The sequence below is a fragment of the Psychrobacter phenylpyruvicus DSM 7000 = NBRC 102152 genome, from assembly GCF_000685805.1.
Taxonomy (GTDB): domain Bacteria; phylum Pseudomonadota; class Gammaproteobacteria; order Pseudomonadales; family Moraxellaceae; genus Psychrobacter; species Psychrobacter phenylpyruvicus.
The window spans coordinates 1-57671 of the sequence record NZ_JMKP01000004.1; the positions used below are offsets into that span (position 1 = coordinate 1).

Below are 57671 nucleotides of genomic sequence, written 5' to 3' on the forward strand. Positions count from 1 at the left end.
GTGGTTTTTAAAATATTGCCAGATTTGTTTGTCTTGATCCATGCCCATAAACTCACCAACTAGCTCCATACATATAATTTCAGTATCGCTAAGTTTAGGCGCAAATCCGCCTCTTCTTAACGGTTTTTGAACGACTAAGTTGTAATATTGCTCTACCATCAGATAGATATTAATGATAAATTCGTCAAGTGGCATCTCATTGTCCTTGGTCTTCTTGGTCGAAAACTTTAAGGATAGTGAGGTGTCATTTTTTTTCAACCCCTAAAAGTGTTGAGAGTGGGGTTTAAGAACTAGCTGTAATATGCGATAAAATATTTAATAATCAAGCGTTTGCTGAATGGTGCTGCTTTTAAAAGCCATAAATATCAATGTATGTAAAGGGGGAACTTATTTTGAAATATGACCCTCTCATTCAGTATTAAATTGGCATTTAGTGTATAAAAAAAGTATAGTAGCATCTTAATTTTACCAGCCGATGTATCCTGTAAGTAACTGCTCTTATTTCAATAAATATATTTAGAGCTGAATACACTAAGACTATAGTAGGATACGAGCCAGTAGGGAGATATACAAATGAATTCCGCCTTTAATTGGTCAGCATTAGCCTTCATTTTGGCAGCTATTGGTTTGGTTGTATTCATGCTGGTAGTACCCCGTTTATTAGGTGGACGCTCGCAAGGTACAGAAAAAGAAGAAGTATTTGAATCGGGCGTTGTCGGAGCTGGCAATGCCCGAATTCGTATGTCTGCAAAATTCTATCTTGTGGCCATCTTCTTTGTTATTTTCGATTTAGAAGCTTTATATCTATATGCTTATTCGGTATCTGTTAGAGAGGTAGGCTGGATAGGCTTTGCCACAGCTGCCGTATTCATTGGTATCTTGTTTATTGGTCTGATTTATGAACTTAAATTAGGAGCAATGAATTGGGCGCCAGCAGATAAGCGTCGTAAAAAAGAGCGCTTGACTCAAGCTCCTGCAGGTTTTGACTTGGCCAGCATCACTCAGTTTAATGGTATTGATGAGTTACATACCGACCCAACAGGTAAAGTGCCTGCCCAATCTTCTGGTCAAGTTAACGTCTCTAATGATATTGAAGCCAATAAACGCCATTTGGCTAATATTGACCGTATCAACGTGACAGGTAATGTTACTACGGTTGACTTTAGTAACGCTTCTACTCCTTCATCTTCTAATAAATCGTCTTCTTAAGGGTTATATCATGAAATATACGCTAACCCGTGCAAATCCTGATGCCGATACTTATCCAGCGCAGACACGCCAAACTGTTACTGATCCTATTGAGGAAGAAGTAAACCGCAACGTGTTTATGGGTAAGCTTGAGGACATGGTGCATGCCTCAGCCAACTGGGGACGCAAACACTCACTTTGGCCGTTTAACTTTGGTACGTCATGCTGTTATGTTGAATATGCAACGACTTTGACCGCGGTACATGACTTATCACGCTTCGGCGCTGAGGTTATTCGTGCCTCTCCACGTCAGGCTGACGTGATGATTGTGGCCGGGACTTGTTTCGTGAAGATGGCCCCAGTTATTCAGCGTCTATACGAACAGATGCTTGAGCCTAAATGGGTAATCTCGATGGGATCATGTGCCAACTCAGGCGGTATGTACGATATCTATTCAGTGGTACAAGGCGTGGATAAGATTATCCCAGTCGATGTCTATGTACCAGGCTGTCCACCTCGTCCTGAAGCGTTGATTCAAGGCTTGATGTTGTTACAAGAGTCAATTACCAAAGAGCGCCGTCCATTAGGGGCTTATGTAAATGAGAAAGGCATCTATCAGCCACAAATGCTTCCTGAGCGTGATCGCAAACAAGCCGATCGTATTGCGGTGAAAAACTTACGCAGCCCAGACAGTATTTAAAACTAGATTTAATCAAATTTTGGTTTATAGCTAGCTTTATTGACAGCCAGTAAAGTTAGAGCTAGACAGTTAATTAGAACTAAACAGTTAACAAGGGTTTTGTGCCCGTGGTGCAGAGCCCGTTATAAATATTCACCCTTCCGTATTCGCAATAATTGCAATGACTCTGAGGTAAGCGGTAACCATGGTAACGGATAATAGCAACGCGACTAATAATAGCGCCAATCCAAATATGACACAGCATCCTGTGCTGCGTGAACTTGGACACAAATTTGCGGGTAAATTTACAGAGCAATTTACTTTTGATGGCATTCCTACCATTTGGGTTGCACGAAGTGATTTACTTGAAATCCTAATGTTCTTACGCACCCTGCCTAAACCTTATGTGATGTTATTAGACTTATCTGCAATGGATGAGCGTTTGCGTAAGCATCGTGATGGGTTGCCAGCCAGTGACTTTACAGTCTTTTATCACTTAATGTCGCTTGAGCGTAACAGTGATATCCGAGTCAAAGTAGCACTGTCAGAAGACGATCTGAATATTCCAACGGCCACCAAAATTTGGCCGAATGCCAACTGGTATGAGCGTGAAGTATGGGATATGTTCGGTATTGTTTTTGAAGGGCATCCGCACTTAACTCGTATTTTATTGCCTAAATATTGGGAAGGTCACCCACTACGTAAAGAGTATCACGCCCGTGCTACTGAATTTACCCCTTACTTCTTAAACGCGGCCAAACAGCAGTTTGAGCAAGAGAGCTTACGTTTTATCCCTGAAGAGTGGGGTATGAAGCGTAGTGGTCGTGATGAAGACTTCATGTTTCTAAACATAGGACCTAACCACCCTTCAGCTCACGGTGCATTCCGTTTAGTGCTTCAGCTTGATGGGGAAGAAATCATCGACTGTATCCCAGATATCGGTTATCACCACCGTGGCGCCGAGAAAATGGCAGAGCGTCAAACTTGGCACTCTTACATTCCTTATACCGACCGTATCGATTATCTTGGCGGGGTAATGAATGAGCTACCTTATGTGATGGCGGTAGAGCAATTAGCAGGGATTACAGTGCCAGAGCGCGCTCAAACTATCCGTGTGATGATGAGTGAGTTTTTCCGCATTACTAACAACCTACTGTACTTTGGTACCTTTATTCAAGATGCGGGTGGTATGACCCCAGTATTCTATATGTTTACTGACCGTCAAAAAGCTTATGATGTCATTGAAGCGGTAACCGGCTATCGTATGCACCCAGCATGGTTCCGTATTGGTGGTACAGCTGCTGACTTACCTCGCGGTTGGCAGCGTTTGGTACGTGAGTTCTTAGATTGGATGCCAAAGCGTTTAGACGAATATGTTAAAGCGGCTATGGAAAACTCAGTATTAAAAGGCCGTACCCAAAATGTGGCTCAGTATAATGCCAAACAAGCTTTAGCTTGGGGGGTAACTGGAGCAGGTCTACGTGCCACTGGTGTTGATTTTGATTTGCGTAAAGCACGTCCTTACATGGGTTATGAGAACTTCGATTTTGAAATCCCAGTAGGCTATAACGGCGACGCTTATGACCGCTGTATGGTGAAGATTGAAGAGATTCGTCAGTCGCTACGCATTATCAGACAGTGTATGGATAACATGCCATCAGGTCCTTACAAGGCGGATCACCCACTGGCAGTACCGCCACCAAAAGACCGTACACTAAATGACATTGAGACCCTGATTAACCACTTTATCTCGGTATCTTGGGGTCCAGTAATGCCAGCAGGTGAAGCGTCGATGATGGTAGAAGCGACTAAGGGTATCAACAGCTACTACATTACCTCAGACCGCTCGACCATGAGTTACCGTACCCGTATTCGTACTCCAACTTTCGCACATTTACAGCAAATGCCTTCTGTAATTAATGGTAGTTTGGTATCAGACGCGATTATTTATTTAGCCTCAATTGATATTGTGATGGCGGATACGGACAGATAAAAGATAGCAGATAGTTTTCAATTTTCTAATATATCAAGCCAGCAGGTCAGACAGTCGACTTGGCTAGCAGTTAAAGAGAAAATAATACAATGATTAAGATTGTGACCGATAAAACCCCAACAGTAGATGTTGCCAGCATCTTGACTGCTCAAGAAATTGAGGGAATTAATGAGTATATTCATCATTATCCTCAAGCTCGAGCGGCCTCTTTAGATGCGCTAAAGCTGGTACAGAAGCGTAATGGTTGGGTAGATGATGCTCAGGTAAATGCTATTGCCAATTTACTTGATGTACCAGTAACCGATATTGAAGGAGTGGCTACCTTCTTTAACCGTATCTATCGTTCACCAGTAGGACGTCATGTTATCTTAGTATGTGACTCTATTGCCTGTTATTTGACCGGTTATGAAGAGCTGGCTGCTGAGCTAAAGTCACAGCTAGGTATCGAATTTGGTCAAACTACAGCGGATGGTCGTTTTACGTTACTGCCGATCTGCTGTTTAGGTAACTGCGATAAAGGCCCTTCTGTGTTAATAGACGAAGATACTTTTGGTCCGGTTACGCCTGACCAGGTTGCCGAGTTATTGGAGTATTATCCATGAGTCAGAATGAACAAGTGTTAGCTGCCGAGACGCCAAGACTAAGCATTGCTGAACAGTATGCCCGTCGTAAGCAAGGTCAAGCGCCGAGCCAATTAAACAACCAGCGTGTGCCTATTTATGGTGACAAAGCTACCGCAACTATTGAGACTAAGCCATTAACTTGGCGTTTGGCACATCATGATGCCATCTTGGATTTGGCTACTTATCAATCTTTACGTGGCTTTGAAGGTCTACAGACAGCTTTAAACAAACCGCCCAAAGAAGTGGGTGACATGATTAAAGCGGCCAACGTGCGTGGCCGTGGTGGTGCAGGCTTTAACGCTGGTCTAAAGTGGTCATTCATGACTCCGCCGGATGGGGGACCTCGCTATTTAATTTGTAACGCCGATGAAATGGAGCCAGGTACTTTTAAAGACCGCTTACTTATGGAGCGTCTGCCATTTCAGCTAATCGAAGGTATGCTGATCACCGCTCATGCTATTGGAGCAACTGACGGTTATATCTTTATTCGCGGTGAATATATTGTTGCCGCAGAGCGTTTAATGGCAGCCATTGAAGAGTGTTTGGCCAACAACTTATTGGGCGACAACATCTTAGGCTCAGAATTTAGCTTTAATTTACACGTGCATACTGGGGCGGGTCGTTATATCTGTGGTGAAGAAACCGCGCTGATTAACTGTCTTGAAGGCCGCCGTGCGAACCCTCGTACTAAGCCGCCGTTCCCACAAGTTTCAGGGGCTTGGGGTCGTCCTACTGTTGTTAACAACGTCGAGACCTTAAGTAACATGCCAGCCATTTTGATTAATGGTGTTGAGTGGTATCAAGCATTGCCAAACGCCAAGGGCAACAGTACCACACCAGGAACTAAAATCTTTGGCTGCTCTGGTCTGGTCAATGATCCAGGTCTTTGGGAGCTGCCATTTGGCTATACTGCCCGTGAAATTATTGAAGACTTTGCTGGTGGCATGAAGCAGGGCAAACGCCTAAAAGCTTGGTTACCAGGTGGGGCATCTACTGACTTTTTAACCACAGAGCATTTAGATGTACCCATGGACTTTGATAGTATCCAAAAAGCGGGTAGCCGTATGGGTACTGGTCTGATTATGGTGGTCGATGAGTCACAGGACATGGTGCCATTACTAAAAAACTTGGAGATATTCTTCCAACGTGAGTCTTGCGGATTCTGTACCCCTTGCCGTGACGGCTTGCCTTGGGGCGTGAAGCTATTGACCGCCATCGATAATGGTGAAGGTCAAGTAGGTGATGTTGAAAAACTAGAAGGCTTAACCCGTGATTTGTGGTTAGGTAAGACTTTCTGTGCGCACGCACCAGGGGCTATGGAGCCGTTAATGAGTGCGCTTAAATATTTCCGTCATGAATTTGACAGCAAAATCGTGGTGCCAGCGGTAGAGGTAGATGCTGAAACTTCAGAGTGGGCTGAGTCGGAAATCAAAAAAGTAATGTCATCTATGGGAAGCGGCAGTCCTGCGGCATCGTCTAATTCAGGCGCAGATACCGGTACTAACGTTAATTCGGATACAACAGCAGGCGCAGAAGCCGGGAATAAGACCCCAACTTCTAACCCTAGTGATGTGAAGTAGAGGAGTAGAAACAGGCATGGCGGTCATACATATTGACGGTAAGCAGGTCGAGGTAAACGGGGCAGATAACCTATTAGAGGCATGTCTGTCATTGGGTATCGATGTGCCTTATTTCTGCTATCACCCTGCACTTGGTTCAGTCGGCTCATGCCGTCAGTGCGCGGTAAAGCAGTTTAACAATGCAGAAGACGCAGCAGCAGGTAAGGGCCGATTGGTCATGTCATGTATGGTAGCTCCTACCGATGACATGTACATTTCAGTGGATGATGCTGAGGCCAAAGCATTTCGAAAATCTATTGTTGAATTTTTAATGACCAACCATCCTCACGATTGTCCAACGTGTGAAGAGGGTGGTCATTGTCACCTGCAAGACATGACTTATATGTCAGGTCACAATAAGCGTCGTTATCGTTTCACTAAGCGGACTCACCATAACCAAGAGCTGGGTCCTTTTATCGCCCATGAGATGAACCGCTGTATTGCGTGTTATCGCTGTGTGCGCTATTACAAAGACTACGCTGGCGGTGAAGACTTAGGGGTTTATGCCTCAAATAACCGAGTTTATTTTGGTCGTGATAAAGACGGTCAACTTGAAAGCGAATTCTCTGGTAACTTAACCGAAGTGTGCCCAACTGGGGTGTTCACTGATAAAACACATTCAGAACGTTATAACCGTAAATGGGACATGCAGTATGCGCCAAGCATCTGTCATGGCTGTTCAGCGGGCTGTAACATTTCAGCCGGTGAGCGCTATGGTGAGCTTCGTCGTATCGAAAACCGTTATAATGGTGAAGTAAACCGTTATTTCTTATGTGACCTAGGCCGCTTTAGTTACGGTTATGTCAATCGTGAGGACCGTCCGGTTCAAGCTATTGAGCACATTAATGACAAACATGTCAAAATTAATGTTGACTATGCTTTAGATGAGACTGTTAAGCGTTTAACTGGTAAAAAGGTTATCGGTATTGGGTCGCCAAGAGCCAGCTTAGAGACCAACTTTGCGCTAAAAAAACTGGTTGGATTTGACAACTTTTCAACCGGTTTAAACAGCCACCAACAAAGCTTGGTTGAGAAATGTATTGAGATATTAACTACTCAAGGCATTTATAACCCAACCATGGCTGAGATTGAAGAGTATGACGCGGTATTTATTTTGGGTGAAGATGTTACCCAAACCAGTCCGCGCATTGCTTTGGCAATTCGCCAAGCAGCAAAAAACAAAAAAATCAAAATGGCGGAAGCGCTAAAAACAGAATCTTGGTTAGCAGAGCCAGTACAGCGTATTGGTCAAAAAGAATTAAGCCCAGTCTACATTGTAGATACGGTTCAAACCAAATTAGATGACATCAGTAAAGTGAGCTGTGTGGCAACGCCCGAAGACATTGCCAGCTTAGGTTTTGCAGTAGCCGATGCCATCAAGGCTTTAGATAATGACCTTGAGCAAATTAAACAAGCATCCTCACAAGAGGCTGAAGCCGAAGCCGATGCTATGCAAGAGTTGGCTCAGCAAATTGCCATCGATCTGGTGACAGCTGATAAACCCTTAGTTGTCTCAGGTACTGGTCAGTTTAGTGCGGCTATTATTGAAGCATCTGCTCAAATTGCACAAGCTTTAACCGATAAACGTGACCAGATTAAAGCTTATGAACTGGAGCAAATTGAAGTTCACAATGCTAAAGTTCGCGCCCAACAAGCTGAGCAGCAGCCAAGCGAGGACAAAGAGCTTGATGCTAAGCCCGATCAGGCTGGTCAATCAAAAGCTGCTGATGATCTAGAGCGTGAGCCAAACCAAGAGCCTTTAGAATTAAAGCAAGCCAATCAAAAGTACAGCAAGCAAGCGGGCTTATACTTAAGCGTGCCCAATGCCAACAGTTTCGGTGTTTGCTTATTAGGCGGTAAGTCGGTCGAAGAGTTATTAGCAACTGACTTTGATGCGGTTATTGTCGCCGAAAACCAACTAACTGATGCCCTGGATATTGACAAGTTGGCTCAGCTATTAAGCGACAAGACAGTTATTGCTTTAGATCATCAAAACTTATATTGGCATAAGTTTGTTGATATTGTGTTGCCAGCGGCAAGCTTCGCAGAAGCAGATGGTACTTTGATCTCTGCTGAAGGGCGTGCTCAGCGCTTCTTCCAAGTCTATGATCCAAGCTACTACGATCATAAGAACTGTATTAAAGAGGGCTGGCGCTGGTTACATGCTGTTGAAACCAGTCTAAATCAGCTTCCTCTGGATTGGACTCAGTTGGATGATGTTATTAATGAATTGGTTAAGACCCATCCTAATCTAGAGGCTATTAAGCAGGCAGCACCAGACTCAGACTTCCGTATTTCAGGTCTAAAAATTGCACGTGAGCCAAGACGTTACTCAGGCCGTACTGCGATGCGTGCCAATATCTCAGTGCATGAGCCTATGCAGCCAAAAGATTTAGACACAGGTCTAACCTTTTCGATGGAAGGTTATAGTGGTACGCAGACACCAGGATCGATGATCCCATTTGCTCAAGCTCCAGGTTGGAACTCACCACAAGCATGGAATAAATATCAAGACAAAGTGGGGGGTAGCCTAAAGCAAGGCGACCCAGGTATTCGTCTATTTGACTTAATGGATGAAACTAAAAAGCGCGCAAAACGCGAATATATTCGTCCAGAATTGGCTCAGCCTGTTAAGACCAGTATTTTCCAAGGTCAAGCCAAGTTGGTTCCAGTACATAATATGTATGGCAGCTCTGCGATGGCTCATAGAAGTCCAGTAGTTGCAGAACAAATGCAGCAGCCTGCATTTTATATTGGGGCTGAGGATGCGGAACACTGGCAAGTAAGTGATAACGACTGGTTGGCCATCACTGTAGATGGGCAGCGTGTCGAGTTGCCAGTAAATATCGTAACTTATCTTGCAGAGGGATGTATTGGCTATCCAGTCGGTCAAGTACCCATTTTACATGGTCACTTACCAGCATCCGTACTAAAAATAGATCCACCACAAACGTCAACAGCAACAAATAACAAACCACATTTAGAGGGTCAGGGAGGTTAATATGGAATCTATTCGAATCATCCCTGAGGTGCCAGGCTTTCTAAGTCAAAGCTTGTCGGTAGAAGCTTGGAATACTTTATTCTTAGTTGGCCAAGCTTTGGTTATCTTCCTAGTCGTGGTTATTGTCGCTGCATTAATGATTATTTATGAGCGCCGCATGCTGGCCTTATGGCAAGACCGTTATGGACCAAACCGAGTAGGGCCTTGGGGGTCATTACAGCTTATAGCAGATATGTTGAAAATCTTCTTTAAAGAGGATTGGACACCGAAGTTTGCTGATAAGTTCATGTTTATCCTAGCCCCAGGTATTGCCATGTTCACGGCATTAGCCTCATTTGCTATTATTCCAATTTCACCAACTTTAGGGGTTGCAGATTGGAATATTGGTATCTTATTTTTCTTTGCCATGGCAGGTATGGCCGTGTATGCGGTAATGTTTGGTGGTTGGGCTTCACATAACAAATTTTCTTTGTTGGGTGGCCTCCGTTCTGCAGCACAGACCATCAGTTATGAAGTGTTCTTAGGCTTATCCTTGATGGGTGTTGTGGCCATGACAGGCTCTTTCAACCTACGTGAAATTGTAGTAGCTCAAACAGGCGGCTTTTGGAACTGGAATGTTTTCCCACAATTTTTAGGGTTCTTAACCTTCGTTGTGGCGGGTGTGGCGGTAACTCACCGTCATCCTTTTGACCAACCAGAAGCAGAACAAGAATTGGCCGAGGGTTATCATGTCGAATATTCAGGCATGAAATTTGGTATGTTCTTTATTGGTGAGTATGTCAACGTTGTGCTGATTTCGGCATTGATGACCTGCCTGTTCTTCGGTGGTTGGGATGCGCCATTAAATCTAGGCTTTACCATTCTACCTCCTGCCTTTTGGTTCATGATTAAGACTTTATTTTTCATGACTATGTTCGTCTTGGCACGCGGTTCATTAATCCGCCCAAGATATGATCAGGTGATGAACTTTGGTTGGAAGGTGTGTCTGCCTGTGACTTTAATTAACTTATTAATTACCGCAGCATTGATCTTAATTTCCGCTGCTCAGTAAATTAAGACACAAAAAGTAACACAGCAAATTTAAGAAAGTATAGTTAAGTAAGACTTAGTTCGATAATAAAATACTGAGTTTTTGAATCTTCTATTTATTGGGTTAGATGGGCCGATTAAAACGCTTTAGCGGCCTCATCACTGATAAGCAATTAGAGAAGTTAACATGTTTAAAACGTTGAAAAATACAGTCGTGGGCATGTTTACCATTGTGCGTTCTATGTGGATGGTTAACAGTCATGCGTTTAGACCTCGAGATACGATATTGTATCCTGAACAGCCTGTTCCTGTGCCACCACGCTTTAGGGGCCGTATTGTCCTGACCCGTGATCCAGATGGTGACGAGCGCTGTGTGGCGTGTAACTTATGTGCAGTAGCTTGCCCTGTGGCTTGTATCTCATTACAAAAAGCTGAGCGTGAAGATGGGCGCTGGTATCCTGAGTTTTTCCGTATTAACTTCTCTCGCTGTATCTTTTGTGGTATGTGCGAAGAAGCCTGTCCAACTACAGCCATTCAGCTAACTCCAGATTTTGAGTTGGGTGAATATGTACGCCAAAACTTAGTATACGAAAAAGAACACCTATTAATCTCAGGTCCAGGTAAATATCCTGACTATAACTATTACCGTGTTAGCGGTATGGCGATTAAAGACAAACCAAAAGGTGCTGCCCAAAATGAGGCTCAACCTGTCGATTTAAGGAGTCTATTGCCATGAGTTGGCTACACTGGTTTGATAATACTGCATTGGTAGGATTCTACGCCCTAGGCTTGGTGGCAATTATTGCCAGCTTACGAGTCATTATGCTCGCTAATCCTGTTCATGCCATTCTTTCTATGATTGTGACATTGCTTGCTTTGGCAGGTATATTTTTTATTATCGGCGCCCCTTTTGCTGGAGCGTTACAAGTTATCGTATATGCTGGAGCGATCTTAGTACTGTTCGTTTTCGTTATTATGATGCTGAACTTAGGAACTAAGAATGATGCTCGTGAAAGTAAGTGGTTGGCCTCAGATGTCTGGGCGGTACCAACTGCACTAACTTTTGTTATTGCTGTAGTCTTGGTTTATATGTTGTCCTTGGGCAATGGTATTTCTACGGTAGAGGGTACAGTAGCGAGCGCCACAATAGGGGCGACAACTGTCTCTGCTAAGCAGGTGGGTATTGCTTTATTTACTGAATACCTACTATTAGTAGAAGTAGCCGCTTTATTATTATTGGCTGCGCTAGTTGCCGCTTACCACTTGGGTAAAAAAGCGCTGGATGATGAAAATGAGAGTCACACCAGCCGTCTTTCAGCGCCAAGAGGTCATAGCGATGAGGTTTATGACTATCAACCTATTGATGCCAAAGACTTCATTGATACTCATAATAAATCTAACGTTAGATCTAACCTGCACAATAAGGAGGATAGTTAATGGCAACTGCAACCTCTGAAACAGCCCATACCCTTGAGGGGGTGGCTGTGAGTACTGCCAATCCAGATATTGCTTCAGCAACTACATCTCAGTCGCTGCAAGTAACTACTGTCGAAATGGTGCAGGGTACCCCAAACAATGCGGTAGTAGAAAACTCTATTTTAGGGCCTATCCCTATGGAGCATGGCCTAATATTGGCAGCGATCATTTTTGCCATTGGCTTATGTGGAGTTATGGTTCGCCGTAATTTCTTATTCATGCTAATGAGCTTAGAGATTATGATGAGTGCCGCCGGACTAGCCTTTATCGTCGCTGGCAGTCATTGGTTAAGTGCTGATGGTCAAATTATGTTTATCTTTATATTAACCTTAGCAGCGGCTGAAGCGTCATTAGGCTTAGCCATTTTATTACAGTTCTACCATCGCCGCGGTCATTTAGACATTGATTCGGCCAATGAGATGAGAGGTTAATGAGATGAGTTTATTAGCGTTAACCTTTATTTTTCCAGCCATAAGCTTCTTAATATTGGCGGCAATGCGTGATAAATTATCAGAAAACGCGGCCAAGTTTTTAGGCGTTGGTAGCATGGGGCTTTCGGCCTTATGTGCTCTGATTGCCTCAGTAAGCTATTTACAGGCCAATGATCCTAGTACTGTTATCAACGTCCCATTATGGACTTGGTTACAAGTCGGCGACTTTGCACCAGCTTTTGGTCTAAGCTTCGATGGTTTAGCCTTAACCATGTTAGGGGTAATCACTGGTGTCGGCTTCCTAATTCACCTATTTGCCTCATGGTATATGAAAGGTGATGTTGGCTTTGCCCGTTTCTTTAGCTATATGAACTTGTTCGTCGCCAGCATGATTCTTTTGGTATTGGCGGACAACTTACTGCTTCTTTATTTAGGCTGGGAAGGGGTAGGTATCTGTTCGTACTTGCTAATTGGTTTCTACTATCAAAACAGAGCCAATGGCCGTGCAGCAATCAAAGCCTTTACCGTAACTCGTATCGGTGACGTGTTTTTAGCCTTTGGTCTATTCTTATTGTTCCGTGAATTCGGTACTTTGAATATTCAAGACATTATTACCCAAGCACCGCAAATGTTTGAAGCCAATAACTCTACTTTAGTATTGGCAACCATGATGCTAGTCGGTGGCGCAATGGGTAAGTCTGCACAAATTCCTCTGCACACTTGGCTTGCGGATGCGATGGCAGGTCCAACGCCTGTTTCTGCGTTAATTCACGCTGCGACCATGGTAACTGCTGGGGTTTATCTAATTGCCCGCCTGCATCCGCTATTTATATTAACGCCAGGTATTTTATTGTACTGGGTAGGTGCGGTAGGGGCGATTACCTTAGTAGTGGCTGGCTTCTGCGCCCTAGCACAAACCGATATCAAACGTATCCTAGCGTATTCGACCATGAGCCAAATTGGTTACATGTTCTTAGCGTTAGGTGTTGGGGCTTGGCAAGGGGCTGTCTTCCATTTAATGACCCATGCTTTCTTTAAAGCCTTATTATTCTTATCTGCCGGTGCGGTTATTACTGCTGTGCATCACGAACAAAACATCTTTAAGATGGGCGGTCTGCGTAAGAAGGTCCCATTGGTTTTCTGGTGTTTCATCATTGGTGGTGGCGCACTAGCGGCAATTCCTTGGGTAACCGTAGGTTTCTACTCAAAAGAAGCCATTTTATGGGAAAGTTATGCAACCGGTCATCAAGTTCTATTCTACATGGGAGTGTTCGGTGCGTTCTTAACTTCACTGTATACCTTCCGTATGATTTGGTTTACTTTCTTCGGTGAAGAAAAAACTGAAGCGCACAAGCTATCAGGTATCTCTTATCAGTTACCGCTAGTGGTGTTACTGGTATTATCTACCGCAGTAGGTGCATTAATTACACCACCTCTGCAAGGGGTGCTACCAGAAAGCGTGGGCCATTTATTAGAGCTAAATGGTGAAGCTCATGCCAAACACACAGCAGAATTCATCGCCATGGGCGCTATGGCTTCAGGCCTAATCTTAGCCTTGTTACTCTACGTGGCTAACAGCGGTAAATTGTTGGCTAAGTTCAAAGCATCAAGTTTGGGCGGTGCTATCTATTACTGGTGTTATAACGGTTTAGGCTTTGATGCTTTATATGATTTAGTGTTCGTAAAACCATTTTTATTAATTGGTAAAATGCTTAAAGCAGATCCTGTCGATAAGACATGGAACATCCTACCTGCTATTGCTTCAGCGGGTAACAAAGTGATGGCCATGACTCAGACAGGTTCGCTTCGAGGATATGCCGCAAGCTTTGGATTGGGGATGGCAGTGTTATTGATACTAGTCATGACGACGGTGATTTAAGATGACAGAATTTCAATTAGCTTGGATATTGCCAGCATTGATTGCGACCCCGTTCATCGCGGGTACGCTGTGCTGGTTAGTAGAGAAAATTAATAATCGTCTGCCACGCTGGATTGCCTTGATCGGTATGATCATCACCTTTGGCCTAACATTAGTCTTATGGCGAGAAGGTGCATTTGCGGGTATGAGCGAGCAAGTGTTAGCACCAACGGCTAAGCTACCTTGGTTTGCTGAATTTAGTGTGCCTTGGATTGAATCCTTTGGTATCAGCTTCCATTTAGCCTTAGATGGTATGTCACTGTTAATGGTTTCGCTAACAGCTTTCTTAGGTATTATGGCGGTAGGCTGTTCATGGGGCGAGATTCAGCGCCGTGTAGGTTTCTTCCATCTTAACCTGCTATGGAGCTTAGGCGGGGTAATCGGGGTTTTCTTAGCCATCGACTTATTCCTATTCTTCTTCTTCTGGGAGATGATGCTAGTTCCAATCTACTTCCTAATTGCCATCTGGGGTCATAACGCCACCAATGGCAAAACCAAAGAGTACGCGGCTACTAAGTTCTTTATCTATACTCAGGCATCAGGTCTCATTATGCTGATTGGTATCTTATTACTGGTCATCATGAATTACCGTGCTTCAGGTATCTTTAGTTTCAACTACAATGATTTATTGGGCGTACAGCTGGGCGGCTGGGAATACCCAATTATGCTGTGCTTCTTCATTGGTTTTGCGGTTAAGCTGCCTATCATGCCATTTCATGGCTGGTTACCAGATGCCCACGCTCAAGCACCAACCGCAGGTTCGGTTGACTTAGCAGGTATCTTAATTAAAACCGCCGCTTATGGTTTGATCCGCTTTGTATTGCCATTCTTCCCAGCAGCTTCACAAGAGTTTGCACCGATTGCCATTACTTTAGGTGCCATCGGTATCTTCTACGGTGCTTGGTTGGCCTTTGTACAAACTGACCTTAAGCGTCTATTGGCATATACCAGTATTTCGCACATGGGCTTTGTGGTATTAGCCATCTATGCAGGTACTTTAATCAGCCTGCAAGGTCTTATGGTACAGATGTTGGCTCACGGTTTATCGTCAGCAGCTCTGTTCATTATGGCCGGTCAGTTGTATGAGCGTATGCACACTCGTGAGTTACCATTAATGGGTGGTATGTGGGGTCAATTCCGCTATTACCCTGCATTCTTAATGTTCTTCTGTGCAGCTTTATTAGGTATCCCAGGTACCGGTAACTTTATTGGTGAAATCTTAATCCTATTAGGCTCTTTTGAAAAATACCCAGTATTTGTAGTAATCGCTACTTTCAGCTTGGTATGGGCAGGATTATATTCATTAATTATTATTTACCGTGCTTTATTTGGGGAAGAGACAGTGCCTAAGTATGCAGCGGTATCCGTAGCCACTGACAGTGTTAACCCTGTAAAAGAGAAAGCTACAGTACAGCCTGCTAATGCTACTTTGGCTGTCAATGACAATAACACGACACATATGATTAATCATAGCTACGAAGGCGAAGAGTCACATGATAAGCCTATTAATCTACATGATTTGAATAAACGAGAGCTAACGCTACTTTTTATATTAGCTATCGGTTTGGTATGGCTAGGGTTATACCCACAAACGGTATTAGATACTTCTAGTCATGCGATGCAGTGGATTAATAATGCTTATACTTATCACGAAGTTGTTAATTTTGAAGCTGTAGAGTCAATACAGTCAGCAGTTGCCGCAGCGGAGGTACGTTAATGAATAATCTTCTAGCAAATGCTTGGCCTGTATTGTTACCTTTCGCTCCAGTGATTATCGTCGCCGTGACGTTATTGGTAGTGATGATTGCCATTGCGTTAAAGCGTTCTCACTTCTTAACAGGCACGCTAGCGGTTGTGGGATTAAACTTGGGTTTAATCACCTTAATCGCTCAGATAATGGGCTGGTTTGCGCTTCCTGAGCAAGTGGTTGTCAGTGGTATGTTTATCGTTGACCCTTTTGCTCAGTTCAACATGGTGTTTATCTTCTTAGCATCACTGGCCTGTTGTACTTTAGCCTATCCGTACTTCAAGACTTTTAAAGATCATAAAGAAGAGTTGTATCTATTACTGTTATTATCGACAGTTGGTGCCTTGCTAATGGTATCGGCCCATAACTTAGCTTCTTTCTTTATGAGCCTTGAGCTATTATCTGTGCCTTTATACGGTATGTTGGCTTATGCCTTTATGCGCAACCGCTCATTAGAGTCGGGTTTGAAGTACTTAGTGCTATCTGCCACAGCTTCAGCAACCTTATTAATGGGTATGGCCTTTATTTATGCCTCAACAGGCACCTTAGATTTTAAAGGGATTGCACAGGCGCTAGGCAACGTGTTTGAGTCGCCATTAATGATTGTTGGCGCTGCAATGATGACTTTCGCTATTGCCTTCAAACTATCTGCAGCTCCATTTCATATTTGGACACCAGATGTGTATCAAGGTGCACCAGCCCCAGTAGCCACTTATCTAGCTTCAGTGACTAAAGTTGCGATGATGGCGCTGGCGATTAGATTTATGTTAGATGCTGCCGTATTGGCATTACCAACAGTAAATACGCTATTGGTAGTGATTGCTACCTTATCTATCTTATTTGGTAACTTATTGGCCGTACGTCAGACCAACTTAAAGCGTCTATTGGGTTATTCGTCAATTGCGCATATGGGTTATGTGTTAGTAGTGGCAGTAAGTATTGGCCCAGGCGCTTACTCAATCACCAATATGTACATGGCGATGTATGCTTTAACGTCACTAGGTCTATTTGGGGTAATTACCCTAATGTCTAGTACTTATAAAGATGCAGGTGAAGCTGCTGAGCTTTATCATTACCAAGGTCTATTCTGGCGTCGTCCAGTATTGACTGGGGTGATGACGGTGATGTTACTGTCTTTAGCAGGTATCCCATTAACCGCAGGCTTTATCACTAAGTTCTTCGCTATCGTTGCCGCAGTTGACGGTAGAGAGTGGTTCTTAGGGGCTATGATTGTTGTGGGTAGTGCTATTGGTCTATACTACTATTTACGAGTGATGTTAACTCTGTTTAAGCGTCCTACTAAGACTATTGAATTTGATGCATTAGGCGACTGGGGTATTCAAGCTGGCGGCTTAATGGTAATTCTAGTGACTTTAATAGTGCTATATGTAGGTGTCTTACCTAATGGGTTTATCACTTGGGCCACTCAGTCAGTCATCTGGTAAATCTAGGTTAAGCAGAGTCTAGTTTGCTCTAGATGAGTTCAATAGCGTGATATGTTATGCTTGTAGGGCGAAATGCTCTACAAGCATTTTTATTTTTATAACCACTAATAATTAACTTATAAAAAGTAGAAATTATGACTGATAAATCAGATAACATTCAAAAAGTTGAAGTACTGAGCAAGAAGACTTGGACCCCCAACTTATTTAGCTTTACAGTCACTCGTCCTGACAGTTTCAAATTTACAGCAGGTCAATGGGTACGTCTGGGTGTAAATCCCAGTCAGTTAAAGCATCACGTTGAGAATAACACTCAAGATGTTCCTGATGAAGACATTTATCGGGCATATTCAATAGTATCTTCTCCTTATGATGAGACGTTAGAGTTCTTCTCAATTGTCATACCAGATGGCGCATTCACCTCACAGCTACAGCACTTACAAGTAGGCGATGAGCTGTTATTAAACACCATTCCGTTTGGCTTCTTGACCTTAGCGCGTTATCAAGCTCCTTTACCAAAAGACTTATGGTTATTGGCGACGGGTACTGGTTTGGCGCCTTTCTTATCCATGTTACAAGATCTGAAGACATGGGAAGATTATGAGCACATCGTATTGGCTTACAGTGCGCGTAACGAAGCTGAATTGGCGTATCTTGAATTGATAAAAACGCTGGAAGAAGACTTTGGTGGATTGGTAACTTCTCCTGCAAAACTTACCTTTATTCCAATCGTAACTCGTGAAGAGGTGGAGGGGGCTTTAGATAAGCGCCTACCAGAGCTATTAATAAGCGGTAAGCTAGAAGAAGTAGCTGGTGAAAAGCTGACCAAGGAGCACTCACATGTGATGCTGTGCGGTAACCCAGATATGGTTGAAGATACCAAAAATACTCTACAAGAGATGGGTCTGGTAATGAACCGCCGTGGTGAGGGTAATATTGCGGTTGAGAACTATTGGTAAAGTCTGATTAGACTACTCTTTAATTACTGCTTTGTTTGCTAAAAAATGCCCATTATTTAATGGGCTTTTTTTTGTTATATTCAGGACTAAGATAATAGGATTACGCTATTGTTCTTGGCTAGGCTCGACAGCATCAGAGATAGGATTAAATGGGCCTTTTAATAGTTCAGGATCATCTTTTGGGGTGATGATGTCCTCAATATTTGAATTAACCAAAAGGTCACGAACGTTAACTTTGGTTTTCAAAATGAGTTGCTCTTCTTCAGTAACGCCATAGTTAACCTGAACCTTGTGTAAGATGCCGATGATTTTTTTATTGCGTCTTAACCAGCGGTTAATATCGAGATAGAGCACATTATCTTTTGGCTTGACGATATTAATCTTGTGCAAAATCATACCTAAAGGATCTTTTTTTAGAACGCTGTGGTAAAACCAAATCACAAGCTTAATGCCGTAGCGCTTAAAGACAGAGTCACAATGTAGCTTTAATACATCAGTATTGGTCAACTGGCCAAAAGCAAAACGCTGTACATCACGGTCAACTTGAATATGAACTAACTCAAAGTTACTGGCAACCTCAGTATAAATACCTTTGATATCAATGGTACAAAACAGTCTAAACCAGTCATCGTGTAGTTCGACTCTCAGCTCTAAAATGGCTTTCACATTGTCTGTGACAAACTTTTTTAGAGCTGCATTCACTTGTTCTTGGCTAACCGGCAATGAGAACTCATCATCGATAGAGTTGGCCGCCTTACCGTAAGCAGACTTTACTTTGGTGGTAACATAGGACCAAACCTCTGAGACGCTAAACTTCAAGCCCTCATCAAAATCCTCAAAGGACTTTTCAGGAGCGCTGCTGATAGTTTGTTGAGTTTGTTGCACGTAAATTCCTCTTAATTTGAGCCAAAATATTAAAATTGGTATAGAAAGCCAAGGGTGGTCTTATAATCAACTCGATCATCTACCATTGGGCTATCGCGCTGCTCATCGGCCAAAAAGTTAACAGATTGACCTAAGAATAAGTCCCAATCTTTATTAATATTATAAGTGCCATTGACACTAATATAGGGGCTGATACTTGAGTCTGGTTTATAGCTGTCTAAACTGGTTTTGTTGGCTTCTTTTTGGCTGATACCGTAGTAATACTCATTATAGTTGCTGTCTACCCACTCAAGTCCAGCACTAGGATAGATGGTCCATTTGCCTGGCGTTAGTTTCACCAGATAGCTCAGGCGTGCCACTGTGCCTTCGCTACGTCCAGTGACGTCAGTCGAGATCTGTGCTTTGAAACCGCCGATAGGGGTAGTGCGCATATAGCTTGCCCCCACTAACCCTGACCATTTTCTTTCGTCAAGTTGGGCTAAGTCACCTTTAGCATCATCAGGGTCAAAACTTGCACCACCGGGCTGTACAAATGCCAAAACTTCATTGCTGCCGTCATTTACTAAATAGGTGCCTATCTGGTTGCCACGGGCATAATATTTGCCATTATCAAAAAATATGCTAGGTAATACAGAGACGTTATTGTCATCCAAATCGTATGCGCTGTTGTTCCATCTAAGGTTAACCCCTAACTGTACCCCTAACTTTTCATTTTCGCTGGTCGATACAGTGGGAGTAGTCTCAGCTTGAGCGGAGACTGAAGCTAATGTAACTACCGCAAAAGATAGGGTAAGAGCCGCTGTGTTCAGAGGTTTACTGGTTAAGATTTTCATTGGGATACTCTTATTTTGATTAGGGGCTGGAGCAAAAAAGGGGGCTAAATTAAATTAACTATAGCCCTATCTGTAGATGTAAGTCTAGCCATAATTTATAAAATATAAGCGCAATAATAGCAAAAACTAACCAAGGTAAGGCTTTAAAAGAAGGCTTATTGTTGGGAGCCGAATAACGATAGCCTAGCATGATACCAACAGCTAGCACAGCACCGGTTATTGCTCCACCAATATGTCCTGCATTGTCGATACCAGGGACAGCAAAGCCATACATCAGGTTGATACCCATGATGATGGCCAAGCTTTTTAATTGGGGATTACCGCCTTTCGCGGGGAAGTTGAGTAAGGTTTTCTTTAGTAACTCAACCATTAATAGCGCCATGCCGATGCCCATAATACCACCTGAAGCACCTGCTGAGATGCCTGGGGCTCCGTCATTGTGGAAAATTTGCCACCAAGTCACATAGTTATTGAGTAGATTTCCGCCCACAACAGAGAGCAAGAATAGTAGTAGGAACTTAACTGAGCCAAAGGTTACTTCGGCCACTTGACCGAAGTAATACATCGCAAAGCAGTTAAATAATAAATGCATTAAGCCTATATGCAAAAAGCCACTAGTTACTAAGCGCCATGGTTCATAGCCTATGCTATAAGGCAGTGCGTTGGCTCCCCACTGTAGGAGCGACTCTAAACTCGGCTCATTAATATCGACCCCTGAGGCTATTTGGATCACAAATAATCCCACAAAGCTTAGGAGTAATAACACGGTGACGGGAGCACGGCTGAATAAAGTAGAGATAGGCATAATAATTTTTTATAACATAAGGTGCGGCTATTTTAGCATAGCTAAAGGCACAGTATGCCCCTCACCTTGTTATGTCAAATCTCTAAAAAAGTGCGTTGATAAAAACAGCTCGAAAATACCTATTTAGCATTAGCAGCAGTTTCAGCAATAACAAAATCAGCCTTAGGAATTAGCAAGCCCTTATCCTAAGGCCTCATGCACTTATATTGCTTGATTAATACCAGCGAATAGGGGCTACTTGTGGAATAGAAGTCTTTAAATATTCATAAGTACCTTTGACTAAGATGTCATCGGTAACCTTATTAATATTGGTATGGCCACAGAATGCCATGGTGATATCGCACTCATTATAAAGAATCTCTAAGGCACGGCGTACACCATCTTCACCATAGGCACCCAATCCATATAAGAATGAGCGGCCAATCATGGTACCTTTCGCGCCTAGGGCAATGGCTTTAAGCACATCTTGTCCTGAACGGATACCACTGTCTAACCAGATTTCAATATCGCTTTTTTCAGCTTGTACTGCTTGAACGATATCGGATAGACAGGCAATAGAGGAGGGCGCACCATCTAGCTGACGACCACCGTGGTTGGAGATTACCATGGCATCAGCACCACTACGGGCAGCTAATACCGCATCTTCAGGCTCCATGATGCCTTTGATGATAAGCTTGCCACCCCACATGTCTTTAATACGGGCCACATCATCCCAGCTTAGGCTTGGGTCAAACTGCTCAGCGGTCCATGATGATAAAGAGGACAAATCGCCCACGCCCTTGGCATGCCCCACAATGTTACCGAAGGTACGGCGTTTGGCGCCTAGCATGTTAAAGCACCATTCAGGCTTGGTCATTAGATTTAGGATATTAGCCAGTGTTGGCTTTGGCGGCGCTGACAGACCGTTTTTGATGTCTTTATGACGCTGGCCTAGTACCTGTAAGTCTGCGGTTAGGATTAGGGCAGAACAGTTGGCTTCTTTAGCGCGGCGGATTAAATTGGCCATGAAGTCTCTATCGCGCATGACGTACAGCTGAAACCAGAAAGGATGATTGGTGTATTCCGCCACATCTTCGATAGAGTTGATACTCATGGTAGATAGTGAAAAAGGGATGCCAAAGTCTTTGGCTGCTTTGGCTGCATGCATTTCACCATTAGCCCACATCATGCCAGTAAAGCCGGTTGGTGCGATGGCTATTGGCATACTCACCTCTTCACCAATCATGGTGGTGGCAAGATTACGGTTGTCCATATCCACTAAGACGCGTTGACGTAATTTGATACGATCAAAGTCGGTCTCATTATTGCGGTAAGTGGTCTGCGTCCATGACCCAGAGTCAACATAATCATAGAACATACGAGGTACTTTACGCTCAGCTATTCTGCGTAAATCTTCAATTTCAGTGATTTTTGATAAATCTTTCATGGTAATACACTCATCTGATGTGGGCATAGCTCAATGCCCTAGGGCTAATGAAAATTATAAAAATTATTTAAGTTAAATACTTAAGCTTTAAGAAGCGGCTGACTTACTGGTAACCGACATCACTGTTAAGAATAGGATGGGCCATATGACGGCTAATAGCCACCAAATTAAACCACCAAAGATCACTGCCATACCTAAAAATCCTGCTTGGACCACATAGTAAGTCATGGCTACTAAGGTTTTACGGATGACATAGCCTTCTTTGTTGACTAGACCCACTACTGCACAGGCAGCCACTACGTTATGAACTGAAATCATATTACCAGCAGCGCCGCCAATGGCTTGTAAAGCCACAACTTGAGCGGCAAGGTCAGTACTTAGTCCAATTTGACTGGCTGTTGACCACTGAAAGTAGGAGAACATCATATTACTAATGGTGTTTGATCCGGCGATGAATGCACCCATTGCCCCAATCCAAGGTGAAACCAAAGGCCAGGTTTGAGCAAAGGCGTCGCTAGCACTTTGTGCTAATAAGATTGGCATAGCCGGTAGCTCAGTGGCAACCTCAATACTTGAGCCAGAGTTGATAAACACTTGAACCATAGGCACAGATAGTAATAAAGCAGGTGCCGCCGCAATCATAGTTCTAGCAGAGTTTGACCAACTGCGTTTGACCTGTCCTTTATTCATGCCATAAATCCCCATGCACAATAAAGAGGTGATGACCAAAATAGTGCCTGGTGAATAAAGCAATTGTATTTTACTAGAGATGTCACTGCCGTATAAGTTGCTAAAGACAATGGTAGTAGAGTCACCGGTCAAAAATGCCTGTAGAGGCTCAATAACTCGAGTGATAATTAATAGACCAATGACGATAGCGTAAGGAGAGAAGGCTCGTAATACTGAAAACTTTGGGGCCACAGTGTTGTCAAAGTCTTCTTGTGCTAATGTGCCCAGCCACTCTTGGTCCCAGCTCTCTCTCGGACCAAAATCAAAAATCTCTTTGGGCATCAAAAAACCACGCTTGGCTGCCGGCACAATAATCAGCAGGCCAATAAAGCCGCCGACTAGTGAGGGGAATTCAGGACCTAGATATTTGGCAACTAAAAAGTAGGGAAGAGTAAAGCAAATGCCTGCAAAAAGCGCGAATGGCCATACTTTTAACCCTTCAACGAAGGATTTTTTTTCACCGAAGAAGCGGGTCAAAAAAGCACTTAAAATAAGAGGGATTAACACCCCAATTAAGGCGTGAAATAGACCGACATTAGCGGTGATTTGCAATAAATAATCTGCGATAGATAAAGGCTGAATAGAGTCAGCCAAATCTTGCTTGTTATCGATACCTGACCAAACCCCAAGTAATAGAGGGGTACCAACTGCCCCAAAAGATACCGGGGTGGACTGGATAATTAGCACCACCATAACCGCTGCCATTGCCGGGAACCCTAGTGCTAATAATAAAGGGGCGCCAACTGCTGAGGGGGTGCCGTAACCTGATGACCCTTCCACTAAAGAACAAAACAACCAAGCTACGATAATGGCCTGTATTCGTCGATCAGGCGTTATATCCATGAAGCCACGACGGATAGCCAACATAGCGCCACTTTCTTTTAGTGTATTGAGCAGCAAAATAGCCGAAAAAACGATGAATAAAATCGTTAGGGCAACTATGACCCCATTGGTGGTTGCGGCGGCTACTTGTGCAGTACCGGCATGCCATACAAACAATGCCAGTAGAGCGGTGACTAAATAAGAGGCAGTCATCGCATATTTAGCGGGTAGGCGCAGCACCACTAATAATAAGAAGACGGTTAAAATAGGCGTTAGCGCCAAAAAAGTAAACATAAAATATCCTTGTTTAACTTAGGAGTACATGCTGGGAATTGCAGTCCTTGTGTCAGCAACCTATAAGTACATATTTGGCCCAAATAAAATGCTAATAATTTAAACTAAGAACCCATACTTAAACTAAGAACCTATATCTAAGCTAAGAACCTACATTTCTAATAACCTAGAAGGAGAAGTAGGATTTATACACTCAATGCGGTTTTATTAGCTAAATCTGCTTAGATTTAAACTTTTATATTGAGTAATCACTCCTTTTATCACTTACAGTATTAAAAGGTGTGAGCATTCTATTTGTAATTATTGCCCAAGTAAACAATTGATTTATGCATCATAAAATTTTTTTATTGGTGGTACGCCATGAGATCAACGACAGAGAAGGGATAGTTTATTTGTTGCGTTGGAGTCAATACAACTGGAATGATGGTGGCAAATTGCATCATAAATGGTTCTTCAAAGTCTGCGATATCGACTTTTTTGATAGTGGTTGCTGTCACATTAGAAAATAGCCTAAGCGTATTTTCAGCTTCATCACATAAGTGGCAACCCACAGTGCCTAATAAAAACCAAGTTTTTTCAGCATTATCAGCATCAAGCTGCAGCTTAGCCTGTTGCATAATTAGCTGACGGGTAGTGGCAATATCAGTCAAAATGTTATCCTATGTGGTTAATTTAATTAATATTTAGCTATCTGGTAGTTTTTCTTTATTGCTCTTTAGTTGGCTAAGTGCCTAGTAGAGAGCCTTACATAGAAAGCCACAGAAAAGAGCGCTACCAGTCAGCGTTAAGTTAGTTTATCATTGTTTTAATTTTAACCGTTAGCCGAGTCAAAAATTATGACGGCAGTCTTTACTTTTTTTAAGCGTATCTTTTGGGCACTAATGATATTGGCCGTAGCGTTCTATCTCGCTGTCGCAGGCTTATTGTTGGTGTGGAAAACACAGCCTATTAATAACAGTATGTTCATGGTAGCCCACCGTTTGGGTGGGGGTGAAGTGAGCCAAACTTGGGTGGAGTATGACGACATTGCTAAGTCCGCTAAGCAGGCAGCTATTGTTAGTGAAGACTCCCGATTTGTGAGTCATCACGGCTTCGATATGGATGGGATTGAAGCGGCAATGAAAAAGAACGAAAGCAGCGGAAAGGTGAGCGCTGGCGGGTCGACTATCACTCAGCAATTGGCAAAAAACCTATTCTTAACTTCACATCGCTCTTACGTTCGTAAAGGACTAGAAGCCAGTATTACAGTCATGATTGAAGCTATGTGGGATAAGCGGCGTATTTTGACCGCCTATCTGAACGTGGCAGAATTTGGTAATGGTATCTATGGAATAGAAGAGGCTGCCAAATATTATTTTAATAAGCCTGCTAGTAAGCTAAATCGAGATGAATCTGCTTTGCTGATTGGTATGTTAACCAATCCTAAATACTACGAAAAAAACATGAGTAATAGGCGGCTGCGCAATAAGCAGCGAATCATTATGCGCCGTATGCATCAAGCAGTATTGCCTTAATGCCTTTGTCAGATTTGCGTAGTAAAGTATAGATAAGAGTGGTTTTTTAGCTAAATCACATTGACCACAGAATAATTGCCCTATAACCCATAGATATTACAGAGATTAAGAAAGGAGGCGAGTTGCATTATGACCACTACTACAGCCAATAAACAAAATGAGGCAAAAGACAAGCCACAAGAGACTGATACTGATAAGGCGGTAAGTAAACCAGTGACTGAACTAACCACTTTAGACTGGGAGCGTTATGAAGACGGAACTTACTCGCCAAACAGCTACATCAACCGTGAGCTATCTTGGCTGCAGTTTCATCTAAGAGTCTTAGCCCAAGCGACCAACCCACGTCATCCATTATTAGAGCGTTTATTTTTCTTAATTATCTTCTCCTCTAATATGGACGAGTTTTTTGAAATCCGTGTGGCTGGGTTAATGCAGCAGTTAAATCATGGCAATATCTCGCACAAGCCTGACAAAATGCGTCCAAGTGAGGTGCTGCTAGAAATATCAGAGGTGGCTCATAAGGCCATCGAAGAGCAGTATAAAATCTTGAATGAAGATATCTTGCCGGCGCTGGCGAAAGAAGACATTCGTTATTTGAAGCGTAATGAGCTTAATGCCAAGCAAGCTCAGTGGATGAAACAGTATTTTATTGAGCAGGTCATGCCGGTATTAACCCCGATTAGCATTGATCCCGCCCATCCTTTTCCGCGTCTAGTGAACAAAAGCCTAAACTTTATGGTGAGCCTAGAGGGCAAAGATGCTTTTGGTCGTGATATTAACTTAGCCGTCGTGCCAGCACCTCGTAGTCTACCACGCGTTATTCGTCTGCCTGATGAGCTGACTGGGGGTAAAGAGCATCACATCATGCTGTCTGCTGTGATACATGAGCATGTAGGTAAGCTATTCCCTGGTATGACTGTGACCGGGTGTCACCAGTTCCGTCTGACTCGAAATGCAGATCTTGAGTTGTCAGATGATGTAGAGGACATCGCCAAAGCCCTACAAGGGGAGCTTGATAATCGCCGCTTTGGTGACAAAGTGCGTTTAGAGGTTACTACCAATTGTCCAAAAGAGATTAGCGACTACTTGCTAAATGAATTTGGCTTGCACGATAGTCAGCTATATAGGGTTAATGGTCCGGTGAACCTAACCCGTTTACTATTTGACTTTGACATTCCTAAGTTACGTTTCCAGCCTTTCACCCATATTGTGCCCAAGGCTTTCCGACGTGAGTCGTTTGATAAAGGCGAGAGTATGTTCACCGCCATTCGCCGCGGCGATGTGTTGGTGCACCATCCTTTTGAATCCTTTAATCCTGTAGTAAATATTATTTGGCAGGCAGCCAATGATCCTAAAGTGTTGGCAATCAAACAAACCTTGTATCGCTCGGGTAAAAACTCTGAAATTGTGAAGGCCTTGGCTGCAGCCGCCAGAAATGGTAAGGAAGTAACCGCCATTATTGAGCTGCGCGCTCGTTTTGACGAAGCATCAAATATTGAAGTGGCCAATATGCTACAAGAAGCAGGCGCCGTTGTGGTCTATGGTATTGTCGGCTATAAGACCCATGCTAAGTTAATGCTTATTGTACGTCGTGAAGACAATAAGATTCGCCGTTATGTTCATCTAGGTACGGGGAACTATCACGAAGGCAATGCCAAAGCTTATACCGACTATGGATTATTTACCGCAGATCCTGATATCTCAGAAGATGTACACAAAATTTTCCAAGAGCTTACCGGTATGGGCAAAGCGGCCAACGTCAATAAGCTATTACATGCGCCTTTTACCTTACATACTCAGTTAATGTCGTTTATCGATGATGAAATCGCCAACGCCAAAGCCGGCAAAAAAGCCCATATTATTGTTAAATGTAACGCTCTAACCGAGCGTCATTTAATTGATAAGTTATATGATGCCTCACAGGCAGGCGTGAAGATTGAGCTTATTTTGCGCTCTATGAGTTGTATCCGTCCACAGGTGAAAGGTTTGTCTGAAAATATTACTGTACGCTCCATTGTGGGACGCTTCTTAGAGCATACTCGAGTGTATTATTTCTATAATGGTGGTGATGAGCGTCTGTACTGCAGTAGTGCTGACTGGATGAGCCGAAACTTATTCCATAGGGTTGAGGTGGCGTTCCCTGTCGAGGATCGCAAGTTATTTCAGCGGGTTTATCAAGATGGCTTAATTAGCTATTTAAAAGACAATGTTCAAGCTTGGGAATTAAAAGGGGATGGCAGTTGGCAGCGGGTTCAACCTAAGCCAGGTGAAGCACCGTTTATTGCCCAAGATTATCTGCTGCAAAAGATTAACAATGTCTCAGATATCGTGACACACCCATCTCGATAGTATTAATTCAAATTAAAAGCTTGATCTAACATTAAAAAAGCAACTTTGGTTAACAAAGTTGCTTTTTTTTCAACATAAATAAACACAATGATACGTGTTACTAGTAGTTTATTAGCCCTAACCGCCTATATGATAATAAGCATAAGTAATAAAAGGTGATAACAATATAGATTCTTTATATCACTATTTATAGGTGATTTTAAGAATTGAAACTGTTGAATTTAAAAGGAATATAATATGAGTAACGATAACAATAAAACTGACATTGAACAAGCAGTAGAAAAAGTTAATCCAAGTGAGGTTAAGGAAAATCTAAATTCTACCGATTCTAAAAATACTGACTCTGCGAATTTGTCAAAAAATGAAGAAACGCCGTTTATTGACGATGAGTTACGTACAGATAAATAGGTGGTAAAGTTTTAGCAGTAATTTAAAGAGTAGTTTTCATAGAATTTTGCTAAAGATAATTAACTAAATTCCATATAAAAACTAAGCTCCATATAAATAAGCTCCATAAATATTCTAAATCTATAACTATTATAAAGAGAAAAATATGTCTATTAATCAAACCATAAAAGTAGTTGATAATAATAATCGTAGCCTGAAGGACGAAGCTCAAGTAGAAGATGAGCGTAGATTACAGGCTGATCCTAAACAAGCGCCTTCTATCGACCAGAGTGCCGATACTGAGACCAGTGACAAAGGTAATCTAGAGCCTGGCAATTATGAAGGCCGAAAGCATAAGCCTGAGATTGATGGACCACAACAAGCGTCGCAAGAAACCGATGATGTTTATGATGAAGGTCGTGAAAATGATACCAATCTTCCTCCAGCCGGTAAGAATGTAGGGGATTTAAATGCTTATGACTTAGGTCGACATGATAAAGATTAGATCTTATTGTAATTAAAATTTAAGGTTTAGTTTTATCTCAAACTAGTCGTATTTAAATTCGCTTTTATATCATTAACCCATTGGCTGCACTATAACTTAATGTATTTAGCTTTGATATTTATCAGTTAAAATTCATTTGAGTAGTGTGAAATTAAGGAAGAATTATGCAAACTAAAGACCCAAACCTAACAAAGACGCCTATCAATAAATCAACAGCTTCGGATGAAAAGAAGTCCGAGCAGTATTCAGAGACACTAGAGAATAAAGGTACTGAAACTCTTAAACATGAGTACATCGATAGTGAGCATGTCAAGGAAGGGGACAACCCTGCTCGTCAACCGGACAGACGAGATCAACAGGGTAATACCCCTTTTGATGATAATGTGAATGAAAATACTAGGGGTACTGAGCGCCCACAAAGCGAAGAAATAACTGATGCAAATCGTTATGCTACGGTAGATAATGCACAAACTCGTGTGCTTAATGAAGATCTTAAGTAAGCGGCTTATTTTAGATAAGTTACCTATTTATATATTTGAGAGATTTCAATTGCTGTTTCTAAGTTATTAGTAATTTCTCTAACCGTAATAATAAGGCCTACTATATATAGTAGGCCTTATTATTATTTCTAAGCTGCTCATTAAATAGATGGCTATTTATCTATCTATCTATCTATCTATCTATCTATCTATCTATCTATGGTCTACTCCCGCCATTAACCAATTATTATATCCAGTATTGGTTAACCAGTATAATTAGCCAGTCACAAAGATAGTTTCTAAGCTGGCACCCCACTATGAAAGCGTAATTCGTTATCTGGACTAGTAATTAATTCTGCTTCTACTTCTTTGAAAAAAGCAATCCGCTGATCTACATTCATGGTGTCCTCATCGGTATTGATACTGCCGTTGGTGGCTTTTGATAAGGCTTCTAAATCGACACTCGAACCTTTTTTAGGCTCTAGTGAGCGTGCGAGAGTGATATAGTCTTCATAATGACGGCTTTCAGACTTGAGTAGATAGCGGTAATATTTTGCTAAACGCTCATCATCGACCACTTCACTTAGGGCAGCAAAACGCTCACAAGATCGAGCCTCAATAAAAGCGCCGATAATCAGAATATCAATCATGGCTGCTGGCTCATAAGTGCGCTTGTGCTTCAACATACCCTTGGCATAGCGGCTGGCGGGTAAATGACGCCATTTTTGACCGCGCTCTTCCATAATTCCCACCACCTGCTCATAGTGCAGCATTTCCTCACGAATTAACTGTGCCAATTTCATCTGTAAATCTTGATGGAATTCATAACGAAATATTAAGTTCATCGCGGTGCCAGCCGCTTTTTTTTCACAGTTGGCATGATCTTGGATGATAGTGGGCAAGTCATTGACGGCAGCCTCAAGCCAAGCTTTTGGGGTAGGGGCTCCCAAAAACTCATGGATGTGTGAGATGTCTGTTTTAGCAGGAGCAGTCACGGTGTTGTTTTGGTCGTTAAGAAGGTCGTCACTCATAATAGGGCTCGTTTATTATTTGACCAAGCGAAATAGCAGGTGCAAATCAATAAGGTTGTGTTTTATTTAGGTTGAAAGTTTATTCAGGTTAAATAGCATTCAGGTTAAATAGTATGCAGGTTAAATAGCATTCAGGTTATGGGAGATGAAGTTAAAATACTATTGTAACAAATTAGGGATAATATATTAGGCTGAGTTATGGTCCCAGCTTTTAATATAATAGCCGATTTTATGAGTCTGAAACTTACCTCAATAGGGCGATATTAACAGCCATAAACATCTTTTGTTACAGCTATAAACTGTCAATTAATAACAAAGAACTGATAAGTTCTCTAAAGAAATATTAGCTAATATGTTGATAATAAAGGGTTTATAGGGGACTATCAAGGCAGTAAAGACCAAACATTTATTTAAGAAATGAGGGTTTCTTGTTTATTTATCTCAATGATAGTAGTATGAAGAAAGACGGCCCCCTAGTGGGTCGTTAATCAGTATAAGAGTGTATTTCAGCTATGGATATAGTACTAATTTGTTTCAATAAAATTAATAATAACTAGCCTAAGTCTGTTTGTGTATAGGGTAGGCTTACAGGAAACACTGAAGACACTGATTAATTCATTCACCAACAAAGGATCATATGGTATGAGTAACTCTGTTAATAACAATGAAAATCGCGTTCAAAAAGGCATCTTAGCCATTGATAGCCAACTTTATAATTTTATTGAAAATGATGTGCTACCCCGTGTTGGTGTGGAATCAGAGGCTTACTGGTCTAACTTTGAAGAGATTGTTAAAAAGTTCACCCCACGCAACAAAGAGCTTTTAGCCAAGCGTGATGAGCTACAGGCCAAAATCGATCAGTGGCACTTAGACAACCCAACCAAAGATGGCGAAATTGACTATCCAAAATACAAAGAATTCTTAACTGAAATTGGCTACCTACTGCCAGAAGGGGATGACTTTGAAGTTTCAACAGAGAATGTTGATCCTGAAATCGCTAGTATCCCTGGTCCACAGCTAGTAGTACCTGTTCGTAACGCCCGTTATGCATTAAACGCAGCCAATGCTCGTTGGGGTAGTTTCTATGATGCTTTATATGGTACTGACGTAATCGATACCGCTGATGGTAAAGACAAAGGCAGTAGCTATAATCCAAAACGTGGTGAAGCCGTTGTGGCTTATGCCAAAGCTTTCTTAGATGAGAACTTCGCACTGGCGCAAGGCAGCTACACAGAGGTTACTGGCTTTAGCGTTGAGGGCGGCGAATTAAAAATTGCTCAAGGTGATAACACGACTACATTAGCCGATACTGCTCAGTTTGTGGGTTATGTGGGTGAAGAGAGCAATCCAAAAGGTATCTTATTAAAGAACAATAACTTACACGTTGAAATCCAAATTGATGCCAACCATCCAGTGGGCGAAACTGACCCAGCTCATATCAAAGACGTGTTATTAGAGTCAGCGATCACTGCTATTCAAGACTGTGAAGACTCAGTAGCTGCTGTTGATGCTGAAGAAAAAGTAGAAGCTTACCGCAACTGGTTTGGTTTAATGAATGGCGACTTAACTGAGACCTTCACTAAAGGTGGCAAAGAGTTAACTCGTAAACTAAATCCAGATCGTGAATACACCACGCCAGACGGTGGAAAGCTGGTATTACCAGGTCGTGCGGTATTGTTAATCCGTAACGTGGGTCACTTAATGCAAAACCCAGCGATATTGGTAGATCTAGGCGAAGGTCAAGAAGAGATCTTCGAGGGCATCATGGACGCCTTGATAACGCCACTATTAACTATCAATGACATCAAAGGTAAGAATGAGCGTTCAAACTCTCGTGAAGGCTCAATGTACATCGTTAAGCCGAAGATGCATGGTCCGGAAGAAGTTAAATTCGCTAACGAATTATTCGCAGCGGTTGAAGATGCCCTAGGTTTACCACGTAATACTCTAAAAATGGGTGTTATGGATGAAGAACGTCGTACTACTGTAAACCTAAAAGAGTGTATCCGTCAGGCTAAAGAGCGTGTGATCTTCATCAACACCGGTTTCTTAGACCGTACAGGTGATGAGATGCATACTAGTATGAATGCTGGTGCTTTCGTACGTAAAGGTGATATGAAGTCACAAGCTTGGTTACCAGCTTATGAGCAGTGGAACGTAGATATCGGTATCGAGACCGGCTTAATTGGCCGTGCTCAGATCGGTAAAGGTATGTGGGCAAAGCCTGATGAAATGAAAGAGATGGTTGAGACTAAGTCTAATCATCCTCAAGCTGGTGCAACGACTGCTTGGGTACCTTCACCAACAGGCGCAACCCTGCACAGTATTCATTACCATCAAAACAACGTAAAAGAGATTCAAGAGAAATTCAAGAGCCGTGAGCGTGCTAGCTTAGATGATATCTTGACCATTCCATTAGCCAAAGACACCAACTGGAGTGACGAAGAGAAGCGTCAAGAGCTTGATAACAACGCACAAGGTATCTTAGGTTATGTTGTACGCTGGGTAGATCAAGGTGTGGGTTGTTCAAAAGTACCTGATATCAATAACGTTGGTCTAATGGAAGACCGCGCAACGCTACGTATCTCAAGTCAGCACATCGCTAACTGGTTACATCATGGCATCGTAACTGAAGAGCAGGTTATGGAGTCTATGAAGCGTATGGCCAAAGTTGTAGATGAGCAAAACTTAGGCGATCCTAACTACATGCCTATGGCTGATAACTTCGACAACTCAATCGCTTTCAAAGCCGCTTGTGACTTAGTATTCAAAGGTCGTGAGCAGCCAAGTGGTTATACTGAGCCATTACTACATGCTGCCCGCTTAAAGCTAAAAGCGCGCTAAGCTAACTAGAGAAGAGGGCTGTATATAGCTTGTCTTAATCTATAGCTAGCTATCTTTGATCTTTATATAGTTTTAGCAAAACCGTCCTAATTCTCCCTTTGGCGTATGTGATATACGCCTTAGGGTTTTTTATTGCCTGTGCTAAACGCTGTAATCAATTGCCTTGAGGTTAGGGACTTATACTAAAGCCAAGGGTCAATTGTAGCTATATAAGTTAGGTGCAGGTATCTGTTAATATCAGTTAGTAGCTGTTTTAAGCCCAAAATTCTATTTTGGCTGAGTTATCAAGAGAAGCTACATAATTTTTTTAGCATTAATTTCTTTAAGTGTATCAATTAGTTAAATGATATCTATAGCAATATCCGCAATAAAATTGCTGAAATAAATGTTGCAAATTATTTCAAAGTTGATATCCTTAGGTTCAAAGTATGAGTTTGGTTAGTGATGTAACAGAACTATTAACTTAGTTTTATCTTGTATCGTTATATTAGTAAGCGAATAGATAAATTTAGTTACTCATTTAACACATATGTCACATAATGTTGCCATAATCATATTTAAGTCAGTTCTAACTAATTTTGTCTCTTTTTTAGATACAAGTGAAGTTTAGATCTTTATGGAAGAAACTGGGCGTTAGCTTGTTAGGGCAGCCCATAACTAAAATTGTATAGTGGAGATTTACCCCATGAAAAAACTACTTTTAGCATCAGCTGTTGCTGCTCTATCTGTATCTGCGGCTAACGCTGCTCCTACCGTTTACGGTAAAATCTTTATGACAGCTGATTACGTTGATGAAGAGCATAAAGGTATAAATCATGATGAAAATGGTGTTGAAATTAACTCTCAAAGTTCACGCTTAGGTCTTAAAGGTTCAGAGCCATTGAGTGCTAACACTGATATTATCTATCAATTAGAGTACAAAATTGATGTTGATAATGATAATGATGACCAAACTTTCAAAAGTCGCGACACTTTCTTAGGTGTTAAAAACAACACATTTGGTGAGTTCCGTGTTGGTCATAACCAGTCAACTACTGACTACATCAATAACGTAGTTGTTAACGAAGGTTATTGGGATAACTTAGGTGATACTGATCTTGGTGATAACAAAATCCGTCCTGTAAATATGGCAGACAGTGGTCGTATTAAGAACTCTGTTGTATGGAAAGCACCAAAATTTGATGGTATTCCATTAGAGTTTGCTGCTATGTATGCCAATGATGATAACTACGCTGGTGAGAAAAACAGCGGTTGGGGTGCCTCATTAATGTTTGATCAAGGCGCTGGCTATACTCTTGGTGTTGCATATGATGATGATGTAAACCTTAAAGAAGGTAGCTTGATCCGTGGTACTGCTACTTTAGACTTAGCTACTTTCAACTCAGGTTTCCCTGTAACGCTAGGCGCTTTATATCAAGAAGCTGACTATGATGATGGTAAGAAAAAAGAGAAAGGTTATATCATCAGTGCGGAAATGGGTCTAACTAACTTTGCTAAGCCAGCGGCTATCTATACTCAGTACAACAACACCTCTAACCTAGGTGGTGTTAAAGATTTTGATTCAGATCAAATCGTTGTGGGTGGTAAGTACTACTATCAGAAAAACATGATTGCTCATGCTTACATTGGTCAAAACGATGCTGACAATGTTCCTGGTGTTATTCGTGACACTGCAGGTAACTTAACAAGTGTTAAAGGCGATGGTAAAGTATTCGCAGTTGGTGCTGGCCTAGAATACAAATTCTAATTTAATTTAGAATCTTATTCTCAAAAAGCTCATCCCTTCGGGGATGAGTTTTTTTATGGGTCAAAACTTTAAATTAGCAATGAGGGTTAAAACCATACCTATTTTCATGCGTCCAAACATCAAGAAACTGTTACACTATGCCCCTGACAAATGTTGTGTATTAATATAGTCAGGCTCAAATCTGAAGGTTTTTTGATGATTGTATCGACATCTCCTACCTATCTAGTTGCAATCTCAAAGTTAATATAAAGTCAACCCTGTAAATTCACCCTCAAATTTAGTAAAATCTCTTTTTACCAACTTGCGACTGTCGCATTAAGACTAAAACTATGACTAAATTTATATTTGTGACCGGTGGGGTTGTGTCCTCACTAGGTAAAGGTATTACCGCAGCCTCTTTAGCGGCCGTATTAGAAGCGCGTGGCCTAAAAGTTACCATGACCAAAATGGATCCTTACATCAACGTTGATCCAGGTACCATGAGCCCCTTCCAGCACGGTGAAGTATTTGTCACTGAAGATGGTGCTGAAACGGATTTAGACCTAGGGTATTACGAGCGCTTTTTACGCCACTCAAAAATGAGTAAAACCAACAACTTTACCAGTGGCCGTATCTATCAAACTGTATTGAATAAAGAACGCCGTGGCGATTATTTGGGCGGTACAGTACAAGTTATTCCGCACATCACTGATGAGATCAAACACCGTATCCGCGCCAGTGGTGAAGGTCATGATATCGCTATTATCGAAATTGGCGGTACTGTAGGTGACATTGAATCACTACCGTTTATGGAAGCGGTCCGTCAGATGCAAGTTGAGCTAGGCCGCAATCGTGCCATGCTTATGCATTTGACCTTAGTGCCTTATATCTCAAGTGCTGGGGAAACCAAGACCAAGCCTACTCAGCATTCAGTAAAAGAGCTGCGCTCAATCGGCTTACAGCCAGATGTATTGATCTGTCGCTCTGAGCATGCCATTGGGGAGGACAATCGACGTAAGATTGCTCTATTCACCAATGTAGAGGAGCGTGCGGTTATCTTATGTGAAGATGCCGATACTATCTATCAGATTCCACGTACTCTACATGAGCAAGATCTAGACGATATTATCCTAGAGCGCTTTGGTATCGAGGCACCAGAAGCCGATCTATCAGATTGGGATAAAGTGGTTGAACGCCTGTTAAATGCTGAGGGTAAAGTGACTGTAGCTATCGTAGGCAAATACGTAGAGCTACCCGATGCTTATAAATCAATTAACGAAGCTTTATTGCATGCCGGTATTACTCATAAGACCAAAGTTGAGATTAATTACGTCGATGCTGAAGCGTTAGAGACTGATGACAGCCTAATGCAGCCACTACAGCAAGCTGACGCTATTTTGGTACCAGGTGGATTTGGTGAGCGTGGTAAACTGGGTAAGATGCGTGCCATCACTTATGCCCGTGAAAATAATGTGCCTTTCTTAGGTATTTGCTTGGGTATGCAGCTGGCAGTTATCGAATATGCGACCAATAAGTTAGGCCTAAGAGCAGACTCAACTGAGTTTGACCGTCAAGCCGAAGAACCTATTATCGGTCTAATCACTGAGTGGTTGGACGAAAAAGGGGAGTTACAAGTTCGCAATGATGACTCAGACCTAGGCGGTACCATGCGTTTAGGCAGCCAAAAGGCCGAATTGGTAGAAGGCTCCAAGCTACATCAAATCTATGGTTCTAAGATTATCACTGAGCGTCACCGTCATCGTTATGAGATGAATAACCGCTATATTGAGCCATTAGAAGCAGCGGGTATGAGCATTTCAGGCTACTCGGCCAAACAGCATTTGGTTGAGTCAGTAGAGATTGCTGATCATCCTTGGTTTATTGGGGTACAATTCCACCCTGAGTTCACCAGTTCACCACGAACAGGTCATCCTTTATTCGCAAGCTTTATTGAAGCGGCAATAAAAAACCAAAAGTAAGCTCATAGCAGTTAGTAACTGGCTATTAGTGAATTATAAACGAGTTATAATCAAGTTATAGGATTGATAATCCGTTTTACAAAAAGAGGTTGGGCTATCCTAACCTCTTTTTTGTTTCTTAAGCTAAGTTTGGTGTTTTGTACATAAGGTTTGTATTTGAACTAGCATGTACTACAATCACTATATTGCATCGCCCTTTATGGTTAAAAACTTTGGATAATAAAAAAGAGACCTTTATGACTGCATTAACTAAAGCACAATCACAAATTCAGTTAAATGATATTAGCATCGCCAATGATAAGCCTTTTGTGCTATTTGGTGGTATGAACGTTTTGGAGTCAAAAGAACTGGCTTTTGAAATTGCCGAGGGTTACATTGATATCTGTAATCGTTTGGGTATTGGCTATGTCTTTAAGGCAAGCTTTGATAAAGCCAACCGTTCTAGCCTAAATTCATACCGTGGTCCAGGCCTAGAAAAAGGCGTCGACTGGTTGGGTCAAATCAAAGAAAAATATAATGTACCAATCATTACTGATGTGCACGAGCCATACCAAGCCGAGCCAGTGGCTGAAGTGGCCGATATCATTCAGCTGCCAGCTTTTTTAAGTCGCCAAACAGATTTGGTACAAGCTATGGCTAGAACTGGGGCTATTATTAATGTCAAAAAAGCACAGTTTTTGGCCCCACATGAGATGCGCCATATTATCAATAAGTGCTTAGAGGCAGGCAATGATAAAGTGATTCTTTGTGAGCGTGGCACCTCTTTTGGTTACAATAACCTAGTGGTAGATATGCTTGGCTTTGATACTATGAAAAAGATGGATGTGCCAGTTTTCTTCGATGTGACACACAGCCTACAGCAGCCTGGTGCACGTAGTGATAGTGCTGGTGGCCGCCGCGAGCAGATTACTACCTTGGCTCGTGCGGGCATGGCAACAGGTCTTGCAGGATTATTCTTAGAAGCGCATCCAGAGCCAGAATTGGCAAAGTGTGATGGTCCTTGTGCGCTGCGAATGAGCCAATTAGAGCCATTTCTAATGCAGCTAAAGCAAATTGATGAGTTGGTAAAAGGCTTTAGCGTGCTGGACACTCATTAATGTTATGTTGCTAGCAGACAGCTAATTATCAAATTAAACAACTAAAATTAATAAAAATAACAGCTTAGAGGGGGCGGTATGGCCATTCAACAAGTCCAGTTTAGTATTAAAAATATTGACGATGCTGAAGGTATTCAAGGCGTTATTACTGCCTTAAAAAATATCGACGGTGTTCAATCAGCCGAGCTGTCCCCCGAGACTGATACAGGTATTGTGCAATTTGAAGATACCAAAACCTCTATCCATGCCATTAAGGCGGCCGTTAGTATGGTAGATTATGTTACTCAGCCTTTTCCAGTGGATGCTCCTGCCAATCCAAAGAATTAGTAACTTCAATCGCTATAATAATTTTGAACTGCCTTATAGTAGAGGATAAGCTACTTAGCAGAAAATAAGCTAAAGCTATAAAAAAATCATAAGGAGTATATAATGAGTATCGAAACTCGTGTTATCAATATCGATGGTATGACTTGTGGTGGCTGCGTAAAAAGCGTTGACAGTGCTTTAACACAGCTTAATGGGGTGCAGTCAGTAGAAGTAGACCTAGAAGGCAATAAAGCTGCAGTGACTTATGATTCCTCAGCAGTAGCCGTTGATGCTATAGTAGAAGCCATTGAAGAGGCAGGCTTTGATGCGGCTATTGCAGGTGAATAAGCCAAAAGGGTTAATAATTGCGTTTCATTAACTCAATAAGCCAGCTTTGTGCTGGCTTTTTTTATTTTAAGTTTTTTATTTTAAGTTTTTTATTTTAAGCTTTTTATTTTATAAATCAAAAAAAGCTAGCAGACAGTTATCCCTTGCACCCATTGATTATGTACCGCTTCCTGTCTAGAATTCTTCGCGAGTTACTTCTTTTTATTTCTACTTAGTTAACCTTGGTGTTGTCATGTCCACTTCGCAAGCTACAAATAACGATAATAACAATCAAAATAATGCTAAAACTAAACCGCCAATTGCGACTGAAAACTTGGCGAAGACTCAGTTCCAAATTGAGGGTATGTCGTGTCAAGCGTGTGCCACTCGTATCGAAAAAGTTTTGAATAAAAAACCAGCCATTGACTCAGCAAGCGTTAGCTTCGCTGGTGAGACACTGAACGTCTCTTATGATGCCAGTCAATCCAGTGCTGAGCAGATTAGCGAGTGGGTACGCAAGACAGGATTCACAGCTGTACCTATGGCGGATAACCAAATCCCTCAGGCGGCCGATAAGTCTATGGATTGGCGATTGGTGCTAATCTGGATTTGTATGATTCCTTTTTTGATCGGTATGGCAGGAATGATGCTGGGCCAAGGTATGAGCTGGATGCCGCCATTATGGATACAGTTTGTATTGGCCACTTTTGTTCAGTTGGGGCTGGCCGGTCCTTTTTATCGTAGTGCTTGGGCCTCTATCAAAGGCGGCCTGGCTAATATGGATGTGCTAGTGGTGATCGGGACAGTGACCATCTGGGCTTATTCTACTTTTATTTGGTTAGAGAGCTTAGGGGTTAATCTATTAGATAGCAGTAGTTTTGCCTTAAGTTGGTCAGATATTACCAGTCATAGCGCGGCTCATGTTCCAGTATACTTTGAGGCCGGTGTGATGATTATAGCCTTTGTTAAGCTAGGCAAGTACTTAGAGCAGCGTACCAAGAAGCATAGCCTAAATAGCATTAATATGCTGCTAGAGCTGACGCCTACCACGGTGGAGAGATTGGTTGCTGTTAAACCGCAGCAAGCAACACAGCTTGAGAACAGTGATGCAGAATTAAGCTTTGAGCAAGTAAATTTAAATGAAGTACAAAAAGGCGATGTACTGCGTGCCAAGCAAGGCTCACGAGTGGCAACAGATGGGGTGGTTATATCAGGTGAAGGCTGGTGTGATGAAAGTCACTTAACAGGCGAGTCGATTCCGGTTACCAAAAATAAAGGCGATAAAGTACTGGCCGGTGCCATGGTAGAAAACGGTAGCCTGAATTATCAAGTTACTGCGAAGGGCAGTGACACTCAGCTAAGTGATATGGTGAAGGCGCTGAGTGAGGCTCAAGGCAGTAAAGCCGATCTGGCACGCTTAGCAGATAAAGTAGCGGCGGTATTTGTGCCGGTAGTAGTACTTATTGCCTTGGTTACTTTTGGGCTAACCTTATCTATCACAGGGACAATGGATAAAGCTGTTTTGCATGCGGTATCAGTACTGGTCATTGCTTGTCCTTGTGCGCTAGGACTGGCTACTCCAGCGGCGATTATGGCCGGCATGGGCGTGGCGGCTCGTCATGGGGTGTGGTTTAAAGACGCTCAAAGCTTAGAGATGGCCGGTAGTGTGGATACAGTTGTATTTGATAAGACCGGTACTTTGACCAAAGGCAAGCCGCATATTGTCGACTCAATGATGGTCAACAAAGAAATTAAAGCAAATGATGTGCTGCAGCTGGCGGCAAGTGTTGAAGTCCATGTCAGCCATCCTTTAGCGACAGCTGTGGTGAATGCCGCTCAGGCCAAAGACTTACCTCTGCTTGCAGCGGGTAAAGTGGATGTGGTATCTGGGCTTGGGGTAAAAGCTGATATAGAAGGCTTTGGTGAGGTAAAAGTAGGTACTGCTGAATTTGTGGGCTTAACTCTACCCAAAAAACTGCCTAAAGTTTGGCAGATAGCCAGCACTATTGCAGTTAGTGTTGAGGGAATACCGCTTGGCATGTTTGCTTTGGCCGATGAGCTAAAAGAAGAAAGCCCTCAAGCCGTTCAAGCCTTAAAGCAAGATGGTTTAGAGGTGGTGCTACTAAGTGGTGATAAACCTTTAGTGGTGCAGCAAGTTGCTGACGATTTAGATATCAAAGTGGCTCATGGTCACTTTAAACCTCGTGATAAAGCGCAGTGGATTGAGGCGCATCAAGCGGTGGGCCACAAGGTAGCCATGGTAGGGGATGGGGTCAACGATGCACCGGCTATGGCCACGGCCTATGCCAGCTTCGCTATGCTAGAGGGGACAGAAGTAGCCAAACACAGCGCATCAGCCAGATTAATGGGTGACTCAATTATGCAGGTACACTCAGGGGTTGATATTGCCAAAGCCACAGTGCGTAATATTAAGCAAAACCTATTTTTTGCCTTTGTTTATAACTGCTTAGGGATTCCATTAGCAGCGTTTGGTTTACTTAACCCGATGATTGCTGCAGCGGCAATGGCATTAAGCTCAATTTCGGTATTAATGAATGCTCTGCGCTTGACCCGTCACAAGGTCTAACTTGTAGCAATAATTGCTGGGGCTTATGTTTTTGGTAAATGCTGCTCAATAAGCCCTTTTATTTGTAGATAATTGCTTGGTAATGGATTTGAAACATCCAAGATTTTTGGAATTTGTGCTATCATTAACCAAATTAATTTGCACAAAAAAATACGTTAAGAACCCCTTTGAGTAACCCTTATTTTCTAGGTAATCTGCTCAAAACTTATTCTTATTATTTAATTAAAGAGGCTTGTAGACGCTATGTACGCAGAAACTTTTACTAACGCAACTGAAATTCAAGACATTCGTGCTCGTGAGATTCTAGACTCACGTGGTAACCCAACTATTGAAGCCGATGTTATTTTAGCAGATGGCTCTATGGGCCGTGCAGCTGCACCAAGTGGCGCCTCTACTGGTTCACGTGAAGCTCTAGAGCTACGTGATGGTGATAAGTCTCGTTATTTAGGTAAAGGGGTTATCAAAGCCGTTTCTAACGTAAACAGTCAAATCAGAAGCGCTTTACTAGAAAGTGATGCGACAGATCAGCAAGCCATTGACAACCGTCTAATCGAACTTGATGGGACTGATAATAAAGACAACCTTGGTGCTAACGCTATGTTAGCTGTGTCATTAGCGACTGCTAAAGCTGCTGCTATCTCACAAAACATTCCATTACACCAGTACATCGCAAACTTACGTGGTCAAACTTCATTGACTATGCCAGTGCCAATGATGAATATCTTAAATGGCGGTGAGCACGCAGATAACACAGTAGATATTCAAGAGTTCATGATTGAGCCAACAGGCTTCAGCAGCTTCTCAGAAGCTCTTCGTGCCGGTGTTGAGATTTTCCATAGCTTAAAGTCAGTGCTTAAAGCTCAAGGTCTAAACACAGCTGTGGGTGATGAAGGTGGCTTTGCTCCAAACTTACGCAGTAACGAAGAAGCGATTACTGTTATTCTACAAGCTATTGAGCAAACGGGTTATAAAGCCGGTAAAGACATTCACTTAGCTCTAGACTGTGCGGCCAGTGAGTTTTACAAAAATGGTCAGTATATTTTAGCAGGCGAAGGCAACAAAACCTTTGATAGCCAAAGCTTCTCTGATTACCTAGTAAGACTAACTGAACAGTATCCAATCATCTCTATCGAAGATGGTCTAGATGAGTCAGATTGGGATGGTTGGGCTTATTTAACCAGCAAATTAGGCAACAAAGTACAGTTGGTGGGTGATGACTTATTCGTTACTAACCCTGCTATTTTACAAGAAGGTATTGATAAGAAAATTGCTAATGCCATCTTGATCAAGTTTAACCAAATCGGTACTTTATCTGAAACTCTAGATGCTATTTATCTAGCGAAAGAAAATGGCTATGCTACCGTAATCTCACATCGCTCTGGTGAGACAGAAGACAGCACTATTGCTGACTTAGCAGTAGGTACAGCAGCGGGTCAGATTAAGACAGGTTCTTTATGTCGTTCGGACCGTGTGGCTAAGTACAACCAACTATTACGCATCGAACAGCAAGTTCGTGCCAGCTACCGTGGTCGTGAAGAATTCATCGGCTTACGTGGCTAATGAGACCGCTTGTTTTTGTTAAATTAGTTGTCGAAAGTTAATAGTAGATTGAGTGGTTTTCCTAGGGGATACCACTCAATCTTGCTATTATAGACTGCACAAATACTGCTATACTTTTGTAGCAAGCTGTATTTTATTCTCAGCCATTGTTATATTCATGCTTACTCTTTAATCTATCCTAAGTCCTCTTATGAAATATTTTAGCCAATTTATGTTGTTTTTAATTGCTGTTGCGGTATTGCTAGGCTTGCAATATCAGTATTGGCTAGGGAAAAGTGGGCGAGCAGGATTAGAAATGCTACATCAAGAGATGCAAGTTCAGCAGCAAATCAATGATCAAAAGATGGATGAGAATAAAGTATTGCGTGCTGACGTGAATGATTTAAAAAATGGGTTGGAAGCGGTAGAAGAGCATGCCCGTCTAGACTTAGGCTTAATCAAGCCAGGTGAGACTTTTGTGCAATTGTCTACTGCGCCTACTACCCATAGCAATCAACCCACACCGCCTGTTAATCCAGAGGATGCGATAGAAAGTATTCCTTAGGGTTTAACGTCTATAGCAGTTAGTCTCTATAACATTTAACCTCTATAACCTCTATAATTATAGTGTTTATAAATTCAAAAGTGATTTATTTTGACCCAAACTATCTCTGATTCAGTTAGCATAGATTCTACCTCACCCCGAGTGTTTAGTCTTATTGTCGCGGCCGGCAAGGGCAGTCGCTTTGGTTCGGATATCCCCAAGCAATATACAGCAGTAAATGGCAAGACTATCCTGCAGCAAAGCGTTGCTGCTTTAGCCGCCAGTAGCTATATCAAGCAGCTGTTATTGGTTATTGCAAAGGACGATAAGGTTGCCAACAGCTTAGACTTTAGCCTGCCTGTAACTTTCACTTATGGAGGTGATGAGCGTTGGCAGTCGGTGCAGGCTGGAGTAGAAGCGGTGTTTGCTGCTGGGGCGAAAGATGAGGACTTAATTCTGATTCATGATGCGGCTCGCCCTTGTGTATTGGCGCAGCACATTGATTTAGTGATACAGGCGGCAATGCAGCACCCTTATGGGGCAATATTAGGGGTACCGGTAGCTGATACCTTAAAACAAGTGAGTGTAGAAGGCGATATTCAAGCCACCATTGATCGAAGCAGTCTATGGCAAGCTCAGACCCCTCAAGTGTTCCGAGCCGCCAAATTACGCCAAGTTTTGCGTTACGTGGCAGACGAGGGGTTGATGATTACCGATGAAGCCAGTGCTTTTGAAGCCATGGGCCATAGTATTAAGATAGTGCCCTGCAACAATCAAAACTTAAAGCTTACTTACGCCGAAGACTTAACTTTAATCGAGAGTATTTTAGGCAGTCGTTAGTAGAGTCGGTTGTTAGCAGAATCAGTTGTTAAAAGAGACAGTTTCAACGGGTTGCACAACTCAGTGCAGATAATAAACTGCCAAATACAAAGTTGTAAAATTTGCGCATAAAAAAAGCCAAACTCAAAGAGTTTGGCTTTTTTCGTAAGCAGTTATCAATCGGATAATGCTCACTTAGATAACACAAAATAGTGGTATCCCGTAGGGGATTCGAACCCCTGTTACCGCCGTGAAAGGGCGGGGTCCTAGGCCTCTAGACGAACGGGACACAGACCACTTCGACCGCTTTCACCGTTAATGTCGAAGTGGTGCGTATTCTAATGGGGTTTACATAATGTGTCAAGCATTTTTACTAAAATTTTTAAAACTTTTTATTTGGCCTGTCTTTTAGTAAACAATGCGGGTAAATAATGGGTTTATCACTCAGTAAACATTGTGGATACATAATTGCTTGCTTTAAATGATATCTAACCCAAAAAGTAGTTATCATGCTAATCGCACAGGCAAAAACGATATAGCCAACTATAACTCCCCAAATCGTATTAGTAGCTTCCATGAGTTTCTCCTTACAGGACAAGCCTATATTATTTCCAAGGCTATTAATGTTTTAACTGTTATAAAAACCAGTTAATAAAAATATAGTCCATTAAGATAAAAGCTACTAATCTATCCGAAGTACTACTATGTATAACCAAACTTTAGGTGGTGAATTAAGTTGTTATGTAGAGTTTACTTTATTGACTATAAATACTTTACCTCTCTTACTCTACTCCAGATTTCTCACTAGTTATGTTATCTTCAAGTAAAGCATTGGTAAGCATCGGGTAGCTGTTTAAGATGTGACAAAAGAGTTCTGCAGTCTTTTGAGTATCATAAAGGGCTGAGTGAGCCTCAGTGCCGCTAAATTCAATACCTGCAGCTTTACAGGCTCTAGCCAAGACAGTTTGCCCAAAAGCAAGGGCAGAGAGAGTAACGGTGTCTAACACTGAAAACTGATGAAATGGGTTATGATTTTTACTATTGGTACGCTCAATAGCAGCATTTAAGAAGGAGAGGTCAAAGTGGGCATTATGGCCAACTAAGATGCACTTCATGCAGTCATTGTCTTTACGAACCGCTTTTAGCTCTTTGAAGATACGGCGCAGAGCTGGTTTTTCTTCTTCAGCAATGGCTTTACGCAGTGGGTTATTGGGGTCAATACCGGTAAAATCTAAAGCCCGCTGTTCAAGATTTGCTCCTTCAAAAGGATTAAGGTGAGCGTTCAGAGGCTCCCCAGGAATGAATTTACCCTGATCATCCATAATAATAGGAATACAAGCCAACTCCAAAAGCGCATCCGTTTTGGCATCGAAACCGGCAGTCTCCACATCCACCACTACCGGTAGAAATTTACGGAAACGATCCGCCATTTTTAGTACCGGCTGCTGAGCAAAGCCATTGCCATTTTGGGCAGCATTGCTGCTCTGTTCAACATTAGTAACATCTGAACTGCTTTCATTAGAGGAAGTATTGCTACAAACTCTGGGTTCGCTACTACTGTCATTTAGGTAGTCTTCGTCAGTTATATTAGATTGAGTCATAAATCAAAATCGCATTAATAGTGTCAAATAAAGGAAGGGCTTAGAGCTAAGCTAAGCCACTAAATCAAAGTTTATAAATTGCTCATTTTAAGCGTAACAAACGTTAATCTTGTTTAATAGACCATGGCAAACTCTCGCCGGCCATTAATGGGGTTAGTGTTTGCTGGTCCATATAAGCATAGCTATTAGGTACTTGCATCGGCTCATTAATTAAAGTTATGCGCTCCTCATTCAGCGGCAGACCATAAAACTGTGCACCGAACTTACTAGCAAAGCCTTCTAAGCGATCAATCTTGCCGACGCTATCAAAAGCTGTGGCGTATAAAGGTAGTGCAATGGAAGCAGAATAACAGCCAGCACAACCACAAGCATTCTCTTTGGCATGGGTGGCATGAGGGGCAGAGTCAGTACCTAAGAAAAACTTAGGGTTCCCGCTGGTAGCCACATCGAGTAGGACTTGCTGGTGCTGTTGACGCTTAAGAATAGGCAAGCAGTAAAAATGTGGTTTTACCCCGCCTACCAGCAAATGGTTACGGTTAAATAGCAGGTGCTGCGGAGTAATAGTGGCGGCCACGCGCTCACTTTGTGCTAGTACGAAGTCGGCAGCATCGCCTGTGGTGATGTGCTCTACCACAATTTTTAATTCTGGGAACTGAGTCACTAAGCTGTTTAATGTGGTATCCACAAACTGCTTTTCACGGTCAAAAATATCGACATGAGAGTCAGTGACTTCACCATGGATAAGTAATGGTAAACCATGTTTTTGCATGGCTTCAAATACATCGTTACGAGCATTTAGGTTGGTTACGCCATCGGCTGAGTTTGTGGTGGCACCGGCAGGATATAACTTAACCGCTTGAACAATGCCAGACTCTGCTGCTTGCTGTATGTCTTCTACGCTAGTGGTATCAGTCAGATAGAGCGTCATTCGAGGATCAAATGACTGCTTATAGCGCTCCTCTATATCTGCTTGTTGCAAAGCTTGAAGGATGCGCTCCCGATAGGCTAGAGCATCACCAGCATTTTTAATCGGGGGAACTAGGTTTGGCATACAGATAGCACGGTTAAAGCTTTGAGCTGCATGAGGCACAGTGGTCTTCAAAGACTGTGCATCTCGTAGATGAATGTGCCAGTCATCTGGGCGTGCAATAGTGATTTGGCGTGGTGTAGTGTTGTCAGTTCTTGAAGCCGAAGAGGTATTAAGAGTCATAACTAAAAGCCATTTTTATCAAAGTTATTGAATATGAATATAAAAGCGCGTAAAGCAGTAATGGATTTGTCGTAACTTGTTTTGTTGTCACTAATAGGGGTATAAAAATATAGGTTTAGGGCATAAAAATAGTGTTAAATAAATACCTCTCTAATGATAACAGGTTTTAGCGATAAATTCGGCTATCGACTAAGTTAAGAGACGGATTTTTGCCAATAGAGGATAGGGTGATTTTGCTCTATAAAAGTATTAAAAGCAGTAATATAGGCTTGCTTAGCTTTAGTTGCCTCTATAAATAGTGTAAACTGAAATTTAATGAGTGCATTTATTTATAGAGCTATAAATAAAAGATTAGCACTCATTTTTAGGTAATAATTTTATAGGTAATAACTTTTTAGGTAGTAATATAGGACAGTGGTTTGGCAAAAGACCCAATAATTCCACCCCATATTGAAACTACTTAAGGCCCACACTTATTTATATAGTATAATTTTTAAAGTTCACACTCACTCGATAAAGGATGCACCATGTCGATCGAAAAAGATAAAATTAATAAAATTGTTTTAGCATATTCAGGCGGTCTTGATACCTCAATTATCGCTAAATGGTTGCAAGATACTTATGACGCTGAAGTAATTACTTTCACTGCAGACATTGGTCAGGGTGAAGAAGTAGAGCCAGCTCGAGCCAAAGCGGAAGCTATGGGTATCAAACATATCCATATCGAAGACTTGCGTGCAGAGTTCGCTCGTGATTACGTTTTCCCAATGTTCCGTGCTAACGCAGTTTATGAGGGTGAATACTTATTAGGTACCTCTATCGCGCGTCCTTTAATCGCCAAACGCTTGGTAGAAATTGCAAAAGAGCATAATGCAGATGCCATCAGTCATGGTGCTACTGGTAAGGGTAACGACCAAGTTAGATTTGAGCTAGGTGCCATTGCTTTGGCTCCAGAAGTAAAAACCATTGCCCCTTGGAGAGAGTGGGATTTATCAAGTCGTGAAAGCTTAATGAAGTATGCTGAAGAGCATAATATTCCTATCGACTTTGCGGCCAATAAGAAAAAATCACCTTATTCTATGGATGCCAACCTACTGCACATCTCGTATGAAGGCGATATCTTAGAAGACCCATACGCAGAAGCTGAAGATGATATGTGGCGTTGGTCAGTAAGCCCAGAAGAAGCGCCAGACACACCGGAATACGTTGAATTAGAGTATGAAAAAGGCGATATCGTAGCGGTGAATGGTGAGAAGTTAGAGCCTTATGAGGTTATGATTAAATTAAACGAGCTAGGTGGCAAGCACGGTATTGGTCGTCTAGATATCGTTGAAAACCGTTATGTTGGCATGAAGTCTCGTGGCTGTTACGAAACTCCAGCGGGTACAATTATGCTAAAAGCCCACCGTGGTATGGAGTCACTAACTCTAGACCGTGAAGCGGCTCACCTAAAAGATGAATTAATGCCTCGTTATGCAAAAATCATCTATAACGGTTATTGGTTCAGCCCAGAGCGTCAAATGCTACAAGCCCTAATCGACAAGTCACAAGAGTATGTGACTGGTACCGTTCGCGTTAAGCTATACAAAGGTAACGTTAGCGTTGTTGGCCGTAAATCTCCTTACTCACTATTTGATGAGAAGATTGCAACCTTTGAAGATGATGCCGGTGCTTATGATCAAAAAGACGCAGAAGGCTTTATCCGTCTAAATGGTCTACGTCTGTCTATCGAAGCTAGCCGTGGTCGTGACTTGTCCTAATTGACGGATTTGTTTGGATTGATAGGCTAACTAATAGTTAACACCAAAAAGGCAGAAGTGATATATCACTTCTGCCTTTTTTATTGCGATAGGATTTTGGTAAAACATAAGAGAAACTACTACTAAGTAGATGAGTTATTCTTTTTTTTCTTTTTTATTTGGACTTTTTTGGTAATAAACACGATTCTAAATAATGGATGTTTTGTGCTTGAGAGGCAAATTCCGGGTCTTTTAAAATAAGATCACGATGCAAAGGAATGTTGGTCTTCACCCCTTCAATAATCAGCTCATCGAGGGCATGCAGTGTCTTAGCAATGGCCTGCTCACGGGTCTGACCATGACAAATAAGTTTGCCAATTAATGAGTCATAGTAGGAAGGAATCTCATAGCCTGGGTACAGGTGTGACTCGAAGCGTACTCCGGCACCGCTGGGGATAAAATACTGAGTGACTTTGCCAGGAGAGGGGGTAAAGGTTTGGGGGTCCTCAGCATTAATACGACATTCAATGGCATGTCCATGCACGCTGATATCGCTTTGACGGTAAGATAAGCCGTAGCCTGCTGCAATACGTAACTGCTCAACCACCACATCGATACCTGTGACCATTTCGGTAATCGGATGCTCAACCTGAATACGGGTGTTCATCTCAATAAAGAAAAACTCACCGTCTTCAAATAAGAACTCAAAAGTACCCGCCCCACGATAGCCAATATTTTTACAAGCTTTGACACACGCTTGCAAGATAGGCTCACGGATATCATCAGGGATATCAGGTGCAGGGGCTTCTTCCAGTACTTTTTGGTGACGACGCTGTAACGAGCAGTCACGGTCATATAGATGAATCGCATTACCATTGCCATCGCCCAAGACTTGTACTTCAATATGGCGTGGATTTTGTAGATAACGCTCCATATAAACGCTGTCATCGCCAAACCAAAGCTCTGCTTCTTGCTTAGCAGCTTGTACCTGCTCATTGAGTTGATCAAAGCGCTCAACGATACGCATACCGCGGCCCCCACCGCCAGCTGCGGCTTTGATTAATAGGGGGAAGCCAATATTTTTTGCTTGTTCTTCAGCGTTATGTAGAGTGACTGTACCGACTGAGCCTGGCACAGTAGGAACACCCGCTTGCTTCATGGCATTAATGGCAGAGACTTTATTGCCCATTAAGCGAATATGGTCAGGGTGCGGACCCACAAAAGTTATGCCAGCTTCCTCAATAGTCTCAGCAAATTCGGCATTTTCTGCTAAAAAGCCATAACCTGGATGAATGGCATCGCTTCCAGTAATTTCAGCGGCAGTAATAATAGCCCCTGTATTTAGATAGCTTTGACTGGCATTAGGTTTACCAATACAGACGGCTTCATCTACAAAACGCAGATGCATTAAGTCTTCATCCGCCGTAGAGTAGACACCAACAGTTTCAATGCCCAGCTGCTTGCAGGCACGCACAATGCGTAAAGCAATTTCACCACGGTTGGCGATAAGCAGTTTTTTTATCATCTAGGGGCCTATCTCTTAGCTTCTATAACGGATAACGGGTTGGCCAAACTGTACCACATCGCCATTTTCTACCAAAATAGCATCAATAATACCGCTTTGAGTGGCCTCAAGTGGATTCATAATTTTCATAGCCTCAATAATACCCAGTGTATCACCGGCCTGAACTTTTTGACCAGGAGTTACAAATGGAGGATCATTTGGGCTAGGTGCAGCATAAAAAACGCCCACCATTGGTGAGGTTTCTACACTGCCGGTGTGTACCGCTTCAGACTGGGGCTCCGAGATATAAGCAGGGCTAGCCGCCATCATTGATGGCATGGGGGTATTGTAGTGTCGAGTTAAACTGACACTGTCATCCCCAGTTTTAATCTCAAGATTAACCAGGTCTTTTTCTTCCATTAGCTCAATGAGCGTACGAATTTTTTCAATGTCCATACGGTTGCCTACAGATATTCTTATAATATTAAGCATATTGTAACAAATTTTGTCGCGTCTGATGAGTGACAAATGATGTATTTAAGTTTCAATACCACATTTAACTCAAATACACATTAATCTGCTGCTAAAATTTGTACAAAATTTACCAAAATAATCCAATGAAAGCTGAGTTGAAATAAACTCAAGCTCAGCAATAATCAACTATTAGCTAGGTTTCGCCTCAATGTGTAACACTTGTCGCTGACGATACACGAGACGTAGTGTTAATAATATAGAAGATAGGGTTAGACCGGTAACCAAAGCAATCCAAAACCCTTGCGCACCGGTATCGGTGAATCGTACCAGATAAGTTCCTAATGGCAAGGCTATTAGCCAATAGCAGAACAAAGTAATCCACATGGGTACTTGTGTGTCTTGCATTCCTCTTAATATTCCAGCGATATTTACCTGCCAGCCATCGACCAGTTGATAAGCAATGGCAAATAATAATAAGAACATGGCTTGTTTTTTAACCGCAGGGTTGTTGGTAAATAGATCGGCTAAGTTTTCTCTAAATAGCCAAATACCAAGCATACTACATAAGGCAATACATACCGTCCATATCAGTCCTGTACGCTGAACCTGCTGTAATACCAGCCAGTTTCTTTCGCCATAACGATTGGATACCATAATAGTTAACGCCATGGCCACAGACATAGGTACCATAAATAGCTGTGAGGTGACAGCCATAGCGACCTGATGTGAAGCGACGGCAATGGCTCCTAGGGGGCTAATCACAATAGAGGCTAAGCTGAACAAGCTGGCTTCAAAGAAGATTGAAACACCAATTGGGACTCCTAAACGCAGCAGCTTACCTATTTGTTGACGATCAGGCTTAGCAAAGCTATAAAAGAAGCGCGTTTCATCAAAGCTTTTATGTTTGGATTTAAACAAATACAAGGACAATAAAATTACGTTTGACCATAATACACAGGCTGTTGCCAAGCCGCAGCCGGCACCACCCAGCTCGGGCAACCCAAAGAGTCCATGAATAAAGATATAGTTAATCGGGATATTAATGAACAAGCCAATTAAGCTGATGACCGTTACCGGCTCTGGACGTCCAAGTGCTTCACAGTAACTTCTTAAAACCGCATAACAGGCAATGGCCGGGAAGCCCCAAGCCACAAATCTTAAGTATTGAGCCGCTTTGGGCTGAATGTCATCTGGAACGCCCATTGCGCCTAGCACATTAGGGGTTAACGACACCACCACTAAGCCTAATATGCCAATTAAAATAGCTGCCCATAAGGACTGCTGAGTAATATGAGGCACATTGTGCGGTGTCTTTTGGCCAATTTGCTCTCCGATTAAGGGAGTAGTGGCAATTAAGATACCCGTAGCTAATAAGAATAACGGCAACCAAATGCCAGAGCCGATAGACACAGCAGCCAAGTCTAAAGCAGAAACACCACCCGCCATAATGGCGTCTACCACACCCAAAGCAGCTTGGCAGAACTGAGTAATGAGAATGGGAAGCACCAAAGTGCCTAAGCGTAAGCTGTGCTGTTTAAACTCAGAGAAGGATAAATTAGACAACATAAGTAAACTTCTAAAATTAGGTTTTTTTGAAACTGCTTTGATAATAAGAGGTAGAGGCTAAGTCACGATTTTGATATTTATATAAATAAATAACCTGCCATAGGGCAGGTTAGGGGTCTTGTCACCGAAATTCTTAGACTTTACGCTAAGTTATTAAAGGTCAGATGCGCGGTTATCAAGATATCAACTTAATTGCTCTACTATCCCATTATTGAACACGTATAATAAGCGTATTGATAAATTGTTAGCTTTGCTCTTACTGTATGCTTTATTCTTGCTCCTCTGGAGCCAATATAGAATCAAAGCGATTTAATCAAAATAAAAGCGTGACTATAACACTATCTGCCAACGAGTATAAGACCCTATCTTTATGTCGCTATTAATAAATGTTTCAAAAATCCCCTTAGCCCTATATATTCACATCCCTTGGTGTGTAAAAAAATGTCCTTATTGTGATTTTAACTCACACACATTGCCAGTTGATGATAGCTCATCTTCTAGTCAAATAGCCCCTCAAGCTGTTACTGCAGATAATAAAGCATTGGTTGATGATCATTTTGCCCTTTATGTAGAGGCTTTGATTGAAGATATAAATTCACAGTTGCCATTAATTCAGGGCCGAGAAATCAGCTCTATTTTTATTGGAGGGGGTACGCCCTCGCTATTACCTATTAAACAGTATCAGTGCCTGTTTGAGCATCTAAAGTCAGTTCTGCCCTTAGCCAATGATTTGGAAGTCACCATGGAGGCCAATCCCGGCACCTTAGAGCATGCTCCATTTGAGGAGTATCTCAAAGTAGGGATTAATCGACTTTCTATGGGAGTACAAAGCTTTTCAGACAGTAAGCTTGAATCGTTAGGGCGAATTCACAATGCCAATCAAGCTCAGCTGGCCACACAAGCGGCTAAAAGGGCTGGCTTTAAACGAGTGAATATCGACTTAATGCATGGTCTGCCTAATCAAAGCCTTGCCGAGGCCTTATCTGATATTGAGCAAGCTCATCAAGCGGGTGCCACCCACATCTCTTGGTATCAGCTGACAATTGAGCCTAACACTGTATTTTATCGCAATACGCCGGTACTGCCCGATGATAATGACTTGGCCGATATTGAAGAGCAGGGTAGTGCTCTGTTGAGCCAGCTGGGCTATACAAACTATGAGGTATCCGCTTGGGCCGGTAAGCAGGATATTCAGTGCCGCCACAATGTGAATTATTGGCAGTTTGGAGATTACTTGGCCATTGGGGCTGGCGCGCATGGCAAAATTACTTTGGCTGAAGAAGGGTTTTACCCAGAGTTTGAGCGAGGTATTTATCGCTTTAGCAAAACCCGCCTGCCAAAAGACTATATGAACTATACAGAGTTTCCTAAAATGGTTAGTTTTACCCCGATTGCCGCTGAAGACTTGAGTGGGGAGTTTATGATGAATGCCTTACGCTTGAGCTCTGGGGTGCCATTAGCACTGTATAATGACAGAACTGGGTTATCAGCAGCAGAGATTACCCCCATTATTGAGAGACTGCAGCAACAAGGCTTATTGGTAGATGAGGCCAATTTAATTCAGCCAACTGCTTTAGGCCGTCGCTATTTAAATCAAGTGTTGCAGGCCTTCTTATAGGATTTAACCTTTTATAGGGCTTAGCTGCTGCGTATTTTAAAGTAATTATTTTGAATTTGTATTATCAGGGAGACTGCATCATGGCAGGTTATGTATTAGCGTTGGATCAGGGCACTACCTCAAGTCGTGCCATTATTTATGATGACAGAGCCCATCCAATACAGATTTCACAAAAGCCGACTGTTTTATCTACCCCAAAGGCGGGTTATGTTGAACAAGACGCGATGCAGATTTGGCATACTCAAGTAAGCTGTGCTCATGATGCGATTAACCGGGCTGGCTTGTTGGCAACGGACATTACCAGTCTTGCTATAACCAATCAACGTGAGACTATAGTGGTATGGGATAAGCGTACGGGTAAGCCATTAGCGCCTGCTATTATTTGGCAAGACAGACGTTCTGAGAATTGGTGCCAAAGCTTACGGCAGCATAAAGTAGATGGCTCGGAGATGAGTATGCAGCAGCATGTGCAGTCAATCACTGGGCTGCGTATTGACCCCTACTTTAGTGCCAGTAAGATTGTCTGGCTACTGGAGAATCATCCCAACTTAAAAGACAGAGCGCAGCGGGGCGAAGTGGCTGTGGGTACTATCGATAGTTGGCTTATGTTTAAGCTTACTGGGGGCGAACACGTGATAGATATCACCAACGCATCACGTACTCTAATGTATGATATCAATAAGCTAGAGTGGTCCGAGGATCTATTGGCTAAGTTTGATATCTGCAAAAAAATACTGCCCAAAGTTATTGCTTCTGATGGCGATTTTGGTAGAACCAAAAAAGGCTTATTTGCGAAACAAATTCCGATCCAAGCGGTGTTGGGAGATCAGCAAGCGGCCTTGTTTGGTCAAGGCTGTGTCTCTACAGGTATGGCAAAAAATACTTATGGAACCGGCTGCTTTATGTTGATGAATATTGGGCATGAAGTGCAGCTGAGCCAACATCAGCTATTGACTACTATAGGCTGGCAACGCCGTCACAATAGCCCTCAATTATTGGGCGGGGCAGCTGAACATACCTCGTTATCAAAGTTGGTTAAGTCTGGTCAACGCATGCTAACGCCTTCTAGGCGTGAAGTAACTTATGCCCTTGAAGGTAGTGTGTTTATGGCAGGCGCTATCGTCCAGTGGCTGCGGGATAACATGGGGCTATTCAATAAATCCCGAGACATCGAAAGCTTGGCTAAAGAGGTAGAGTCAAGCGAGGAGGTGGTATTAGTTCCTGCTTTTACTGGACTAGGAGCCCCTTATTGGCGCTCAGACATTACTGCCAGTATTTCAGGCATGACTCGAGGCAGTACCAAAGCGCACATTGCTCGTGCCGCTTTAGAGTCAATAGCTTTCCAGACTTATGATGTTTTAACTGCTATGCAAAAAGACAGTCCTAGCCCATTGACTGAACTAAGGGTAGATGGCGGGGCAGCCAATAATGACTTATTAATGCAGTTCCAAGCGGACATGTTAGGGGTGCCTGTATTACGGCCAAAAGATACTGAAATTACTGCGAAAGGCGCTGCCTTATTAGCTGGGATTACCTCTGGTTTATATGACGAGGCCACCATCGATGACAGTTGGGATTTGGATAAATGCTTTGAGCCCTCAATGCCAGCAGAAGAGCGAGAGGAGCATTTGCATAAATGGCATCAGGCCATAACCAAAACCTTGCAGTAGTTAGAAACTGATAGTTAGTAGCTTAGATTATTGTCAAAACTGAGCTGGCCAAATAGAGCCACTGTGACACAAAGGATAGGACAGTTGTAATGAGTCAAAATAAAACAATTGATAGAAATAAAGCCCAACAAATGGACAAGATATTTTATATAGCCACAAGTAATCTATTGAACTTAGCTCTACCTGATCGTAGCTACTATGCCAATATGCATCCTTATACCAATGAGGAATATAACCACAAGCTAACCGGCTTATATGAGCTGTTAAAGAGCGCTAAGTCCGATATTTATGCCTTTCAAGAGGTGTGGGACGAAAAGGCGCTACAAGACTTAGCTGTCAAGTTGGGGTTCGCGCCTTCACAAGTTCTGGCCCCCATGGCCAGTAATGATCCTGCAAGTACTTTGACTTTGGGTCAAGGAGCTCAAGACACGCCAGCTTTAGCTATTATGTCTAAGTATAAAGTACTGGAGTGGCAGCTACTAACAGACTTTCCAGAATTAGCAGTGATTGATATTCCAGATGAAGGTCTTTATAGCCGTTTTAATCGCCCCCCTTTAGTAGCAACACTAGAGGTATATGGTCAACCTATTACGGTTATCACTGCTCACTTAAAAAGTAAGCGACCTCATTATCTACGAGACGCACAAGGCAATCGGTTAGAGGATTATGATGATCCGCTACTGCGAGTACGGGCTAAGCTTAGAAGCTTATGCATGCGAGCCGCTGAAGCCGCCGCTTTAAGGCTGTTTATGATTGATATCTTACATAAAACTCGTCACCCGCTTATTTTGTTGGGGGATATGAATGATGTCACAGACAGCGTGACAACCCAACTATTGGCTGAAACCAGTGAAGTTATCTATGATAAGGCGATGCGAGATGTGGCATTGTTTGATGCTGCACGGGTGCAGACCAGCTATGGGCGGACTAGGGACGTGGCGTATACTCATCTGTACCAAGGTATGCCGGAAGTCATTGATCAGCTATTTGTTTCAGAAGAGTTTTTAGTAGATGGAAAGTTCTCATTAGCAGAGGTGGAACAGGTGGATTATTTTAATGATCATCTAAAACAAGATTATGAAGATAGGTTTTCGGATCACGGCATTGTCCGTGCAAAAATTAAATTGAAGTAAGTTGCGAAATTAACGCATGAGTTCATAACCACATATAAAAAATGGTGTTACAATAAACTAAATAATGCTGAGTTTTTGGCCTTCCTAATTAATAATAATGTAGAGGCTTTTTATGGAAAAAGGATGTAATGATCTAATTAATGACGTCCTTGTTGACTCTGAATTAGCAAAAAAAATTGTACCCAATAAGTTTAAACATACCAGTAAGCAAGGTAGAATTCGGCGCCAAAAGTTACTCATGGCAGCAAAGAAGCTTACTGAGAAACATGATATTCAAGATATTACTCTGGTAGATATCTGTGAAGAAGCCAATATTCCTAGAGCGTCTGCTTACCATTTTTTTCCAAATGTAGAAGCCATCTTCTTGGCTCTACGCTTTCTAAGTTATATGGATACCTACCAGATCTTAGAGAAGATTGAGGTTTGCAATTTCCAGCGTTGGCAAGATTATGTTACCGAAATTATAATGCAGTCCGCTTCTTTATTTAACGATGATGTCACTAAAAATAAGCTGATGTATGGGTTAAACACTCCTGACCTTGACAATGGTGACTATGATGTAGAGGCGGACCTCAATTTGGTGGGCATGGTGGTTAACAAATTATCTAGCCACTACAATATGGAGAGTTTTAAGGACATAGAAGATAAGTTCTTAGTTACTTATTATATGATCCATAGTATATTTTCTTTATCCTTTAAGCAGCATGACGAGATAACTGAAGATATGGACCAAGAAGCTGTTACGGCAGCTCTTGCGTATTTACGCTGTTATTTACCAGAAGAGTTGCCATTTAAATAAAAGTATCTGACTAACCAAAAAACCACCCAATTGGGTGGTTTTTTTGGTTGGTTCACACTGTGTGAGTTAACTACTTATTACTTCCAGGTATAGGTTAGAGAAGTAAAGAAGTTAGTACCGTCATCTGTGCTATAGCCAGGCGATGTTACATATTTTTTATTAAATAGGTTGTTTAGGCGAGCTGACATCGAAAGAGCAGGAGTTAACTGATAGTTGCCACTGATATTAAATAGGCCATAGTCTTCAACTTTTTGCTTATTAGATGCATCATAGTAGTAATTATCCACATATTGATATTCTGCACGCAAGTCTAAATCTGCTAGTTGATAACCAACATAAACTAAGCCTTTATTTTTTGGACGGATTGGTAGGTAGTTACCATCATTATCTCTGCCACTATCATTTTTGGCATCTTGATAGTCGTA

Annotated in this window: 48 protein-coding genes, 1 tRNA gene and 1 pseudogene (1 of these 50 running past the window's edge); 34 read left to right on the plus strand and 16 right to left on the minus strand. The window is 42.2% G+C overall.

Annotated features, from left to right (window positions below; translation table 11 throughout):
- Positions 1-195, minus strand: a pseudogene (locus tag G561_RS13795) (IS982 family transposase); the annotation flags it as partial.
- A gap of 378 nt (positions 196-573) precedes the next feature.
- Here G561_RS13795 and ndhC point away from each other — a divergent pair.
- From ndhC to G561_RS0102320, 14 genes are all read left to right on the plus strand, one after another.
- A complete protein-coding gene (ndhC, locus tag G561_RS0102255) occupies positions 574-1209 on the plus strand; it encodes an NADH-quinone oxidoreductase subunit A (protein ID WP_028858110.1) in 636 nt (211 codons plus the stop codon).
- 10 nt (positions 1210-1219) lie between these two features.
- Complete coding sequence (locus tag G561_RS0102260; protein ID WP_028858111.1) at positions 1220-1888, plus strand: NuoB/complex I 20 kDa subunit family protein; 669 nt, start codon at positions 1220-1222, stop codon at positions 1886-1888.
- A gap of 184 nt (positions 1889-2072) precedes the next feature.
- Positions 2073-3860 carry an NADH-quinone oxidoreductase subunit C/D gene (nuoC, locus tag G561_RS0102265; protein WP_028858112.1) on the plus strand — a complete coding sequence of 596 codons (1788 nt, stop codon included), beginning with the start codon at positions 2073-2075 and terminating at the stop codon, positions 3858-3860.
- Between the two features lie 92 nt (positions 3861-3952).
- Positions 3953-4462, plus strand: a complete 510-nt coding sequence (gene nuoE / locus G561_RS0102270; protein WP_028858113.1) for an NADH-quinone oxidoreductase subunit NuoE — start codon at positions 3953-3955, stop codon at positions 4460-4462.
- Positions 4459-6063 carry an NADH-quinone oxidoreductase subunit NuoF gene (gene nuoF / locus G561_RS0102275; protein ID WP_028858114.1) on the plus strand — a complete coding sequence of 535 codons (1605 nt, stop codon included), beginning with the start codon at positions 4459-4461 and terminating at the stop codon, positions 6061-6063. The genes nuoE and nuoF overlap by 4 nt, the downstream gene beginning before the upstream one ends.
- Before the next feature lie 16 nt (positions 6064-6079).
- Positions 6080-9103, plus strand: a complete 3024-nt coding sequence (gene nuoG, locus G561_RS0102280; RefSeq protein ID WP_028858115.1) for an NADH-quinone oxidoreductase subunit NuoG — start codon at positions 6080-6082, stop codon at positions 9101-9103.
- Between the two features lies 1 nt (position 9104).
- The gene (gene nuoH / locus G561_RS0102285) at positions 9105-10154 is read left to right on the plus strand and encodes an NADH-quinone oxidoreductase subunit NuoH (protein ID WP_081794343.1); all 1050 of its coding nucleotides are present in this window, start codon (positions 9105-9107) and stop codon (positions 10152-10154) included.
- Between the two features lie 165 nt (positions 10155-10319).
- Positions 10320-10868 (plus strand): NADH-quinone oxidoreductase subunit NuoI, encoded by a 549-nt coding sequence (nuoI, locus tag G561_RS0102290; RefSeq protein WP_011960909.1) that lies wholly within the window; start codon positions 10320-10322, stop codon positions 10866-10868.
- Positions 10865-11569 carry an NADH-quinone oxidoreductase subunit J gene (gene nuoJ, locus G561_RS0102295; RefSeq protein WP_028858117.1) on the plus strand — a complete coding sequence of 235 codons (705 nt, stop codon included), beginning with the start codon at positions 10865-10867 and terminating at the stop codon, positions 11567-11569. Before nuoI ends, nuoJ begins: the two co-directional genes overlap by 4 nt.
- Before the next feature lie 116 nt (positions 11570-11685).
- Positions 11686-12039 carry an NADH-quinone oxidoreductase subunit NuoK gene (gene nuoK / locus G561_RS0102300; RefSeq protein ID WP_051584337.1) on the plus strand — a complete coding sequence of 118 codons (354 nt, stop codon included), beginning with the start codon at positions 11686-11688 and terminating at the stop codon, positions 12037-12039.
- Between the two features lie 4 nt (positions 12040-12043).
- A complete protein-coding gene (nuoL, locus tag G561_RS0102305; protein WP_028858119.1) occupies positions 12044-13918 on the plus strand; it encodes an NADH-quinone oxidoreductase subunit L in 1875 nt (624 codons plus the stop codon).
- 1 nt (position 13919) lies between these two features.
- Entirely contained in the window at positions 13920-15674 is a 1755-nt protein-coding gene (nuoM, locus tag G561_RS0102310; RefSeq protein ID WP_028858120.1) for an NADH-quinone oxidoreductase subunit M, read from the plus strand.
- Positions 15674-17149, plus strand: a complete 1476-nt coding sequence (nuoN, locus tag G561_RS0102315; RefSeq protein WP_028858121.1) for an NADH-quinone oxidoreductase subunit NuoN — start codon at positions 15674-15676, stop codon at positions 17147-17149. The genes nuoM and nuoN overlap by 1 nt, the downstream gene beginning before the upstream one ends.
- Before the next feature lie 134 nt (positions 17150-17283).
- Entirely contained in the window at positions 17284-18105 is an 822-nt protein-coding gene (locus tag G561_RS0102320; RefSeq protein WP_028858122.1) for a ferredoxin--NADP reductase, read from the plus strand.
- A gap of 105 nt (positions 18106-18210) precedes the next feature.
- Here the strand turns inward: G561_RS0102320 and G561_RS0102325 are convergent, their stop codons facing one another.
- From G561_RS0102325 to G561_RS0102350, 6 genes are all read right to left on the minus strand, one after another.
- Positions 18211-18990 carry a hypothetical protein gene (locus tag G561_RS0102325; RefSeq protein WP_028858123.1) on the minus strand — a complete coding sequence of 260 codons (780 nt, stop codon included), beginning with the start codon at positions 18988-18990 and terminating at the stop codon, positions 18211-18213.
- Positions 18991-19019: 29 nt separating this feature from the next.
- Positions 19020-19823, minus strand: coding sequence for a MipA/OmpV family protein (locus tag G561_RS0102330; protein WP_028858124.1), 804 nt, complete (start codon positions 19821-19823; stop codon positions 19020-19022).
- A 58-nt stretch (positions 19824-19881) separates the two neighbouring features.
- Complete coding sequence (locus G561_RS0102335) at positions 19882-20628, minus strand: rhomboid family intramembrane serine protease (protein WP_028858125.1); 747 nt, start codon at positions 20626-20628, stop codon at positions 19882-19884.
- Between the two features lie 214 nt (positions 20629-20842).
- Entirely contained in the window at positions 20843-22054 is a 1212-nt protein-coding gene (locus G561_RS0102340) for an alpha-hydroxy acid oxidase (protein WP_028858126.1), read from the minus strand.
- An 87-nt stretch (positions 22055-22141) separates the two neighbouring features.
- The gene (locus G561_RS0102345; RefSeq protein WP_028858127.1) at positions 22142-23899 is read right to left on the minus strand and encodes an L-lactate permease; all 1758 of its coding nucleotides are present in this window, start codon (positions 23897-23899) and stop codon (positions 22142-22144) included.
- Positions 23900-24243: 344 nt separating this feature from the next.
- A complete protein-coding gene (locus G561_RS0102350) occupies positions 24244-24549 on the minus strand; it encodes a glutaredoxin family protein (RefSeq protein WP_028858128.1) in 306 nt (101 codons plus the stop codon).
- Positions 24550-24735: 186 nt separating this feature from the next.
- Here G561_RS0102350 and mtgA point away from each other — a divergent pair, with 186 nt between their 5' ends.
- From mtgA to G561_RS0102375, 5 genes are all read left to right on the plus strand, one after another.
- Positions 24736-25413 (plus strand): monofunctional biosynthetic peptidoglycan transglycosylase, encoded by a 678-nt coding sequence (gene mtgA, locus G561_RS0102355; protein ID WP_028858129.1) that lies wholly within the window; start codon positions 24736-24738, stop codon positions 25411-25413.
- 129 nt (positions 25414-25542) lie between these two features.
- On the plus strand, positions 25543-27762 hold the full coding sequence (gene ppk1, locus G561_RS13800) for a polyphosphate kinase 1 (RefSeq protein ID WP_037031516.1): 2220 nt from the start codon (positions 25543-25545) through the stop codon (positions 27760-27762).
- Positions 27763-27999: 237 nt separating this feature from the next.
- Positions 28000-28170 carry a hypothetical protein gene (locus tag G561_RS15510; protein WP_167667693.1) on the plus strand — a complete coding sequence of 57 codons (171 nt, stop codon included), beginning with the start codon at positions 28000-28002 and terminating at the stop codon, positions 28168-28170.
- Positions 28171-28315: 145 nt separating this feature from the next.
- Positions 28316-28654: a hypothetical protein gene (locus G561_RS0102370; protein WP_028858130.1), complete on the plus strand. Its 339-nt coding sequence runs from the start codon at positions 28316-28318 to the stop codon at positions 28652-28654.
- A gap of 164 nt (positions 28655-28818) precedes the next feature.
- Complete coding sequence (locus tag G561_RS0102375) at positions 28819-29154, plus strand: hypothetical protein (protein ID WP_028858131.1); 336 nt, start codon at positions 28819-28821, stop codon at positions 29152-29154.
- A 278-nt stretch (positions 29155-29432) separates the two neighbouring features.
- On the opposite strand, the gene G561_RS0102380 is transcribed toward G561_RS0102375, so the two are convergent.
- Positions 29433-30164, minus strand: a complete 732-nt coding sequence (locus G561_RS0102380) for a MiaE family protein (RefSeq protein ID WP_028858132.1) — start codon at positions 30162-30164, stop codon at positions 29433-29435.
- Between the two features lie 642 nt (positions 30165-30806).
- On the opposite strand from G561_RS0102380, the gene G561_RS0102385 reads away from it, so the two are divergent.
- From G561_RS0102385 to ispD, 10 genes are all read left to right on the plus strand, one after another.
- On the plus strand, positions 30807-33008 hold the full coding sequence (locus G561_RS0102385; protein ID WP_028858133.1) for a malate synthase G: 2202 nt from the start codon (positions 30807-30809) through the stop codon (positions 33006-33008).
- A gap of 685 nt (positions 33009-33693) precedes the next feature.
- Positions 33694-34755 carry a porin gene (locus tag G561_RS0102390; RefSeq protein WP_028858134.1) on the plus strand — a complete coding sequence of 354 codons (1062 nt, stop codon included), beginning with the start codon at positions 33694-33696 and terminating at the stop codon, positions 34753-34755.
- 329 nt (positions 34756-35084) lie between these two features.
- On the plus strand, positions 35085-36713 hold the full coding sequence (locus tag G561_RS0102395; RefSeq protein ID WP_028858135.1) for a CTP synthase: 1629 nt from the start codon (positions 35085-35087) through the stop codon (positions 36711-36713).
- 236 nt (positions 36714-36949) lie between these two features.
- Positions 36950-37810, plus strand: a complete 861-nt coding sequence (kdsA, locus tag G561_RS0102400) for a 3-deoxy-8-phosphooctulonate synthase (protein ID WP_028858136.1) — start codon at positions 36950-36952, stop codon at positions 37808-37810.
- A 78-nt stretch (positions 37811-37888) separates the two neighbouring features.
- Positions 37889-38137, plus strand: a complete 249-nt coding sequence (locus G561_RS0102405) for a heavy-metal-associated domain-containing protein (RefSeq protein WP_028858137.1) — start codon at positions 37889-37891, stop codon at positions 38135-38137.
- A gap of 102 nt (positions 38138-38239) precedes the next feature.
- Entirely contained in the window at positions 38240-38464 is a 225-nt protein-coding gene (locus tag G561_RS0102410) for a cation transporter (RefSeq protein WP_037031518.1), read from the plus strand.
- Positions 38465-38696: 232 nt separating this feature from the next.
- Complete coding sequence (locus G561_RS0102415) at positions 38697-41030, plus strand: heavy metal translocating P-type ATPase (RefSeq protein WP_028858139.1); 2334 nt, start codon at positions 38697-38699, stop codon at positions 41028-41030.
- Positions 41031-41273: 243 nt separating this feature from the next.
- Positions 41274-42590 (plus strand): phosphopyruvate hydratase, encoded by a 1317-nt coding sequence (gene eno, locus G561_RS0102420; RefSeq protein WP_028858140.1) that lies wholly within the window; start codon positions 41274-41276, stop codon positions 42588-42590.
- 190 nt (positions 42591-42780) lie between these two features.
- Entirely contained in the window at positions 42781-43134 is a 354-nt protein-coding gene (locus tag G561_RS0102425) for a septum formation initiator family protein (RefSeq protein WP_028858141.1), read from the plus strand.
- A gap of 90 nt (positions 43135-43224) precedes the next feature.
- A complete protein-coding gene (gene ispD, locus G561_RS0102430; RefSeq protein ID WP_227674057.1) occupies positions 43225-43953 on the plus strand; it encodes a 2-C-methyl-D-erythritol 4-phosphate cytidylyltransferase in 729 nt (242 codons plus the stop codon).
- Positions 43954-44145: 192 nt separating this feature from the next.
- On the opposite strand, the gene G561_RS0102435 is transcribed toward ispD, so the two are convergent.
- The 4 genes from G561_RS0102435 to pyrC form a co-directional block, all read right to left on the minus strand.
- Positions 44146-44221, minus strand: a tRNA-Glu gene (locus G561_RS0102435).
- Between the two features lie 93 nt (positions 44222-44314).
- On the minus strand, positions 44315-44509 hold the full coding sequence (locus G561_RS0102440) for a hypothetical protein (protein WP_028858143.1): 195 nt from the start codon (positions 44507-44509) through the stop codon (positions 44315-44317).
- 205 nt (positions 44510-44714) lie between these two features.
- Positions 44715-45362, minus strand: a complete 648-nt coding sequence (gene rnt, locus G561_RS0102445) for a ribonuclease T (RefSeq protein ID WP_115343015.1) — start codon at positions 45360-45362, stop codon at positions 44715-44717.
- Between the two features lie 274 nt (positions 45363-45636).
- Positions 45637-46743: a dihydroorotase gene (pyrC, locus tag G561_RS0102450; protein ID WP_051584323.1), complete on the minus strand. Its 1107-nt coding sequence runs from the start codon at positions 46741-46743 to the stop codon at positions 45637-45639.
- A 527-nt stretch (positions 46744-47270) separates the two neighbouring features.
- Here pyrC and G561_RS0102455 point away from each other — a divergent pair.
- On the plus strand, positions 47271-48503 hold the full coding sequence (locus G561_RS0102455; RefSeq protein ID WP_028858146.1) for an argininosuccinate synthase: 1233 nt from the start codon (positions 47271-47273) through the stop codon (positions 48501-48503).
- Between the two features lie 154 nt (positions 48504-48657).
- Here G561_RS0102455 and accC read toward each other — a convergent pair whose 3' ends face one another.
- The 3 genes from accC to G561_RS0102470 all read right to left on the minus strand — a co-directional run bounded on the left by accC (position 48658) and on the right by G561_RS0102470 (position 52026).
- A complete protein-coding gene (accC, locus tag G561_RS0102460) occupies positions 48658-50007 on the minus strand; it encodes an acetyl-CoA carboxylase biotin carboxylase subunit (protein ID WP_028858147.1) in 1350 nt (449 codons plus the stop codon).
- A gap of 15 nt (positions 50008-50022) precedes the next feature.
- The gene (gene accB, locus G561_RS0102465) at positions 50023-50442 is read right to left on the minus strand and encodes an acetyl-CoA carboxylase biotin carboxyl carrier protein (RefSeq protein WP_028858148.1); all 420 of its coding nucleotides are present in this window, start codon (positions 50440-50442) and stop codon (positions 50023-50025) included.
- A 207-nt stretch (positions 50443-50649) separates the two neighbouring features.
- Complete coding sequence (locus G561_RS0102470) at positions 50650-52026, minus strand: MATE family efflux transporter (protein ID WP_028858149.1); 1377 nt, start codon at positions 52024-52026, stop codon at positions 50650-50652.
- 370 nt (positions 52027-52396) lie between these two features.
- On the opposite strand from G561_RS0102470, the gene hemW reads away from it, so the two are divergent.
- From hemW to G561_RS0102490, 4 genes are all read left to right on the plus strand, one after another.
- Positions 52397-53644, plus strand: coding sequence for a radical SAM family heme chaperone HemW (gene hemW, locus G561_RS0102475; protein WP_028858150.1), 1248 nt, complete (start codon positions 52397-52399; stop codon positions 53642-53644).
- 80 nt (positions 53645-53724) lie between these two features.
- The gene (glpK, locus tag G561_RS0102480) at positions 53725-55314 is read left to right on the plus strand and encodes a glycerol kinase GlpK (RefSeq protein WP_028858151.1); all 1590 of its coding nucleotides are present in this window, start codon (positions 53725-53727) and stop codon (positions 55312-55314) included.
- Between the two features lie 89 nt (positions 55315-55403).
- Positions 55404-56447 (plus strand): endonuclease/exonuclease/phosphatase family protein, encoded by a 1044-nt coding sequence (locus G561_RS0102485; protein ID WP_081794345.1) that lies wholly within the window; start codon positions 55404-55406, stop codon positions 56445-56447.
- Positions 56448-56559: 112 nt separating this feature from the next.
- Entirely contained in the window at positions 56560-57246 is a 687-nt protein-coding gene (locus G561_RS0102490) for a TetR/AcrR family transcriptional regulator (RefSeq protein ID WP_028858153.1), read from the plus strand.
- 77 nt (positions 57247-57323) lie between these two features.
- On the opposite strand, the gene G561_RS0102495 is transcribed toward G561_RS0102490, so the two are convergent.
- Positions 57324-57671, minus strand: the 3' end of a protein-coding gene (locus G561_RS0102495; protein ID WP_028858154.1) for a TonB-dependent receptor plug domain-containing protein. The gene runs 1620 nt beyond the window's last position; the window shows 348 of its 1968 coding nt (coding positions 1621-1968); the start codon falls outside the window, past its right edge — the gene reads right to left on this strand; it ends in the stop codon at positions 57324-57326.

What these genes read in the sequence shown, in the direction of transcription:
- ndhC (WP_028858110.1), top strand. Translation starts at nt 574, where the DNA reads ATGAATTCCGCCTTTAATTGGTCAGCATTAGCCTTCATTTTGGCAGCT.
- G561_RS0102260 (WP_028858111.1), top strand. Translation starts at nt 1,220, where the DNA reads ATGAAATATACGCTAACCCGTGCAAATCCTGATGCCGATACTTATCCA.
- nuoC (WP_028858112.1), top strand. Translation starts at nt 2,073, where the DNA reads ATGGTAACGGATAATAGCAACGCGACTAATAATAGCGCCAATCCAAAT.
- nuoF (WP_028858114.1), top strand. Translation starts at nt 4,459, where the DNA reads ATGAGTCAGAATGAACAAGTGTTAGCTGCCGAGACGCCAAGACTAAGC.
- nuoG (WP_028858115.1), top strand. Translation starts at nt 6,080, where the DNA reads ATGGCGGTCATACATATTGACGGTAAGCAGGTCGAGGTAAACGGGGCA.
- nuoH (WP_081794343.1), top strand. Translation starts at nt 9,105, where the DNA reads ATGGAATCTATTCGAATCATCCCTGAGGTGCCAGGCTTTCTAAGTCAA.
- nuoI (WP_011960909.1), top strand. Translation starts at nt 10,320, where the DNA reads ATGTTTAAAACGTTGAAAAATACAGTCGTGGGCATGTTTACCATTGTG.
- nuoJ (WP_028858117.1), top strand. Translation starts at nt 10,865, where the DNA reads ATGAGTTGGCTACACTGGTTTGATAATACTGCATTGGTAGGATTCTAC.
- nuoK (WP_051584337.1), top strand. Translation starts at nt 11,686, where the DNA reads ATGGTGCAGGGTACCCCAAACAATGCGGTAGTAGAAAACTCTATTTTA.
- nuoL (WP_028858119.1), top strand. Translation starts at nt 12,044, where the DNA reads ATGAGTTTATTAGCGTTAACCTTTATTTTTCCAGCCATAAGCTTCTTA.
- nuoM (WP_028858120.1), top strand. Translation starts at nt 13,920, where the DNA reads ATGACAGAATTTCAATTAGCTTGGATATTGCCAGCATTGATTGCGACC.
- nuoN (WP_028858121.1), top strand. Translation starts at nt 15,674, where the DNA reads ATGAATAATCTTCTAGCAAATGCTTGGCCTGTATTGTTACCTTTCGCT.
- G561_RS0102320 (WP_028858122.1), top strand. Translation starts at nt 17,284, where the DNA reads ATGACTGATAAATCAGATAACATTCAAAAAGTTGAAGTACTGAGCAAG.
- G561_RS0102330 (WP_028858124.1), bottom strand. Translation starts at nt 19,823, where the DNA reads ATGAAAATCTTAACCAGTAAACCTCTGAACACAGCGGCTCTTACCCTA.
- G561_RS0102335 (WP_028858125.1), bottom strand. Translation starts at nt 20,628, where the DNA reads ATGCCTATCTCTACTTTATTCAGCCGTGCTCCCGTCACCGTGTTATTA.
- G561_RS0102340 (WP_028858126.1), bottom strand. Translation starts at nt 22,054, where the DNA reads ATGAAAGATTTATCAAAAATCACTGAAATTGAAGATTTACGCAGAATA.
- G561_RS0102345 (WP_028858127.1), bottom strand. Translation starts at nt 23,899, where the DNA reads ATGTTTACTTTTTTGGCGCTAACGCCTATTTTAACCGTCTTCTTATTA.
- mtgA (WP_028858129.1), top strand. Translation starts at nt 24,736, where the DNA reads ATGACGGCAGTCTTTACTTTTTTTAAGCGTATCTTTTGGGCACTAATG.
- ppk1 (WP_037031516.1), top strand. Translation starts at nt 25,543, where the DNA reads ATGACCACTACTACAGCCAATAAACAAAATGAGGCAAAAGACAAGCCA.
- G561_RS15510 (WP_167667693.1), top strand. Translation starts at nt 28,000, where the DNA reads ATGAGTAACGATAACAATAAAACTGACATTGAACAAGCAGTAGAAAAA.
- G561_RS0102370 (WP_028858130.1), top strand. Translation starts at nt 28,316, where the DNA reads ATGTCTATTAATCAAACCATAAAAGTAGTTGATAATAATAATCGTAGC.
- G561_RS0102375 (WP_028858131.1), top strand. Translation starts at nt 28,819, where the DNA reads ATGCAAACTAAAGACCCAAACCTAACAAAGACGCCTATCAATAAATCA.
- G561_RS0102380 (WP_028858132.1), bottom strand. Translation starts at nt 30,164, where the DNA reads ATGAGTGACGACCTTCTTAACGACCAAAACAACACCGTGACTGCTCCT.
- G561_RS0102385 (WP_028858133.1), top strand. Translation starts at nt 30,807, where the DNA reads ATGAGTAACTCTGTTAATAACAATGAAAATCGCGTTCAAAAAGGCATC.
- G561_RS0102390 (WP_028858134.1), top strand. Translation starts at nt 33,694, where the DNA reads ATGAAAAAACTACTTTTAGCATCAGCTGTTGCTGCTCTATCTGTATCT.
- G561_RS0102395 (WP_028858135.1), top strand. Translation starts at nt 35,085, where the DNA reads ATGACTAAATTTATATTTGTGACCGGTGGGGTTGTGTCCTCACTAGGT.
- kdsA (WP_028858136.1), top strand. Translation starts at nt 36,950, where the DNA reads ATGACTGCATTAACTAAAGCACAATCACAAATTCAGTTAAATGATATT.
- G561_RS0102405 (WP_028858137.1), top strand. Translation starts at nt 37,889, where the DNA reads ATGGCCATTCAACAAGTCCAGTTTAGTATTAAAAATATTGACGATGCT.
- G561_RS0102410 (WP_037031518.1), top strand. Translation starts at nt 38,240, where the DNA reads ATGAGTATCGAAACTCGTGTTATCAATATCGATGGTATGACTTGTGGT.
- G561_RS0102415 (WP_028858139.1), top strand. Translation starts at nt 38,697, where the DNA reads ATGTCCACTTCGCAAGCTACAAATAACGATAATAACAATCAAAATAAT.
- eno (WP_028858140.1), top strand. Translation starts at nt 41,274, where the DNA reads ATGTACGCAGAAACTTTTACTAACGCAACTGAAATTCAAGACATTCGT.
- G561_RS0102425 (WP_028858141.1), top strand. Translation starts at nt 42,781, where the DNA reads ATGAAATATTTTAGCCAATTTATGTTGTTTTTAATTGCTGTTGCGGTA.
- G561_RS0102440 (WP_028858143.1), bottom strand. Translation starts at nt 44,509, where the DNA reads ATGGAAGCTACTAATACGATTTGGGGAGTTATAGTTGGCTATATCGTT.
- rnt (WP_115343015.1), bottom strand. Translation starts at nt 45,362, where the DNA reads ATGGCGGATCGTTTCCGTAAATTTCTACCGGTAGTGGTGGATGTGGAG.
- pyrC (WP_051584323.1), bottom strand. Translation starts at nt 46,743, where the DNA reads ATGACTCTTAATACCTCTTCGGCTTCAAGAACTGACAACACTACACCA.
- G561_RS0102455 (WP_028858146.1), top strand. Translation starts at nt 47,271, where the DNA reads ATGTCGATCGAAAAAGATAAAATTAATAAAATTGTTTTAGCATATTCA.
- accC (WP_028858147.1), bottom strand. Translation starts at nt 50,007, where the DNA reads ATGATAAAAAAACTGCTTATCGCCAACCGTGGTGAAATTGCTTTACGC.
- accB (WP_028858148.1), bottom strand. Translation starts at nt 50,442, where the DNA reads ATGGACATTGAAAAAATTCGTACGCTCATTGAGCTAATGGAAGAAAAA.
- G561_RS0102470 (WP_028858149.1), bottom strand. Translation starts at nt 52,026, where the DNA reads ATGTTGTCTAATTTATCCTTCTCTGAGTTTAAACAGCACAGCTTACGC.
- hemW (WP_028858150.1), top strand. Translation starts at nt 52,397, where the DNA reads ATGTCGCTATTAATAAATGTTTCAAAAATCCCCTTAGCCCTATATATT.
- glpK (WP_028858151.1), top strand. Translation starts at nt 53,725, where the DNA reads ATGGCAGGTTATGTATTAGCGTTGGATCAGGGCACTACCTCAAGTCGT.
- G561_RS0102485 (WP_081794345.1), top strand. Translation starts at nt 55,404, where the DNA reads ATGAGTCAAAATAAAACAATTGATAGAAATAAAGCCCAACAAATGGAC.
- G561_RS0102490 (WP_028858153.1), top strand. Translation starts at nt 56,560, where the DNA reads ATGGAAAAAGGATGTAATGATCTAATTAATGACGTCCTTGTTGACTCT.